Raw genomic sequence first — 57,671 nt, forward strand, 5'->3', positions numbered from 1 at the left:
TGAAGTCAGACATTTTATTCCTCTTGGCGATTTATTGTTTTGCCTGGCGGAACTCGATATCACTCAGAGAGCCTATTCAATCATTCTCTACCTCGCAATCCCGGCCCCGCACAACGCTGCCGGGCAACCGGCAATCTGGTATCGTGCAGCAGCCCTGAACCCCAGCCGGAAGCCCCATGAACCCAGACGACGACCTCCTCCCCAGCAAAGACCGCAAGTTCGTCGAGGCCCTCGGGCGCGGGCTGGAAGTGTTGCGAGCCTTCACCCATGGTTCGGTGGTGCTGGGCAACCAGGAGATCTCGCGGCTGACCGGCCTGCCCAAGGCCACCGTTTCACGCATGACCTACACCCTCACCCAGTTGGGCTACCTGGCCTACTCGCAGCAGCTGGAGAAGTACCAGCTCGACTCCGGCGTGCTGGCCCTGGGTTATGCCTACGTGTCCAACCTGCGCGTACGCCAGCTGGCCAAGCCGTACATGGAAGAATTCGCCCGGCGCACCAACACCACGGTGGGCCTGACCTGCCGTGACCGGCTGTCGATGATCTACGTCGAGAACTGCCGCCCGGCCGAGGTGGTCAGCCTGCGCATGGACGCCGGCGTGCGCCTGCCGCTGGCCACCACCGCCGCCGGGCGGGCTTACCTCGCGGCGTTGCCGGTGCCCGAACAGGCCCACCTGATGAGCGCCCTGCAGGCCAAGTACGACGAGCAATGGCCAGCACTGGAAGCCTCCCTGCAACAGTCGTTCGAGGCGTACCAACAGCAAGGTTTCTGCCTCTCCGTGGGCGACTGGGACCGCAACGTGATGGCCGCCGGGGTGCCGCTGCGCCTGGCCGACGGCACCGTCATGGCCCTGACCTGCGGCGCCCCCTCCTACCAGCTCGACGAACAGACCCTGCGCACCTCGCTGGCGCATCAGCTCGAAGCCCTGGCGCGCGACATCGAAAGCCTGGGCGTCTGAGCCTGCAAGGTCAGGCCACCTCGAGCAGTTCGCTGTACACCCTCAGGTGGTGGTCCTCATCGCCGAACTGGTGGCTGAGCATCACCAGGCGCTTGGCGTGATGGGCCAGCACGTACTCCCAGGTCATGCCGATGCCGCCGTGCAGCTGGATGGCCTGCTCGGCAATCACCCGGCCGGCCCGGGCGCAGATGTACTTGGCATTGGCCAGGCTGCGTGAGCGCTCGGGGCTGTCGGCGTCATCGGCGACGCAGGCGGCGAGCATGGCCATGGCCGTGGCCTGCTCCAGCTCGATCTGCATGTCGACCATGCAGTGCTGCAGGACCTGGAATTTGCCGATCGGCACGCCGAACTGGCGGCGCAGCTTGAGGTAGGCGAGGGTCAGCGTACAGGCCTCCTGCATGCTGCCCAAGGCTTCGCCGCACTGGGCGGCGATCGCCCGGCCCTGGTGGTAGCGCATCGCGGCCAGGGCCTCGCCAGGCACGCCCAACAGCTGCCCAGGCGGCACCAGAACCTCATCCAGCCACAGCTCGCAGGCCATCGGCCCGTCGATGCACGGATAGTCGCGCCGCTGCACACCCTGGGCCTGCGGATCGACCAGGAACAGGCTGATGCCTGCCGGGTCGCAATCCTGGCCGCTGGTGCGGGCACTGACCAGCAGCCAGTCGGCGCTGTGCCCGCCGATCACCACGGCCTTGCGGCCGCTCAGGCGGTAGCCGCCATCGGCCTCGACCGCGCGCGTCTGCACATCCTCCAGCAGGTAGTGGCTCTGCGGCTCGTCGAAGGCCACGGCCCACTGTTCATGCGCCGCCGCAAGATCGGGCAGCAGGCGGGCTTTCTGCTCGTCGGTACCGAGCTGCGCCAGCAGGCCGCCGGCATAGATCACCGAATGCAGGTACGGCTCAAGGCACAGGCCCCGGCCCAGCTCGGTCATCACTTGCAAGGTTTCGATGCCGCTTCCAGCAAAGCCGCCCAGCGTTTCGGGGAACGGCACGGCGGTAAGGCCCAACTCGCCGAGCTTGCTCCAGAACGGCCTGGAGAAGCCCGGCGGCGATTGCCGAAAGCGCTCGCGGGCCTCGAAGCTGTATTCGTCGCGGACCAGGCGCGCGGCCGTGTCACGCAGCATCTGTTGTTCTTCGGTCAGGGTGAAGTCCATGGTCCGCTCCTCAAAGCTCAAGCATCATCTTGGCGATGATGTTCTTCTGGATCTCGTTCGAGCCGCCGAAGATCGACAGCTTGCGCAGGTTGAAATACTGGCTGGCCAGCCCGGCGCTGGCCTCGCTGTGCAGCGGCTCGGCCGCAGCCAGCCCGCTCAGCTCGTCCTCCAGGAACGGCAGCGCGCAGGGGCCGATGGCCTTGCGCAGCAGCTCGCTGATGGCCTGGCGGATCTGCGTGCCGCGGATCTTCAGCATCGAGCTCTGCGCCCCCGGGATCCCGCTGTCCGCGGCCGCACAAATGCGCAGGGTGCTGATTTCCACCGCACGCAACTGCATCTCGACGCTGGCGACCTGGGCACGGAACAACGGGTCTTCGATCAGCGGTCGACCGGCGCGCCGCTCGTTCGCCGCCACCGCCTTCAGGTGCATCAACGCCGCTTTCGACGCGCCGATGCCGGCCAGGCCGGTGCGCTCATGGGTGAGCAGGTACTTGGCGCAGGTCCAGCCCTCGTTCTCGACGCCCACCAGGTTTTCGAGCGGCACCCGCACGTTATCGAAGAACACCTCGTTGACCTCGTGCTCACCGTCCAGGGTGATGATCGGCCGCAGGCTGATGCCCGGCGAGGCCATGTCGATCAGCAGGAAGCTGATGCCCCGCTGGGCCTGGGCCTCGGGGTCGGTGCGCACCAGGCAGAAGATCCAGTTGGCGTGCTGGCCGAGGGTGGTCCAGGTCTTCTGCCCGTTGACCACGTAGCAGTCGCCCTCCTTCACCGCGCGGGTCTTGAGGCCGGCAAGGTCCGAGCCTGCGCCGGGCTCGGAATAGCCCTGGCACCACCAGTCCTGGCCGGACAGGATACGCGGCAGGTAGTGGGCCTTCTGCGCCTCGGTGCCGAACTTGATGATCACCGGGGCGACCATGTTCACGCCGAACGGCACCTGACGCGGTGCGCCCGCCGCCGCGCATTCTTCGTCGAAGATGTGCTTCTCGATGGCGCCCCAACCGGTGCCGCCGAGTTCCACCGGCCAGCTTGCGGCGTACCAGCCCTTGCCCGCGAGGATGCGCTGCCACTGCTGGTGCTGGGCCTTGGACAGGCGTCTGGCCTGCTTGACCTGGGTGGCGATGTCCCGGGGCAGCTGCGCCGCCAGGAACGCCCGCACTTCGTCACGGAAAGCCAACTGCGTTGCACTGTAGTTGATGTTCATGCTGAGTCCTGTTGGCAGATCAGGCGATTTCGAACAGGCCGGCGGCACCCATGCCACCGGCGATGCACATCGTCACGACGGCGAAGCGTGCGCCACGGCGTCGGCCTTCGAGCAGGGCGTGGCCGGTCATGCGCGCCCCGGTCATGCCATAGGGGTGGCCGATGGCGATCGAGCCGCCGTTGACGTTCAGCCGCTGCGGGTCGATACCCAGCCGGTTCTGGCAATAGAGCACCTGCGAGGCAAAGGCCTCGTTGAGCTCCCACAGGTCGATGTCGGCCACCGTCAGGCCATGGCGCTTGAGCAGCTTGGGCACGGCCAGCACCGGGCCGATGCCCATTTCGTCCGGCTCGCAACCGGCAACGGCGAAGCCGCGAAACACGCCGAGCACATTCAGGTTGTTGCGCTCGGCATAACGCGCATCGGCCAGCACGCTGGCGCTGGCGCCATCGGACAGCTGGCTGGCGTTGCCGGCAGTGACCCAGTTGCCCGGTCCGCGCACCGGCTCCAGGCTGGCCAGCCCGGCCAGGGTGGTGTCGGCGCGGTTGCATTCGTCGTGGCTCAGGGTCACGACTTCCCGGGTGACCTCGTCGCTGCCCTTGTGGCGGACCAGCCGGGTCGATTGCAGTGGCACGATCTCTTCGGCAAAGCGCCCAGCCGCCTGGGCGGCAGCGGTGCGCTGCTGGCTCGACAGGGCCAGCTGGTCCTGGGCTTCCCGGCTGATGCCGTAGCGGCGGGCGACGATATCGGCGGTGTCGATCATCGGCAGCCACAGTTCGGGCCTGGCCTGGTACAGCTGTGCCTCGTGCAGGTGGCTCTGGTTCAGCAGCGGCTGCACCAGGCTGATCGATTCGACCCCGCCGGCGACCATCGCGGCGACGCCCTCGGCCTTGATCAGGTGCGCGGCCTGGGCAATCGCCTGCAGGCCCGAGCCACAGAAGCGGTTGACCGTGCTGCCGCCGACGCCCAGGGGCAGCCCGGCCGACAAAGCCGCCAGGCGCGCGACGTTCTTGCCCGTGGCGCCCTCCGGCAGGCCGCAGCCCAGCACGCAGTCCTCGATCGCCTCGGGATCGATGCCGGCGCGAGCCACCGCGTGGCGGATCGCATGGCCCGCCAGCAACACGCCATGGGTATCGTTGAAGGCGCCGCGAAAGGCTTTGCCAATCGGGGTGCGGGCAGTGGAAACAATCACGACATCGTTCATCGGGCGACCTCCCAGTCGCTGAAGGTTTTACCGCTTGCCACCAGCCGCTCCAGCAGCGGCGCCGGCGTCCACCAGGCGCCGAAGCGGGCCTGGAATGCTTGTATCCGTTCGAGCACCCGGCCCAGCCCCAGCCGCTCGGCGTAGAACATCGGCCCGCCGTGGTGCGCCGGGAAGCCGTAGCCGTGCAGGTAGATGAGGTCGATGTCGCTGGCGCGCTGGGCGATGCCCTCCTCGAGGATCTTCGCGCCCTCGTTGATCAGGGCGAGCAAGGCACGTTCGACAATGTAGTCATCGCTGAGCGCCTGGCGGGTCAGCCCCTGTTCGCGTGAGGCTTCTTCGAGCAGCGCCAGCAGCTGCGGGTTGGCTTGCGGCGTGCGTGAGCCATCCTGGTAGAGGTAGTAACCCCGGCCAGTCTTCTGCCCGAGCATGCCGGCGTCGCACAGCTTGTCGAGCACGCGGGGCATCGGGTAGCGGGCATCGAGCGCCTTGCGCTGGCGCTGGCGGATCGCCCGGCCGATGTCCAGCCCGGCAAGGTCGCGCATGGCCATGGGCCCCATCGCCATGCCGAAGCCGCGCAACGCCGCATCGACCTGTTCTGGGGTGGCGCCCTCCTCCAACAGGAACTCGGTTTCCCGGCCGTACTGGAACAGCATGCGGTTGCCGACGAAGCCGTCGCACACACCCACCACCACGCAGCTTTTGTTCAGCGTCTTGCCCAGCGCCAAAGCGCTGGCCAGCACCTCAAAGGCAGTCTGCTCGCCGCGCACCACTTCCAGCAGGCGCATGACATTGGCCGGGCTGAAGAAGTGCAGGCCGACCACGTCCTGCGGGCGCCGAGTGAAGCTGGCCAGGGTGTCGAGGTTCAGCGACGAGGTATTGGTCGCCAGGATCGCCCCGGGTTTGCACACCGCGTCCAGGCGCTCGAAGACTTGCCGCTTGACGGCCAGGTCCTCGAACACCGCCTCGATCACCAGGTCCACGTCGGCCAGGGCCTGGTAGTCGATGACGCCTTCGATCAGGCGCAGGCGCTTTTCCATCGCCTCGGCGGTCAGGCTGCCGCGCTTGACGCTGGCGCAATAGGTGTCCCGCGCCCGCTGCAACGCCCGGTCGCGAGCCGCGATGTCGACTTCCAGCAGCCTGACCGGCACCCCGGCGTTGGCGAAGCACAGGGCGATGCCGACGCCCATGGTGCCGCCGCCGATGACCGCGGCGTGGCGGACCGGCCGCGCCACGGTGTCGGCGGGCAGATCAGCCACCTTGGCCGCCTTGCGTTCGGCGAAGAAGGCATGCACCAGCGCCGCGCGCTGGGGCGATGCCAGGCATTCGCCGAACAGATCGCGCTCGCGCGCCAGCCCCTCAGACAAATCGAGGGCGACTGCCGCCTCGATCGCCGCCACGCAGCGCAGCGGTGCGAACAGTGCGGGGCTTGCCTGGCGCACCTGCACACGCTTGGCCTCGATCAGCCCGGCCGCCGCCTCAGCATCCGCCACGCGGCGTTCGCCGGTACGCCGCACACCTTTGCCCTGGGCCAGCAACTGCTCGGCGAAGGCCTGCCCGGCAGCGGCCAGGTCGCCCTCGCACAGCGCATCGACCAGGCCATGGGCCAAGGCGTCCTGGGCACTGATGGGCGCGCCGCCGACGATCATGTCCAGCGCCTTGGCGACCCCGACCAGCCGCGGCAGGCGCTGGGTGCCCCCCGCCCCCGGCAACAAGCCCAGCTTCACCTCCGGCAGCCCGACCCGGGCGTCTGCCTGCGCGATGCGGTAGTGGCACGCCATCGCGACCTCCAGCCCACCGCCCAGCGCCGTGCCCTGCAGCACCGCCACGCTGGGCTTGGCAGAGGCCTCGATGGCATTGACCACGTGCGGCAGGGCCGGTGCCTGGGCGGGCAGGCCGAACTCCTTGATATCGGCGCCGGCCATGAAGGTACGGCCTTCGCACAACAGCACCACGGCCTGCACCCGGGCATCCGCTTCGACCTGGCGGAACGCTTCGAGCAACGCGGCGCGGACGGCGTGGCTCAGTGCATTGACGGGCGGGTTGCTGACCCGGATGAAGGCCAGGTTGGCCTGGATTTCGATCTCGACTAGGGCTGACATGCAGGCTGCCTCCTTGTTGTTTTGCAAAACTATATTCCGCTCTGCGAAACAAAGGCAACATTTTACTGCCCTGGCCTGGAGTTGTTGCGAACGGCGCCAGACCGACAGCGCCTGCCCCAGCACACGCTGCCCTAGCCCTCCCAGCGCCAGGCCGGGTCGGCAAGATGCTCATGAAAGAAGTCTGACAGCGCCCTGATCTTCGCCGGGCGCGTGCGCGCCGACGGGGTCACGAAATACAAGCCGCCCCGGGTCATGCTCCATTCAGGCAGTATCCGCTCGAGGCGGCCATCAGCCAGGTACTCGCTGGCAATGAACTCTGGCAGTTCGGAGATGGCCAGGCCTTCGAGCAATACCGGCAGCATGGCGTCGGAGTTGGTGACGCGCAGCGGGCCATTCGGCACCACGTCCTCTTCCGTTCCGGCCCCATCGGTGAAGCGCCACACCTGGGTACGAGCGCGGTAGGCGTAGCTCAGGCAAGGTACGCTGGCCAAATCTCTCGGGTGTTGCGGGCGACCATGCTGTTGCAGATAAGCCGGCGACGCGACGAGGAATTGGGTGACGGCACAAAGCCGCCTGGCGACCAGGGAGGAATCGGGCAAGGCGGCAATCCGCAGCGCCGCGTCGAAACCCTCGGCGATCAGGTCCACCGAGGCATCGGACAGGTGCAGGTCGATGGACAGCTCAGGGTATTGTCGGATCAGCTTGGGCAGCAACGGCGCCACCCAGCGCAGCCCGAACGACATCGGCACCGCCAACCGCACCTGACCGCGCGGTTGCACCGACAACTCCATGGCCTCGCCTTCCACTTCCTCGGCCTGGCGATAGATCTCGCCCGCCTTGCCGGCCATGCTGTGGCCGAATTCGGTCAATGACAGCTGCCGCGAAGTGCGGTTGAACAGCCGCCCGCCCAGTCGCTCCTCCAGCCGGGCCACTGCGCGCGATACCGTCGGTACCGATACCCCCATGACCCGCGCCGCAGCGGCGAAGGACCCTTCTTCAGCGACCTTGGCGAACATGGCCAGGCCTTCGAAATCCGGTAGTTTGCTCATTTCATTTCTACAACGATAGGTTGCAAGCAATTCTATTTTGAATATCACGGTTCGTCGATAAGCTTCTCCCATCGCAGCAAAACACTCAGCAAACAACCCACTCGGAGAAGCAAAATGAACGGCAAACTTGAAGGCAAGATCGCAATCGTCACCGGCGGCACCAGCGGCATCGGCCTGGCCACCGCCAAGCTCTTCGCCAGCGAAGGCGCCACCGTCTACATCACCGGCCGCCGCCAGGCCGAACTGGAAGCCGCCGTCGCACAGATCGGCAACGCCACCGGTGTGCAGGTGGACTCCTCGAAGCTGGAACAACTGGAAGCGTTCTACCAACGGGTGAAGGCAGAACAAGGACGCATCGACGTGCTGTTCGCCAACGCCGGTGGCGGCTCGATGCTGCCCTTGGGTGAAATCACCGAGGCGCAGTACCACGACACCTTCGACCGCAACGTCAAAGGCACGCTGTTCACCGTGCAACAGGCACTGCCGCTGCTGGCCCCGCAGGCCTCGGTGATCCTGACCGGCTCTACCGCCGCCAGTTCCGGCACCGCGGCGTTCAGCGTGTACGCCGCGTCCAAGGCCGCCGTGCGAGCCTTTGCCCGCAACTGGATCCTCGACCTGAAAGACCGCAACGTGCGGGTCAACACCATCAGCCCCGGCGCCACCCGCACCCCTGGCCTGGTCGACCTCGCCGGCCCCGACGCCGCGCAACAGCAAGGTCTGCTCGACTACCTGGCCTCGCAGATTCCCCTGGGCCGCGTCGGCGAGCCTGAAGAGATCGCCAAGGCCGCGCTGTTCCTGGCCTCCAGCGATGCCAGCTTCGTCAACGGCGCCGAACTGTTCGTCGACGGCGGCCAGGCCCAGATCTGATCCGGTCTGCCAGCTAAAGCCTGCGCGCCCCTGTAGGAGCGGCCTTGTGTCGCGAAAGGGCCGCACAGCGGCCCCGGCGATCTCTGCGTGGGTGCTGAAATCCTGGGGCCGCTACGCGGCCCTTTCGCGACACAAGGCCGCTCCTGCAGGGAGCGCGCCAAAGTTTTGAGATTGGCCAAGACAGGTCGCAATCCATCGGCTTTACAGCCTACGCATCCGGTCTACATTTCCACAGCGACGGAGCCTGACGCGATCCCGCCGCCGGCACGTTCACATGGAAGGTATCAGGATGATCAGTATCAACAAGGAGGCCCGCGCGGGCCGGCTACGTCTTGCAGGCGTCATGTCAGGCGCTTTGACCCTCACTCTGCTCAGCCCACCAACGGCCTTGGCCCTTGCCCTGGATGAGGCGCGCATCCCGGAGGTCGGCAACCCTGTCGAACTCACCGGCGAACGCACCCATTACCGCGTCCAGGCAACACCGGGCCAGGCGCAGCCGGGCGTACAGCAAGCGGCCAAGACCAGCCAACCCTACGTGGATGTACTCGGCAACGAGACCGAAATCGACCTGAAACTTACCTTCTCGGACCCGGACAAGACCCTGGTGCGCAACGCGATGTCCGGCCGAATGGACCACCTGCAGGTGCGCACTTACAACGGCGAACTGCTTCCCCCCACCCTTCGCGTGCACCCCGGCGACACCGTGCGCATGAACGTCGATAACCAGCTGGTCTGCGACCAGGCCAAATTTCCGCAGCACTGCAAAGGCGACAACCCGGTGCTCGACGTCACCAACCTGCACAGCCATGGCCTCTGGGTTTCACCGGCGGGCAACAGCGACAACGTGCTGCTGAGCATCAAGCCCGGGGTCAAGTTCCAGTACGAGTACAACCTGCCCCTCGATCACCCCTCCGGCCTGTTCTGGTACCACCCGCACACCCACGGCTCTACCGCCATCCAGGTGTCCGGTGGCATGGGCGGCGCGCTGGTCATCGAAGGCAATCGCGTGCCGGCGAAGGACAAGACCGGCGATCTCGACACCATTCTCAAGACCGCAGCGGGCGAAAAGCTCCCGGAGCGGGTGGTGGTGCTGCAGCAGATCCAGTACGCCTGCCGTGACAAGGCCGGCAAGATCAAGACGGTCAGCATCGGTGAGGGCAATGACAAGCAGGTCGTCGGCTGGGCCTGCGATGAAGGCGACATCGGTGTGATCAACAACCTCGAGGACCTGTCGCCCGGCAGCTGGGACCAGTCCAATCGCTACACCACCCTCAACGGCAAGGTGCAACCGCGCTTCGACGATGCGGTGGCCGGGCAGGTAGAACGCTGGCGCGTCGTGCATGCCGGTATCCGCGATACCGTCGACCTGCAGTTCTACAAGGTCAAGGCCGACGCCGCTCCCTTCCCGGACAAACCCGGCGCCGAGTCCCTGTGGGTCCAGGAAAACTGTGAAGGGCTGGACGATCACGCCAAGGTCGAGTCCAGTGCGGCGCAGGTCCAATGGCAGTACGCCGCGGATGGCCTGACCCAGACGCACCTGACGCCGATCAGGAGCAACGTGCTGCAACCGGGCTACCGTAGCGAATTCCTCACCGTATTCCCCAGCGCCGGGCAGTACTGCGTGATCGACAAGAAAACCCTCTCGTCCGCCTCGATCAATGCCAACAAGCAGAGCCTGCAGATGCCCAGCGAGCTGCTGGGCTTTGTCGAGGTCAAGGCGGGTGCCGCCAACGCCAGCCAGGACGCCAAGGAGGTCATCCGCCAGACCCTGGTGGCCGCAGCCAAGCGCTTGCCCGAGGATATCAGCGCCGCCGTGGTCAGCGACCTGCAACAGGACAGCATTGCCTTCAGCCACTTCGTCAAGCACCAACCGGTGGCCGATGGCGAACTGCTGAAGCAGCGCCAGCACCTGGCCTTTGCCATCGGCGTCGACCCCAAGGACAAGGACAAGAGCACCTTCATGATCGACGGCAAGTCCTTTGGCGACACGGACATGCCCGCCCGCAACCTGAAGCTCGGCACGGCCGAAGAATGGGTACTGGAGGCACACAATGAGATCCCGGGTTCGAAATCCTTGATCAACCACCCGTTCCACATCCACGTGAACCCGTTCATGGTCAGCCGCATCTGCAAGAACATCAGCGACGCGGATTCCGCAGAGGACAAGGCCGAGGCGGCGAAGAACGACGGCTGCCTGGACGTGACCAACCCCAGCTACCCGCGTGAGAAACGGCTGCAATGGGAGAAAGGCGACCCGCAGTACGTCGACCTGAAAGGGGTGTGGAAAGACACGCTGTTCGTCAAGCAGGGCTACAAGGTGTACACCCGCACCCGCTACGAGCGCTACATCGGCGGGTACGTGCTGCATTGCCACATCCTCGACCACGAGGACAACGGTATGATGCAGCGGGTCAATGTCTACCTTGCCGGGGATTCCGCAGACCCGGCCGTTGCCAAGGAAGGTGGGCACCTGGGCCACTGATGGGCCGCTAGGCTGCGACAGCAAGGCACTGCGGCTCACAGACCAGTCCTTGTGGGAGCGGGTTCACCCGCGAACACCGGCGAAGCCGGTGCCATCCATCGCGGCGCCTGCTTCGCGGCGGTTCAACGCCTCGATGAACCCGCTCCCCACAGAATGTGCGTGGCGTCGCACGCCGTGCTGGCGGGGTCGCCCACAGCACGATGGCAAGCGTTCAAACCGCCTACCCTGCCACCCTGCCAAAGGCGCAATCCCTGAAAACCAACCCGCCGATCCCATGGGAGCACTGTACATGCCTATCGACTTCAGACCCGCTGAAGCCTCGGACGCGCACGATATCGCGCGCTTCTTTCAACTGACCTCGGAGGGCATGGCCGATTACATCTGGAGCAAGCTTGCCGCCCCTGGCGAAGCATTGCTGAGTGTCGGTGCCTCTCGCTATGCCAGGGAACAGGGCGACTTTTCCTACAAGAACTGCCTGATGGCCACGTTCGAAGGGCGCGTCATCGGCATGATGCATAGCTATGCCCTGCACGAGACCCCTGACCGACCTGCCGAGACAGACCCGGTCCTCGCGCCTTATGCCGACATGGAGATACCCGATACCTTGTACATCTCCAGCCTGGCCCTGGATGAGGCCTGGCGCAGCCAGGGGCTGGGCGCCCGGTTTCTGCGCCACGCCCAGCAGCGCGCGGAGGACGCTGGCCTGGATGGGCTATGCCTGATCGATTATGCAGAAAACCACGGCGCACGCCGCTTCTACGAACGTCACGGTTTCAAGATCGTCAAAACCTGCCGGATCGTTGCGCACCCGATGCTGGGCGTCACCGGTGACGCCTATTTGATGCACCGCCCGAACCACAACGTGCTCGAGAAAAAACCATGAACAAGAAACTGACCGTGTTCCGCGAACTGGATATCCAACCGGTGCGCGACCTGCCCTTTTTTGAAGAAGTCGTGGAAGGCGATCCTCATACGCTGACGTCCAAGCACTATCACGACGAACAGCAAGGTCGCATTTCCGGAGAATGGCAAGCCAGCACCGGCGCGTGGCGCATCGACTACAAGGTCTGGGAGTTCTGCCATGTCCTGAGCGGACGCTGCGTCATCGAGCTCGAGGGTTGCGCCCCCGTCACGCTCGCCGCTGGCGACACCTTCATTATCGAACCGGGTGCCAAGGGCAAATGGACCGTGCTGGAAGACATGAAAAAGAACTTCGTGATCCTCCTGCCCACGAACTAGCCATGGGTTGAGCCCAACGGCAACCCTTGTGGAAGCAACTGTCTTGCTCAATTTCTAAAAGCTGGCGCGAATCCCTGTGGGAGCGGGCTTGTCGAGGCGTCGAACCGCCGCGAACACGGGCGAAGCCCGTGCCATGCACCGTGGTGTCTTGATCGCGGGTAAACCCGCTCCCACCGTTTCAGTGCGATGTGCCATCGACACTCGCACCACCTTGGTGTCTACCCTGCACCAAAGCCTGGCAACGCGCAGCGCCCTCTTCGCCAGCCATAACGCGCCAGCCCCTTTACCACGGCCCTTTTAGAATAATCTGACCACCTGGCCATGTTTTTGCTTTGCATCTGCTCAACCTCAACACACCCGAGCAGCCCCATGTCCGAATCCCCCACGCCCCTGCGCCTGGAACTGCGCGCCATCAGCAAGCGCTACCCGGGCACGCTGGCCAACGACCGCGTCGACCTGCGCATCGCGCCCGGCGAAATCCGTGCGCTGCTTGGCGAGAACGGTGCAGGCAAGAGCACCCTGATGAAGATCATCTACGGCGTCACCGCCCCGGACAGCGGCCAACTGCTCTGGGAGGGCCAGGCGCTGCAGGTGCGCGACCCGGCCCAGGCCCGCAGGCTGGGGATCGGCATGGTGTTCCAGCACTTCTCGCTGTTCGAGACCCTCACCGTGGCGCAGAACATCGCCCTGGCCCTGGGCCGCGACGGCGGCACGCCGCAGCAGCTGGCACCGCGCATCCGCGAGGTCTCGCAGCGCTACGGCATGGGCCTGGAACCGCAGCGCCTGGTGCACAGCCTGTCGATCGGCGAGCGCCAGCGGGTGGAGATCGTCCGGTGCCTGATGCAGGACATCAAGCTGCTGATCCTCGACGAGCCGACCTCGGTGCTGACGCCGCAGGAGGTCGATGAACTGTTCGTCACCCTGCGCACCCTGGCCGCCGAGGGCTGCAGCATCCTGTTCATCAGCCACAAGCTCAACGAGGTGCGCGCCCTCTGCCACAGCGCCACGGTGCTGCGCGGCGGCCGGGTGTCCGGCGATTGCCAGCCGGCGCGCTGCAGCGACCTGGAGCTGGCGCGGCTGATGGTCGGCGATGCCGAAGGGCTGCAGGCCAGCTACCCGAAACGCCTCGGCGGCCTGCCGCGGCTGCGGGTGGACGACCTGAGCTGGCACAACCGCGAGCCGTTCGGCAGCTCGTTCGCGCACCTGCGCCTGGAGGTGCGCAGCGGCGAGATCGTCGGCATCGCCGGGGTCGCCGGCAATGGCCAGGACGAGCTGCTGGCCCTGCTCAGCGGCGAAACCCGCCTGCCCGCCAGCGAGCGTGAACGCATCACCCTCGACAACCAGCCCATCGCCCACCTCCATCCCGACGCCCGCCGTGCCCTGGGCCTGGCCTTCGTCCCGGCCGAACGCCTGGGCCACGGCGCGGTGCCGGACATGAGCCTGGCCGACAACACGCTGCTCACCGCCTTCCAGCAAGGCCTGGTCGGCCACGGCCTGATCCGCGCCGGCAAGGTCCAGGCCCTGGCCGAGCAGATCATCCAGCGCTTCGCGGTCAAGGCCCCGGACGCCCAGGCCACGGCGCGCAGCCTGTCCGGCGGCAACCTGCAGAAGTTCATCCTCGGCCGCGAGATCCTCCAGGCGCCCAGGCTGCTGGTCGCCGCCCACCCGACCTGGGGCGTGGATGTCGGCGCCGCCGCGGCGATCCACCGGGCGCTGATCGCCCTGCGCGATGCCGGCGCGGCGATCCTGGTGATTTCCGAAGACCTCGACGAGCTGTTGCAGATCAGCGACCGCATCGGCGCCCTCTGTGGCGGGCGCCTGTCGCCGCTCAAGGCCACCGCCCAGACCCTTCCCGCGGAGGTCGGCGGCTGGATGGCCGGCCAGTTCGCCTTCCCCCAAGACGCCGCCTGACGAGAGCCTGCCATGTTGCTATCGCTCGAACCCCGCCCCCATCAGTCGCGCGCCATGCGCCTGCTGTCCCCACTGCTGGCCGGCCTGCTGACCCTGCTCAGCGGCGCGGCCCTGTTCAGTGCCTTGGGGCATGACCCGCTGCTGACCTTGCACACCCTGTTGATCGAACCGGTCAGCGACCTCTACGGCCTGTCCGAACTGCTGCTCAAGGCCTTGCCGATCCTGCTCTGCGCCTTTGGCCTGGCGGTGGCTTACCAGGCACGCATCTGGAACATCGGCGCCGAGGGCCAGTTGCTGATCGGTGCCCTGGCCGGCAGCGCGATGGCGCTGCAGCTGCTCGACTGGGACAGCCGCTGGGCGCTGCTCTGGGTGCTGCTGGCCGGCACCGTTGCCGGCGCCTTGTGGGGCGCGCTGGCGGCGTGGCTGCGCACGCACTTCAACGCCAACGAAATCCTCACCACCATCATGCTCAACTACATCGCCCTGAACCTGCTGCTGTATGGCGTGCACGGCCCGCTCAAGGACCCGCAAGGCTTCAGCTTCCCGCAGTCGGCGATGTTCGGCGATGCCAGCCGCCTGCCCGCCCTGTTCGAGGACGGCCGCCTGCACATCGGCCTGTGCTTCGCGCTGCTGGCGCTGGTAACGGTGTGGGTGCTGCTGCACAAGAGCTTCCTCGGCTTTCAGGTCAAGGTGCTCGGCCTCGACTCACGCGCCGCCGGCTTCGTCGGCTTTCGCGAAAAGCGCCTGGTCTGGCTGGCGCTGCTGATCAGCGGTGGCCTGGCAGGGCTGGCCGGGGTTTGTGAAGTCAGCGGGCCGATCGGCCAACTGGTGCCACAGGTGTCCCCGGGCTATGGCTACGCGGCGATCACCGTGGCCTTTCTCGGGCGCCTCAACCCCTTCGGTATCCTCGCGGCCGGGCTGTTGATGGCGCTGCTGTACCTGGGCGGCGAGAACGCGCAGATGAGCCTCAACCTGCCGCAGTCCCTGACCGGGCTGTTCCAGGGAATGATGCTGTTCTACCTGCTGGCGTGTGACGTGCTGATCCTTTATCGGCCACGCCTGAACCTGCGTTGGCGCCGCCGCCTGCCGCTGGCCGAAACGGCCAGTGCGTGAACCTCCACGCCTCTTTCACCTTGGGACTTCGACCATGGATCTCGATCTGCTCGGCAACATCCTCTATGCCATGGTGCGCTGTGGCACCCCGCTGCTGCTGGTCGCCCTGGGCGAACTGGTGTGCGAAAAGAGTGGCGTACTCAACCTCGGCCAGGAAGGCATGATGCTGTTCGGCGCGGTGGCCGGCTTCATCGCCGCCTATGCCACCGGCAATCTGTGGCTGGGTGTGTTGCTGGCGTGCCTGGCCGGCATGCTGTTGTCGGCGCTGTTCGCCCTGCTGGCGCTGGGCTGCCAGGCCAACCAGGTGGCCAGCGGCCTGGCCCTGACCATCTTCGGCGTGGGCCTGTCCTCGTTCATCGGCACGGCCTGGGTCGGCAAGCCGCTGACCGGCTTCGAGCCGCTGGCGATCCCGCTGCTGGCCGACCTGCCGATCCTCGGCCACATGCTGTTCAACCAGGATGTGCTGGTGTACCTGTCGTTCGCCCTGTTCGGGCTGGTCGCCTGGCTGCTGCTGAAAAGCCGCGCCGGGCTGGTCCTCCAGGCCGTCGGCGAGAACCCCGACGCCGCCAGCGCCATGGGCTTGCCGGTGCTGCGCGTGCGCACCCTGGCGGTGCTGTTCGGCGGCGCCATGGCCGGCCTCGCCGGTGCCTACCTGTCGCTGGCCTACACGCCGATGTGGGCCGAGAACATGACCGCCGGGCGCGGCTGGATCGCCCTGGCCCTGGTGGTGTTCGCCAGCTGGCGGGTACGCCGCGTGCTGCTCGGCGCCTACCTGTTCGGCCTGGCCAGCATCCTGCACCTGGTGGCCCAGGGCATCGGCGTGAGCGTGCCGGCCAACCTGCTGGCGATGCTGCCCTACGTGGCGACGATCCTGGTGCTGGTGGTGCTGTCGCGCGATGCCATCAAGACCCGCTTGTACGCCCCGGTATCTCTCGGCCAGCCGTGGCGTGCCGGGCGCTGATGCCTTACCTCGATAAAAGACACAAGACCCACAGGAGTGAACCCTCGATGCAGCACAAGAAAAACCGCAACCTGCTACGTACCCTTGCCGCCGCCATCGGCCTCGGCGCCGCGCTGTCCGCCTTTGCCGCCGAGCCGTTGAAAGTCGGCTTCGTCTACATCGGCCCGGTCGGCGACCACGGCTGGACCTACCAGCACGAGCAGGGCCGCCAGGCACTGATCAAGCAGTTCGGCGACAAGGTGCAGACCAGCTTCGTCGAGAACGTGCCCGAAGGCGCCGACGCCGAGCGGGTCATCCGCAACATGGCCAAGGGCGGCTACGACCTGGTGTTCGCCACTTCCTTCGGCTACATGAACCCCACCGCCAAAGTGGCCAGGCAGTTTCCCAAGGTCACCTTCGAGCACGCCACCGGCTACAAGCAGGACAAGAATCTAGCCACCTACCTGGCGACGTCCTACGAGGGCCGCTACGTCGGTGGCTACCTCGCGGCGAAGATGACCAAGAGCAAGAAGATCGGCTACGTCGCCTCCTTCCCGATCCCGGAGGTGCTGCGCGACATCAACGCCATCCAGCTGGCGCTGGACAAGTACAACCCCGGCACCGAGATCAAGGTGGTGTGGGTCAATTCCTGGTTCGACCCGGGCAAGGAAGCCGACGCCGCCAACGCCCTGATCGACCAGGGTGTCGACGTGCTGTTCCAGCACACCGACAGCCCGGCGCCGATCCAGGCCGCCGAGCGCCGTGGCATCTATGCCGTGGGCTACGCCTCGGACATGGCTCACTTCGGGCCCAAGGCAGTGCTGACCTCGATCGTCAACAACTGGGGGCCGCACTACATCAAGAGCACCCAGGCGGTCATCGACGGCACCTGGAAGTCGCAGGAATACTGGGGCGGGCTGGCGGAGGGGACCATCGAGCTGCCGATCAGCGACCTGGTGCCGGCGGAGGTGAAAAGCGGTGCCGAGCAGATCATCGCGAGCATCAAGGACGGTTCGTTCCACCCGTTCACCGGGCCGATTCTCGACCAGGCCGGGGCCGTCAAGATCGCCGAGGGGGCCGTGGCCAGCAACGCCGAACTGGCGGGCATGAACTACTACGTCAAGGGCATCACCGCGCAACTGCCCAAATAGAGACTTCTTGATCAAGCGCCGCCCCTGTGGGAGCGGGTTAATCGAGGCGTCGAACCGCCGCGAAGCAGGCAACACCGTGGATGGCACCGGCTTCGCCGGTGTTCGCGGGTGAACCCGCTCCCACAGGGACTGCGCCAGCCTTTAGAAATTGTACCCATCCGCATTCTGGAGCCGTGATGAACACCCTGCCGATCATCGACATCGCCCCGCTGTACCAGCACGACCCTGCCGCCCGCCAGGCCGTGGCCCGGCAGATCGACGCTGCCTGCCGAGAATGGGGCTTCTACTACATCAGGAATCACCCGATCACCCCTGCACGCATCGCCCAGCTCAAGGCCGCCGCCGAGGACTTCTTCGCCCGCCCGGCCGCCGAGAAGCTGCGCATCGACATCACCCAGAGCACCCACCATCGTGGCTACGGCGCCATCGCCACCGAGCAGCTCGACCCGAGCCGCCCGAGCGATCTCAAGGAAACCTTCGACATGGGGTTGCACATGAGTGCCGAGCACCCCGAGGTGCTCGCGGGCAAACCGCTGCGCGGCCCCAACCGCCACCCTGCCATCGAGGGCTGGGAAGCGCTGCTGCAAGAGCACTATGAGGACATGCACGGGCTCTCCCTGACCCTGCTGCGGGCCATGGCCGAGGCGCTTGAAATCGAGCAGGACTTTTTCGACCAGCGCTTCACCGACCCGATCAGCGTATTGCGCATGATCCACTACCCGCCGCGCCAGGCCGCGAGCAGCACCGACCAGCAAGGCGCCGGGGCGCATACCGACTATGGCTGCATCACCCTGCTCTACCAGGACAACGCCGGTGGCCTGCAGGTGCGCAGCCGTGATGGCCAGTGGATCGACGCGCCCCCCATCGAAGGCACCTACGTGGTCAACATCGGCGACATGATGGCGCGCTGGAGCAACGACCGTTACACCTCGACGCCGCACCGGGTGATCAGCCCGCTCGGGGTGGACCGCTACTCGATGCCGTTCTTCGCCGAGCCGCACCCGGACACCGAAATCCGCTGCCTGCCCAACTGTTCCGGCCCAGGCAACCCGGCCAAGTACCCGCCGGTGTCGTGCAGCGCCTATATGCTGTCACGCTTTGCCGAAACCTATGCCTATCGCCGTGAGTCTGCCAACGGCTGATACGGAACGTCGGGAAGGCTGAAGCCGCTGGCGAAGGTCGGTGCCACGTCGAGGCGCTGACTCATCAAGCCATGGGCGTGGTAGAAATCGGCGGTGTCCTGCTGCTCGGCCACGGTCTGCGGGTCGATCACCTGCCAGCGCAGTTGCCGGCGTTCGAACTGCAGGCGGGCGGCATCCTCGGGGAAGCCGATGATCGCCGCCAGGGTTTTCGAGTAGCTGTCCAGGTGCTGGTTGGCCCACACCTGTGCCCCGGCCAGGCGGTTGAGGTAGTCCTGCAATGCCGCGCGCCGCGCGGACTCGCCCAGGGCCTTGTCGGTGGCGGCGAGGAAGCTGTTGCCGCTGGACAGACCACGGCCATTGACCAGCACCCGGCCCTGCCCGCTCAACTCGGCCAACGCGGTGTAGGGCTCCCAGGTCGACCAGGCGTCCACCGATCCGTTGGCCAGGGCGATCTTGGCGTCGACCGGCCCGAGGAAACGGAACTCCACGTCCTTCTCGCTCAAGCCGGCCTGGTCCAGCGCCTTGAGCGCCAGGTGATGGCCGATCGAACCGCGGCCGGTGGCGATGCGCTTGCCCTTCAGTTCGGCCGCGCTGTGCAGCGGCGCGTCAGGGCGCACCAGCAACGCCGTGCCATAGGGGTCGGACTTGTCCACGGCGATGGCCTTGACCGGCGCCCCGGAGGCCAGCACGAACAGCAGCGGCGCATCGCCGATGATGCCGGCATCGATCGCCCCGGCATTGAGCGCCTCGGCCAGCGGCGCAGCCGCGGGGAATTCGGCCCAGTGGATGTCGTAGGGCAGGTCGCGCAAGGCGTCGGCGGCTTCGAGCTGGGCGCGCATGTTGCCCTTCTGGTCGCCGATGCGCAGGGTCAGGCGCTCGGCGGCGCTGGCCTGGCCGGCCAACAGCAGCGCCGCGACCAGCGTCAGCAGCTTCGATCGGATGGACATGACGTTCCTCGGTGTCTGGGCGGGCAGCCTCATGCAGCCCGTGCCTGGCGCACTCTAGCGACAATTATCAAATAAATTAAATTGATTTTAGGAATAACCTAATATGCATTTTTAGTTTTATTCTCGCGACCAGATGGCATTACGCGTCAGTCGGATTATGCTAATGCCTTATTTTTTCGTCCGACCTTGTGAGCGCCGATCATGAAAATCGATGACATGGACGCCTTCGTCGCGGTCATTCGTTGCCAGTCCACCAACCTCGCCGCCGAAGCCCTGCAACTGACCCAACCGGCCATTACCCGCCGGGTGCAGAACTTCGAGGAAGCCCTCGGCGCGACGCTGCTCGACCGCAACACCAAACCGCTCAAACCCACGCCCATGGGCCTGCGGGTGTACGAGCAGTGCAAGGCGATCCTGCGCGAGATCGATTCGCTGCGCGAACTGGTGGCCAACGATGGCGCACCTTCCGGCACCCTGCGCCTGGGCGTGCCGCAGACCCTGGGCGACGTGGTGCTGCTCGATGCCCTGGCGCAGATCCGCGAAGCCTACCCGCAATTGCGCACCCAGGTCAGCAGCGGCTGGGGCAGCAGCCTGATCGCACGCATGGAGAACGGCGAGCTGGATGCCGCCGCCGCGCTGTTCCCGCCAGGCAAGATCTTCCCCGAAGGCATCGCCAGCCAGTCGATCGCGCGCATGCCACTGAAGGTGGTGGCGGCCAAAGGCAGCGCCGCCAAGCGCAGTTACAAGCTCAAGGACTGCTACCCCCGTGGCTGGGTGCTCAACCCCGACGGCTGCGGCTTCCGTGCCGGCCTGCAACGGGCGCTGAGCGAACAGGGGCTGAGCCTGTCGATCAACCTGGAGACCTTCGGCACCGAGTTGCAACTGGGGCTGGTCGCCAACGGCCAGGGCCTGGGGCTGGTGCCTGAGCCGCTGCTGCAGGCCAGCCGCCATCGCGATGCCCTGGATGTGCTCAATGTCAGCGACTTCAAGCCGCAGGTGGACTTGTGGCTGTTCCATCCGCGTTACCTGGGCAATTTGCAGGAGCCGGTGGAGCTGTTTGGGGAGGTGGCGGGGCATCGGTTGCTGGGTTGAGGTGGGTGGGGTTGAGATGGGTTGAGTTGAGTTGAGTTGAGTTGAGTTGAGTTGAGGTTGAGATGGGTTGAGGCTGCTGGGGTTTGTCGTGAGATGTTTGGCGCCTGTGAGATCGAGCGCCGCCCGCGCGGCGCTTCGCGGGTAAACCCGCTCCCACATTTGTTGCAACGTGCCGAACCTGTCAGGCCATGGTCGCCTGCCTTGGCGCAAGTCTTGAGGCATGTGGGGCGGCATCAATGCCCACCGCAATATCCAGTCATGCCAACAAGGCTGACAACCATGGCCTCACAGACATGGCCACGTTGCAACAAATGTGGGAGCGGGTTTACCCGCGAAGCGCCGCGCGGGCGGCGCTCGATCTCCCAGGCGCCAAAAACACCAAGACGTACACCCGCGCCCCACCACCACTCAACCACTAAATGCAATTTACGCATAACACCTAAAACACTAAATTCTTAAAACAAATAATTAGCATAGAACCAAAAAGACTTTTACAGCCTTCATCCATACGAATACGGTCTTAGGCAACTCACCGTCATTCAGGGATGAAACCCCATGAGTCACCCCTCCGACAGCGCCCTCGCCGAGCTGACCCAGGCCCTCGCGGCCAATGCCGAACGCTATGACCGCAGCGCCCAGTTCCCCCAGGACAACTTCGACCTGCTGCAACGCCACGGCCTGCTCGCCTTCACCGTCCCCCGCACGCTCGGTGGCGGCGGCGCCAACCTCGCCGACGCCCGCCGGGTAATTGCCGCGGTCGGCAAGGGCGACCCAGCCACCGCGCTGATCCTGGTGATGCAATACCTGCAGCATTTCCGCCTGCAGGACGAGGCGCGCTGGCCTGAGCACCTGCGCCAGCGCGTGGCCCGCGATGCCGTGCAGCACGGTGCGCTGATCAACGCCTTGCGCGTCGAACCCGAACTCGGCACCCCGGCCCGCGGCGGCCTGCCCGCCACCGTGGCCCGGCGCACGGCCGAGGGCTGGCGCCTGAGCGGGCGCAAGATCTACTCCACCGGCAGCCACGGCCTGAGCTGGTACCTGGTGTGGGGCCGCAGCGACGACGCCGACCCGCTGGTCGGCGGTTTCCTGGTGCACCGCGACACGCCAGGCATCACCATCGTCGACGACTGGGACCACCTGGGCATGCGCGCCACCTGCAGCCACGAAGTGCGCTTCGATGACGTGCTCATCCCCCTCGACCATGCCGTCAGCGTCAGCCCCGCCAGCGCGCCCAAGGCCGAACTCGATGGCGAGAGCCTGCTGTGGATGGCCGTGTTGCTGCCAGCGGTGTACGACGGCGTGGCCCGTGCCGCCCGCGACTGGCTGGTGGGCTTCCTGCAACAGCGCACGCCCTCCAACCTGGGCGCGCCGCTGGCCAGCCTGGCGCGCTTCCAGGACGTGCTGGGCCGCATCGATACCCTGCTGTTCGCCAACCAGAGCCTGCTCGACGCCGCCGCCACCGGGCAGGTAGCCGCGCAGCATGCCGGGCAGCTCAAGCACCTGGTCAGCGCCAATGCCATCCAGGCTGTCGAGCTGGCCATCGAGGCCGCCGGCAATCCTGGGCTGTCCCGGCGCAACCCGCTGGAGCGGCACTACCGCGACGTGCTCTGCAGCCGCATCCACACCCCGCAGGACGACGTGGTGTTCGGCCAGGTTGGCCGTGCTGCGCTGGTGGAGGTGCGGGCATGAGCCACTCGATCATCGCCAGCCAGCTCGATGCCCAGGCCAATCAGCACCTGCGCGAACACCTGCCAGACCATGAGGTCATCGACATCGCACCCGGCCAGTTGGCCCTCAGCGCCCCCGCCGATGTGTTCATCCTGCGCCCGATCAACGTGCGCGGGCAGCGCGTCGACACCCCGCCACCGGGCTGGCCCTGGGGCCTGAAGTGGGTGCAGTTGGTGTCTTCGGGCATCGACTTCTACCCCGACTGGGTGTTCCACGGCGCACCGGTTACCAGCGGCAAGGGCGCCAATGCCGAGCAAGTGGCCGAATTCGCCCTGGCCCTGGTGTTCGCCGCCGCCAAGCAGCTGCCAGGGCTGTGGGTCAAGGATGCCGAGTGGCGCCTGACCCCGCTGGCACCGCTGCGTGGCCGCACCCTGGGCATCCTCGGTTTCGGCAGCATTGGCCAGAACCTGGCGCGCAAGGCCGTGGCCCTGGGCATGCGCGTGCTGGCCCTGAGCCGCCCGGGCCAGGCCATCGCCGAGGTGCCGGGGGTAGAGCGCGCCGAGGACCTGCAACAGCTGTTCGCCGGCAGCGATCACCTGGTCCTGGCCGCACCGCTCACCGCCGCCACCCGTGGCCTGGTCGATCGCCAGGTGCTGGCCCATGCCCGCCCCGGCCTGCACCTGATCAACATCGCCCGCGGTGGCCTGCTCGACCAGAACGCCCTGCTGGAGGCCCTGGACAGCGGCCTGATCGGCCGCGCCAGCCTGGATGTCACCGACCCCGAACCACTGCCCGCCGGCCACCCGCTGTATCACCACCCGCGGGTGTTCCTGTCACCGCACACCTCGGCCATTTCCGAGGACGGCTACCCGGCCTTCCTCGAAGCCTTCATCGCCAACTTCCACCGCTACCGCGAGCAGGCGCCCCTGGCCAACCTGGTCGACACCGCGCGCGGCTACTGATTACCGGAGAGCACACCATGAGTTCACTGCCTGCCGTCACCACCCAGCCCCACAATGTACGCGACCGGGTCAGCGCCGAAGAGTGGGAGGTGCGGGTCAAGCTGGCCGCCGCCTACCGCCTGGCCGCCCTGTTCCGCTGGACCGACCACATCTACACGCACTTCTCGGCCCGCGTGCCGGGTCCGGACGAGCATTTCCTGATCAACGCCTTCGGCCTGCTGTTCGATGAAATCACAGCGTCCAACCTGGTCAAGGTCGATGTCGACGGCACGATCATCGACGACCCGCTGGGGCTCGGCATCAACCAGGCCGGCTATGTGATCCACAGCGCCATCCACCGCGCCAGGCATGACCTCAAGGCGGTGCTGCACACCCACACCCGCGACGGCGCGGCGGTGTCGGCCCAGCGCGACGGGCTGCTGCCGATCTCCCAGCATGCCCTGGCCTACTACAGCCGGGTGGTCTACCACGACTACGAAGGTGTGGCCCTGGACCTGGACGAACAACAGCGGCTGGTGGCCAACCTGGGCGACAGCAACATCCTCATCCTGCGCAACCATGGCCTGCTCACCGGTGGGGTCAGTGTCGAGCACGCGTTCCGCGAACTGCATGGCCTGGAGCGTGCCTGCAACATCCAGGTGGCCGCCCAGGCCGGGGGCAATGACCAGCTGCTGCAGGCATCGCCGGCGGCGATTGCCAAGGTGCATGAGCAGTCCAAGCGCTTTTCCGATGGCAAGGGGGAAGGCATCCAGCGGCATTGGGATGCGTTGATCCGGCAACTGGATCGCGAGGGGCGTGATTACCAGGACTGAGCGGCAAGCAACTGTCGTCAGTACCGGCCTCTTCACGGGTAAACCCGCTCCCACAGGTATGGCGTCGGCCCTGAGGGTTGCGAAATCCCTGTGGGAGCGGGTTTACCCGCGAAGAGGCCGGTACAGGTAACTCCATTTCATTGAAGGACCCTCCCCATGCCCCCACTGCACCGCCTGTTCGCCATCGGCTCCCTGGCCCTGGCCCTCACCGCCTGCTCACCGGCCGACAACACCTCGGCCAGCAAGACCCTGAACATCGCCTTCTGGGGCGACAACACCACCCTGGTCAGCGTCGACCCCTTCCAGGTCTACTGGCTGGAGCACCGCGTGCTGCTGCGCAATGTCGCCGAATCGTTGACCGACCAGGACCCGGACAGCGGCCGCATCATCCCCTGGCTGGCGAAAAGCTGGGAGGTCAGCGCCGATGCCCTGACCTACACCTTCCACCTGCGCCAGGACGTCACCTTCAGCAACGGCGAGCGCTTCGACGCCCACGCCGTGAAAACCGCGTTCGACAGCAACAAGGCCTTCGCCACGCAGCTGCCGGCCACCTTCGGCGCCACCTACCTCGCCGGCTACGACCACGCCGAGGTACTCGACGACTTCACCGTGCGCCTGGTCCTGGCCAAACCCAATGCCGGCTTCCTCCAGGCCACATCGACCACCAACCTGGCCATCCTGGCACCGGCCAGCTACCGATTGAGCGCCCAGGAGCGTTCGCTGGGCAAGATCATCGGCACCGGCCCGTTCATCCTCGAACACTACACCCCCGAAGTCGGCGCCCGCCTGGTCAAGCGTGCCGACTACGCCTGGCCGTCGGCCAACGTGCGCAACCAGGGCCCGGCGCACCTGGATGCCGTGGACATCAGCTACATCCCCGAGGAAAGCGTGCGCAACGGCCTGTTCCTGCAAGGCAAGGCCGACATCCTGTGGCCGCGCAACCCGTTCTCGGAAGTCGACCTCAAGCTGTTCCAGTCCAAGGGTGCGACCCTGCAGAGCCGCTCGCTGCCGGGCCCGGCGCTGAACCTCTACCCCAACACCCGCAACGACCGCCTGCTGGCTGACCGCCAGGTGCGCCTGGCACTGCAGAAGGCCATCGACCGCAGCAGCTACGCGCATACCGTGTACAACGCCGAGTTCCCGGTGGTGAGCGGCGTGTACGACGTCACCACGCCGTTCTTCAAGCCCCAGGCCGGCAAGCTCGCCTACGACCCCAAGGGTGCCGAGCAACTGCTCGACGCCGCCGGCTGGCACAAGGGCGAGGACGGCTACCGGCACAAGAACGGCCAGCGCCTGACCCTGCGCTACAACCTCACCCCGGCCGAAAGCGCCGGTGACGTGCTGGTGCAGGACCAACTGCGCAAGGTCGGCATCGACCTCAAGCTCAACGTGCTGACCCGCGCCGAATGGGTGGCCGGCAACGCGTCAGGCAACTACGACCTGACCTCCACCTACATGACCCGCGCCGACCCGATCATCCTGCAGACCATCCTCGACCCGCGCGCGGCCAACAGCGCGACAGTGGCCACCAACACCTACGAGCCACAGACCCTGGCCAAGGCCCAGGCGCTGTTCGACAGCGGCATCACCGCCACTGCCGACCCGCAGCGGGCCCAGGCTTACGGCCAGCTGCAGGACCTGCTGGTCGACGAAGCCTCGGCATTCCCGCTGTACGAGCGCGTCTGGCAGGCTGCCACCGCCGCGCGGGTCAAGGACTTCCGCTGGACCGCCGAAGGCTTCGCCCTGCTCAGCGACATCCAGGTCGAACAGCCATGAAGCGCTACCTCATCGGCCGTCTTGGCCAGGCACTGCTGGTGCTGTGGGGTGCCTACACCATCACCTACTTCATCCTCTACCTGCTGCCCGGCGACACCCTGGCGATCATGCTCAGCGCCTCGGGCATGGAAGCCGACGGCCTGTCGCCCGAGGACCTGGCCAAGGCCCGCGCCTATTACGGGCTGGACAAGGGCCTGTTGGAACAGTATTTCGACTTGCTCTGGCGCGCCCTGCACGGCGACTTCGGGCAGTCGCTGTCGCTGGGCCGGCCGGTCGCCGCGCTGCTGGCCGAACGCCTGCCACAGACGCTGGCCCTGGCCGGCGCCGCCATCGGCCTGTCGCTGCTGGCCGGTGTCGGCCTGGCGTACCTGAGCGCCTACCTGCAATGGCGACCTCTGAAAACGGCCTTGGCGCGCCTGCCGTCGCTGGGCTTCTCGGTGCCGGTGTTCTGGATGGGCCTGTTGCTGATCCAGGTGTTCGCCTTCGCCCTCGGCTGGTTCCCGGCCACCGGCAGCCAGGGCCTGGCCAGCCTGGTGCTGCCGGCGATCACCCTGGCGATCCCCAGCGCCGCAGTTTACGCACAGGTGCTGCAACGCGGCTTCCAGGGCGTGTGGCAGGAACCCTACATCACCACCGCCCTCGCCAAAGGCCTGAGCCGGGCCCAGGTGCAGGCGCGCCACGGCTTGCGTAACGCAGCCCTGCCGCTGCTGACCCTGGTCGGCCTGCAGGTCGGCAACACGGTGTCCGGCGCGGTACTGGTGGAAACCATCTTCTCGCGCAACGGCGTCGGCCGCCTGGCCCAGGAGGCCGTGCTGCGCCAGGACATCCCGGTGGTGCTGGCGGTCGTCGCGGTATCGGCCGCCGCCTTCGTGGTGGTGAACCTGATCGTCGACCTGCTCTACCCCTACCTCGACCCCCGCATCACCCACACGGCCAAGGTGAGCTGAAATGACCATCGACATCCCCCTGCCCCGGATCGACAGCACCCCCGCCACCACCTGGCAGCGGCGCACGCGCCTGCAGCGCACGCATCAGGCCTTGGCCCCGCTGCTGCGCCGCCCGGGCTTCAGCCTGGCGCTGTTGATCGTGCTGTTCGCCCTGTTCGCGGCATTGGCCCCACAGCTGCTGACCAGCTTCGACCCCTATGCCACCTCGCCCGCCGCCAAGCTCAGCGCCCCTGGCCTGGAGCACTGGTTCGGCACCGACGAGCTGGGCCGCGACCTGTATACCCGGGTGGTCTACGGCGCGCGCCTGTCGGTGCTGGCCGCCCTGCTGGCAGTGGCCATCGCCCTGCTCGGTGGCCTCGGCCTGGGCGTACTCGCCGGTTTTGCCGGCGGGCGCGTGGACGCGGCGCTGATGCGCCTGATCGATGTGCTGCTGGCCCTGCCCGGCCTGCTGCTGGCCCTGGCCATCGTCACCGCGATCGGCTTCGGCACGGTGCCTGTAGCGGTTGCCGTGGGCATCGGCATCATCCCCGGTTTTGCCCGCACCACCCGTGCCGAAGTGTTACGCATCAAGACCCTGCCCTATGTCGAGGCCGCCCGCCTGGGTGGCGCCAGTTGGGCGCGCACGCTGCTGCGCCATGTGCTGCCAAACGCCTGGGGCCCGGTGGCAGTGCTCGCCACCCTGGACTTCGGCGCGGCCATCCTGGCCACCGCCGGGCTGAGCTTCCTTGGCTTCGGCGCGGCGCCACCGGCGGCGGAATGGGGCACGTTGATCGCCAACGGCCGCCACTTCCTGATCACCGCACCCTGGGTCTCGCTGCTGCCGGGGCTGTTCGTGGTGGCCGTGGTGTTCAGCCTCAACCACCTGGCGCGCAGCGTCGAGGAGCACGCCCGATGAGCCAGCCTGCATTGATAGAAGTTCGCGACCTGAGCGTCAGCTACGCCTTTAGCGGGCAACACACCCAGGCCGTGCGCCGGTTGTCGTTCAGCCTGGCCCAGGGCGAAACCCTGGCCATCGTCGGTGAATCCGGCTCGGGCAAGTCGACCCTGGCCAACGCCCTGCTGGGCCTGCTGCCGGGCAACGCACGGATCGACCAGGGCCAGCTGTGGGTCGACGGCGTCGATGTGGCCCAGGCCAGCGAGCGCGTCCGTCGCCGGTTGCGCGGGCGCACCATCGGCCTGGTGCCGCAGGACCCGATGGTCAGCCTCAACCCGACGCTGCGGATCGGCAAGCAGATCGCCGAGGCCCTGTTGCTGGCCCGCGGCCGGCGTTACCCGGGGCTCGATGCCGACGTGCTGGACCTGCTGGCCCAGGTCGGCCTCGACGACCCCGCGCTGCGCGCCCGCCAGTACCCCCATGAACTCTCCGGCGGCATGCGCCAGCGGGTGCTGATCGCCATTGCCCTGGCCGGCGAGCCGCGGCTGATCATCGCCGACGAGCCCACCAGCGCATTGGACGTGACGGTGCAGCGGCGCATCCTCGACCACCTGCAACGGCTGGTGGCCGAACGCGGCATCTCGCTGCTGATCATTACCCATGACCTGGGCATGGCCTGCGACCGCGCCGACCGCCTGCTGGTGATGAAACAGGGCGAGCTCGTCGAACAGGCCTCGCCCAGGCAGATCCTCTGGGGCGCACAGCAGCCCTACACCCGTGCCCTGCTCAACGCCGCACCGGCGTTCGTGCCGCGCCAGCGACCGCGCCCGGTCACGGCCGGCACGCCACTGTTGCGTCTGCACCAGGTCGGCAAACGCTTCGCGCTGCCCGGCCAGGGCACGCACTTCACCGCGCTCCAGGACCTGAGCCTGGAGCTGCACGCCGGGCAGACCCTGGCCATCGTCGGCGAGTCGGGCTCGGGCAAAAGTACCGCGCTGCGCATTGCACTGGGGCTGGAGCAGCCGAGCCAGGGGCACGTCGAGATCGCCGGCGAGGATGTCAGCGCCTACAACTGGCGCCAGTTCCGCCCGCTGCGCCGGCGCATCCAGCTGGTGCAGCAGAACCCGTTCGCCGCGCTCGACCCGCGCTTCAGCGTGTTCGACAGCATCGTCGAGCCGCTGGTGTCGTTCGGCCTGCTCAAGGGCGAGGCACTGGAACGCAAGGCTCGCGAACTGATCACCCGGGTGCACCTGCCGCTGCATTTTCTCGACCGCCTGCCCCGGGAGCTGTCGGGCGGCCAGCGCCAGCGCGTAGCGATCGCCCGGGCGCTGGCGCTGGAACCCGAAGTGCTGCTGCTCGACGAGCCGGTGAGTGCCCTGGACGTGTCGGTGCAGGCGCAGATCCTTGCCCTGCTCGATGAGCTGCAGCGCGAGCTGGGCATGGCCTACGTGCTGGTCTCCCACGACCTGGCCGTGGTGGCGAGCATGGCCGACCAGGTGCTGGTGCTGCGGCGCGGGCAAGTGGTCGAGCACGGGCCGGCCGTGCAGGTGTTCGGCCAGCCGGCCAGCGCCTACACCCGGGCACTGATCGAGGCGATACCCGGGCATTCGCGCAGCGTGCTGCCCGTGGCGGTTTGACCGTTGTGCCGCGCGCCACGGTCGTGCCGCGCGGATCACCCATCGAGGCCCATCTGGCCAGAGGTATTGAACATGAGCAAACGACAGATCCATCTTGGTGCCATGATCCACGGTGTCGGCCACGGCTGGGGCGAATGGCGCCACCCCGAGGCGCTGGCCGATGCCAGTGTCAATTTCGGTTTCTACAAGCAGCAGGCGCAATTGGCCGAGGCGGCCAAGTTCGACTTCGCCTTCATCGCCGACAGCCTGCACATCCACGCCCGTTCCAGCCCGCATTACCTCAACCGCTTCGAACCGCTGACCATTCTCTCGGCGCTGGCGGCAGTGACCAGCCATATCGGCCTGGTGGCCACGGTCACGGTCAGCTACACCGAGCCGTTCCAGGTCGCGCGCCAGTTCGCCTCGCTGGACCTGATCAGCGGCGGCCGCGCCGGTTGGAACGTGGTCACTTCGTGGCTGTCGGGCACCGCCGACAACTTCGGCAAGGCCGAGCACCCGCCCCACGCCGTGCGCTACCGCATCGCCCGTGAGCATGTCGAGGTGGTCCAGGGCCTGTGGGACTCGTGGGAAGACGACGCTTTCACCCGCGACAAGCACACCGGCGAATTCTTCGCCCCGGACAAGCTGCATACCCTTGGCCACCAGGGCGAGTTCTTCAAGGTCAAGGGCCCGTTGAACATCCAGCGCTCACCCCAGGGCCAGCCGCTGATCTTCCAGGCCGGCGTGTCGGAGGACGGGCGCAATTTCGCCGCGCAGAATGCCGACGCGATCTTCGTCAACCCCGAGTCGTTCAGCGATGCCCGTGCCTATTACCAGGACCTCAAACAGCGCGCCGCGCAGCATGGCCGCGACCCGGACCAGCTGTTCATCCTGCCCGGTATCCGCCCCATCGTCGGCCGCGACGAAGCGGAGGTGGAGCACCGCTACCAGCAGGCCGTCGACCTGGTGAGCATCGAGGATGCCCTGGTCGCCCTGGGCAGGCCGTTCAACGACTACGACTTCAGCCAGCACGACCTGGATGCCCCCTTCCCCGACCTTGGCACCCTCGGCGACAACAGCCACAAGGGCACCGCCGACCAGCTCAAGCAACTGGCCCGCGACGAGGGCCTGAGCCTGCGCCAGCTGGCGCTGCGCTTCTCGCGGCCACGCCGGGACTTCACCGGCACCCCCGAGCAGGTCGCCAATGCCTTGCAGGACTGGTTCGAGGACCGCGCCGCCGACGGTTTCATCATCAACTCGCTGCTGCCCGATGGCCTGCAGTACTTCACCGAGCTGGTGGTGCCTCTGCTGCAGGCACGCGGGCTGGTGCGCAGCGAGTACCCCGGCAGCACCCTGCGCGACAGCTTTGGCCTGAACGTCCCGACCAACCGCAACACCCTGCGCCGCGCCCAGACCGAGGTCGCCTGACGCCCATCCTCACTCGAAAAGGAGTTCCACTGCATGAGCCTCGAATTCATCGGCCTCATCGGCCCCCAGGAAAGCAGCGAATCCCAGGCCCCGCGCGGCCCGCTGGTGGATCTTGCATTCATCAAGGCGTTCGCCCAGGCCCAGGAGTACGCCGGCTTCGACAAGGCCCTGCTGGCGGTCAACACCAGCGCGCCGGACTCGATGATCCTGGCCAGCTACGTGGCCGCGCTGACCGAACGCATCGGCCTGCTGGTGGCGCACCGCCCCGGTTTCCAGGCCCCGACCTTCGCCGCCCGCCAGTTCGCTACCCTCGACCAGCTCAGCCACGGCCGCGCCTCGATCAACGTGATCACCGGCGGCGACAGCGGTGACCTGCAACGCGACGGCGACTTCCTCGACAAGGACGCGCGCTACGCCCGCACCGACGAATACCTGGAAGTGCTGCGCAACACCTGGACGCAGACCACACCGTTCGACCACCACGGCGCGCATTACCGGGTAGAGGACAACCTGACCCTGGTGAAACCGGTGAACACCTTGCCGGTGTACTTCTCCGGTGCCTCGGACGCGGCGGTGGAAGTCGCGGCCAAGCACGCCGATGTGTACATGATGTGGGGCGAGCCCCTGGAGCAGGTGCGTGAACGCATCGCCCAGGTGCGCAAGGCCGCCGCCCGTTACGGGCGGGAAAAGCACATCCGCTTCAGCCTGTCGCTGCGGCCGATTCTCGGCGCCACCGAGGAAGAGGCATGGGCACGGGCCGAGCGGATCCTGGCCGACGCCCAGCAGCGCATCGGCATCCGCCAGGGCAACCGCCGCGAGAAGAATTTCGGCAAGAGCAACGCCGGCTCCGAGCGCCTGGTGCAACTGGCCAGCCAACGCAAGGTGCATGACACCCGGCTGTGGACCGAGATTGCGGCCCTGGGCGGTGGCGCCGGCAACTCCACCTCGCTGGTGGGCACGCCCGAACAGGTGGCCGAGGCGGCGCTGGCTTACTACGAGCTGGGGGTGAGTACCTTCCTGTTCCGCGGCTTCGAGCAGTTGCGCGATGCCGTGGAGTACGGGCAGGAGCTGATTCCGCGGATTCGCGCCTTGGTCGCGCAGCAAGAAACGGGGCGCAGTACCCGCAGCGCCTGACCTGCACCGCCCTCTTCGCGGCTAAAGCCGCTCCCACAGCCCTCGGGCCTGTTGCAATCTCTGTGGGAGCGGCTTTAGCCGCGAAAGGGCCGGCACAGGCAACCCCCATCCATAACCCCAACCACCAGCCCACCCCGGGCCTGGTGCCTGTACGCGTGCGTGCTTTTCGAGGACATGATGTCTAGATCCCCCTTCATCGCCCTGCCCCTGGCCTGCCTGCTCACCCCCCTGGCCAGCGCCGAACCCACCACTGAAGACCCACGCCTGGACACCGTCACGGTGATCTCCACCGGCGTGCGCGGCAACCAGCGCACAGTGGCCGACAGCCCCGCGCCGATCGATGTGATCAGCAGCGAGCAACTGCTGCGCACCGGCCGCGCCGAGCTGTCGGAGGCCATCGCCAAGCTGCTGCCCTCCTTCAACTTCGGCACCAACATCGCCGGCTTCCAGTCCGGCGTGCGCCCCTTGAGCAACCGCAGCCTGGGCCCGGCCTACACCCTGGTGCTGGTCAACGGCAAGCGCCGCCACAACAGCGCCGTGCCGGCCAGCGGCTCCACCGACAACAGCGGAGCCAACGCTGTCGACATCGACATGATCCCGGTCAGCGCGGTGTCGCACATCGAAGTGCTCAAGGACAGCGCCGCCGCCCAGTACGGCTCCGATGCCGTGGCCGGGGTGATCAACATCATCCTCAAGAATGCCAGCAGCGGCGGCCATTACGAAAGCAGCTACGGCCAGCTGTACAGCGGCCAGGGCGAGACCCTCAAGATGGCTGGCGACCAAGGCTTCAGCCTCGGTGACGGCGGTTTCCTGCACCTCTCCGGCGAGGCGCGCAAGCGCGGCGCAGCCAACTGGATCGACAAGGCCGACCCCAGCTACCGCGCCTACTTCGAAGACGACCGCCAGGCCGCCTGGGACCACCGTGCGGTGAAGAACGGCGACCCTGACCTGCGCGCCTTCAACCTTGGCTACAACGCCGAGCTGCCGCTCAATGACGACCTCAAGCTGTACTCGTTTGCCACCTACGCCGAACGCAAGCTCGAGGCCTACAACAACTACCGCCTGCCCAACAGCAATGCCTCGATCCCGGAACTGTTCCCCGACGGCTACTTCCCGCTCAACAACATCAAGGACACCGACTACCAGTGGCTGCTCGGCGCCAAGGGCGCAGCGGGCAACTGGGACTGGGACCTGTCCACCAGCTATGGGCGCAACAAGAACCAGCAGTCCAGCGACCTGACCATCAACCCGACCTATGGCCCCGACTCACCCACCTCGTTCGACGACCTGGCGACCTTGCAGTTCGACCAGTGGGTGAACAACCTGGACATCAGCCGCGCCTTCGACGGGGTCTTCGGCCTGGCGCTGCCGACCCGTGTCTCGGCGGGCCTGGAGCACCGTTGGGAACGCTTCCGGACCTTTGCCGGCGACCCGGTCGCCTACAGCGTCGGACCCTACAGCTACCCGGCGACCCTGGACGACGGCAGCCCCAACCCGCTGTACGCCCTGGCCAACGGCCAGACCGCTGTCGGCGCCCAGGCCGCACTGACCATTCGCCCCGAAGACGAAGCCGACGTGAAGCGCAACAACTACGCCGCCTATGTCGACCTGGGCTTCGACCTGACGCCAAGCTGGTACCTGGGCGCTGCCGCACGCCTGGAGCACTACGATGACGCCTCCGGCAACACCGCCAGCTTCAAGCTCAACTCGCGCTATGAGCTGACCGACAGCGTCGCCGTGCGCGGCACGCTGGGCAGCGGCTTTCGTGCGCCGTCGCTGACCCAGACCGGCTACACCGTCAGCGACAACCGCACCGCGCTGGACGCCAATGGCAACGTGGTGCCGGCCCTGCGCCGCACCGTCGCCCCCGGCAGTGCCGCCGCCCAGGCATTTGGCGGTGGCACCCTGGACCCGGAAAAGTCGCGCAATGCCGGGCTCGGCATCACCTGGCAGCCGGCACGCCGCACCAGCGTGACCCTGGATGCCTACCTGATCGACATCGACGACCGCATCCTGCTCACCGAGAACCTCTACGACCGCAACGGCGGGGCCGGCGCGGTGGGCGATATCCTCGAATCCCTGGGCCTGGCCCGTACCACCTGGATCAACTACTACACCAACGCCTTCGACACCCGCACCCGCGGGCTCGACCTGGTGGCCGACCACACCAGCGAGTTCGGTGCCTTCGGCGATGTGCGCTGGACCCTGGGCTTCAACTGGAACAAGACCACCGTGCGCGGCACCCGCAGTACCCCGCAGGCGCTGGCCGATGCCGGTATCCAGGTGGTGGGCCACGGGCGCGAAGGCGACCTGGTGGCGGCCTCGCCGAAGACCAAGTGGGTACTGGGCGGGCAATGGCTGCTCGGCAACTTCACCAGCACCTTGCAGGCCACCCGCTATGGCAAGGTCGAGACCTGGCAGCAGAACCCTGCGCAGGACCGCAGCTTCGGTGCCAAGTGGATCACCGACCTGGACCTGTCCTACCTGCTGTTCGACAGCCTGACGGTGAGCCTGGGCGGTACCAATATCTTCAATGTGCGCCCGGACAAGAACGGTATCTACAACGCCAACGGCAACCAGGCCGGCTATGGCAACCCACCGTTCCACCCAGGTGGCGGGTACTGGTACACGAAGCTGGCCTACGATTTCTAAAAATCAGTATTACGCATTTAATTTTATTCTGATTATCAGAAATAAACATACTTAACATAGAACCAAAAAGCCTTTCACAGCGTGGTGAAAGTCCATTAAGTTCTGTAAACCGACCCCGACATGGCGGAGGCAAATGGATTTGTGCCAGCCGCCGTCGGGTCCTCCCCTCGATCCGCCTGCCCGTTGCGCACGTCCGAACCCAACCTTTTCGGAGCACGCGACATGGGTTTGTCCCGTAGAGACCTGATCACCCGCCTCGCCGCCATCGGCGGCTATTCGGCGGCCCTCGGCGCGCTGGGGCAGAACGCCCTGGCCGCCACCTTCGAACCCCTGCAACTGGCCGCAAACGGCGGCAACGGCAAGCGCGTGGTGATTGTCGGCGCCGGTATCTCCGGCCTGGTATCGGCCTACGAGCTGCGCAAGGCCGGTTTCTCGGTCACCGTGCTGGAGGCCCGCGAGCGGGTCGGCGGCCGGGTCTGGACCTTGCGTCAGGGCGACCGCATCGAACACAACGACGGCAGTTCGCAAACCGTCGAATTCGACCAGGGCCATTTCTTCAACGCCGGCGCCGCACGCCTGCCCAGCCATCACCTGACCATCCTCGGCTACTGCCGCGAACTCGGTGTGGAGCTGCAGGTGCTGGTCAACAGCAGCCGCAACGCCCTGGCCCAGCCAGACCTGGCACGCCCACCGCTGCTGCTGCGCCAGGCGGTCAACGACACCCGTGGGCACTTCAGCGAACTGCTGGCGCGCAGCGTCAGCCGCAACAGCCTGGATGCCGAACTCAGCAGCAGCCAGCGCAAGGCCTTGCTCGAGTTCCTCAAGGTCTACGGCGACCTCGACAGCCAGCAGCAATACCGCGGTTCGGTGCGCGCCGGCTACACCCGTTTTGCCGGGGCCGGCGACCAGACCCCGGTGCAGCGCCAGCCGCTGCCCCTGGACCAGTTGCTCGACAGCAACCTGCTGCTGCCGCTGGTGTTCGACGAGATCCCCGAGTTTTCCTCGACCATGTTCCAGCCGGTAGGCGGCATGGACCAGATCCCCAAGGCGTTCTACCGCCAGGTCAAGGACAGCGTGCGCCTGGGCGCTGAAGTGCTGGCGGTGCAGACCGGTGAGGCTGGCGCCCAGGTGAAGTGGCGCGACCGCAAGACCGGCCAGCAGCATGTCGAACACGCCGACTACGCCATCGTCACCCTGCCCCTGCCGCTGCTGGCCAAACTGCCGAACAACTTCGATGCCCCCTTCCAGCAGGCCATCGCCAGCGCCGAAGGCGACAAGGCCAACAAGGTCGCCTGGCAGTCACCGCGCTTCTGGGAAACCGACTTCCAGATCTACGGCGGGCTCAGCTACATCAACCACGAAGCCCGCACCCTGTGGTACCCCAGCGACCGCCTCAACAGTGCCCAGGGCGTGCTGGTCGCCACCTACAACACCGGTGCGGTGGCCCAGCAGTTCGCCGGCAAGTCGCTGCAGGCGCAGATCGCCTCCTCGCGCCAGGCGGTGGAATCGCTGCACCCCGGCCACAGCGCCAAGCTGGGCCGGCCGGTGGTGGTGAACTGGTCGAAGATCCCCTTCAGCGAAGCGCCGTGGATCGTCCACGACGAAGTTGCCCAACCCGGCTACGACCTGCTCAACCAGCCCCAGGGCCGCACCTGGCTGGCCAGCGACGCCCTGGCCCACGGCGGCGTCGGCATCTGGCAGAACAGCGCCGCCGAATCCGCGCGCCGGGTGGTCGGCCTGATCGCCCGCCATGCCAGCCAGGCCACCCGCGGCGCCGCCGCCTGACCCACAAGGAACCTTCATCATGCCTCGCCTTCTCCTGCTTGCCGGAGCCCTCATGTCGCTGACCCTCAACGCCCACGCCGATGGCATCAAGCGCGTCGCCCCACCCGGCTCCAACTTCCCCATCTCGCAACTGGTCACGGTGCCGGCCGGCAGCCAGCTGACCTTCGTCAGCGGCACCCTGCCGGACGTGGCCGACCCCACGGCGGCCAAGGGCAGCATCGCCGCGCTGGGCAACACCGAAACCCAGGCCCGCTCGGTGCTGAACAAACTGCGCACGGCGCTGCGCAGCCAGGGCCTGGACCTGGGCGACATCGTCCAGTTGCGGGTGTTCCTGGTGGGCGACCCGGCCAACGGCGGCGCCCTCGACTTCGCCGGGCTGCAAGCGGCCTACACCGAGTTCTTCGCCACCGCCGAGCAACCCCGCACCCCGACCCGCACGGCCATCCAGGTGGTGGCCCTGCCGCTGCCGGGCGCGCTGGTGGAAATCGACGCGATCGCAGCCAAGGCGCCGTAAGCGCGCACCGCCAATGCCAGACAAGGAACTGCGTGCATGAAGCAAGCTTTCAAGACTGCCCCCTTTTTCAGCGTGGCCCTGGCCGCCGGGCTGCATACCGCCCCAGCCCCGGCCGAGGAACCCGCCGCCCAGGCCTTGGGCACGGTCATCGTCACCGGCAACCGCGGCAGCGAGAAACGCACCGTTACCAGCAGCCCGGTGCCCATCGACGTGATCAGTGCCAAGCAACTGCAGGAAACCGGCAAGCCCGGCCTGATGGAGGCCCTCAGTGCCAGCGTGCCCTCGCTGACCCTGCCGGAAAAGACCGGCTGGGACGCCAGCGGCATGGCCCGCGCACCGAGCCTGCGCGGCCTCAATGCCGCCCAGGTGCTGGTGCTGGTCAACGGCAAGCGCCGCCACACCAGCGCCACCCTGAACATCAGCGGGATCAACGCCGGTGCCGCGCCCAGCGACCTCGACCTGATCCCCATCAGTGCCATCGACCACGTCGAGGTGCTGCGTGACGGCGCCGCAGCCCAATATGGCTCCGACGCCATCGCCGGGGTGATCAACGTGATCCTCAAGGCCGATACCAGCGGCACCGCCGTGAGCACCGCGGGCCAGGGCTACGATGGCAAGAAGCAGACCGTGCAGCAAAGCCTGAACAAAGGTTTCGAGCTCGGCCACGATGGCATTCTCCAGCTGGCACTCGACGCCCGCAGCCAGAACGACGACAACAAGGCCAGCGCCAATGGCTACAGCCAGGCCGAAGCCCTCGACCGCGCCGGCAAGGTCACCTATGGCGGCTACGGCACGCCGAAGATCAACCTGCTGACCCTGGGCTACAACGCCGAGCTGCCGCTGCAGGACGACCTGACCCTGTACTCGTTCAGCACCTGGTCGTACCGCAAGGCCGAACAGGGCCAGAACTTCCGCCTGCCGACCATCGTCAACACCATCACCACCGGGCCGAACGGGCGCCCGTCCGGCTACACACCCACCTGGTACATCGAGGAGTACGACTACCAGGCGGCCTTCGGCGCCAGGGGGCTGGTCGGCGACTGGGACTGGGACCTGTCCAGCACCTACGGGCGCAACCAGGCCGAACAGGGCACCTGGAACAACCAGAACCCCTCGCTGGGCGAAGCCACGCCCGACCATTTCGAGTCCGGCACCTGGGTCAGCTCGCAACTGACCAGCAACCTCGACCTGCGCCGCAGCTTCGACGTGGGCCTGGCCAAGCCGCTGGACTTCTCCTGGGGCCTGGAGCAGCGCCGCGACAGCTACCAGGTGCAAGCCGGCGACTGGGCCAGCTGGGCCGACGGCGGCTACTGCGCAGCCCCCGGCAACTGCGCCGCCTCCGGCGCCCAGGTCACCAACGGCATCTCCCCGGCCGAAGCCAGCAGCGCCAGCCGCAACAGCTACGCCGGCTACCTGGACGTGGGCTTCAACCCACTGCCGCAGTGGTACTGGGGCGCAGCCCTGCGCTACGAGCACTACGACCGCGGCATCGGCGCCACCCGCAGCGGCAAGCTGACCACCCGCTACGAGCTGACACCGGAACTGGCCGTGCGGGCCACGGTGAGCAACGGCTTCCGTGCCCCGTCGCTGGCCAACAGCCTGTTCAGCGCCCGCTCCACCACCTACGGCGTGGTCGACGGCGTGTACCAGTCGATCAACTACGGTGTGCTGCCGGTGGACTCGGCCGCCGCCAAGGCCCTGGGCGCCGAAGCGCTGAAGCCGGAAAAGTCCGCCAACTACAGCCTCGGGCTGGCCTGGCAGCCCAGCGAGCGCCTGGCCTTCACCGCCGACGCCTACCTGATCAACGTGCGCGACCGCATCACCCTGACCGGCACCCTGCTCGGCTCGGAGGTGACCCAGACCCTGCTGGCCAACGGCATCGACTCGACCTCGGGCGGGCAGTACTTCACCAACGGCGCCGACACCCGCACCAAGGGCCTGGACCTGGTGGGCAGCTACGACCAGGACCTGGGCGGCGCCGGCAGCGTGAAGTGGACGGCGGCGTTCAACTGGAACGACACCGAGATCCTCGACTATAAGCAAAGCGTGAACATCCTCGGCACATCCTATGAGTTGATGAACCGCCAGGCGCGCAACTTCCTCACCGACGTGCAGCCGCACACCAAGCTGATTCTCGGTGGCAACTGGCGCCTGGACCGCTACCGGGTCAACCTGGGGCTGACCCGCTACGGTTCATGGCGCGAGGTGAACGCGGCCAATGACCGCTCGCTGGACCGCGAGTACAAGGCGCGCTGGATCACCGACCTGGACGTGGGCTACCAGCTGACCAAGGACCTGGAGCTGGCGATCGGGGCACGCAACCTGTTCGACGTGTACCCCGAACGCCAGGCGCCGAGCAGCAAGACCATGGTCAAGGGGTACGGGGTGTATTCGCCGTATGGGTTCACCGGGGGGTATTACTTTGGGCGGGTGACTTACAACTTCTGAGAATGTCGGGGCCGCAGAGCGGCCCCGACGATCTAGCGACTGAAACGCGGAATCGGCAACCCCAGGCTCTCGCGCAAGGTGCTGCCCTCATAGGCCGTGCGGTACACCCCCCGTTCCTGCAGCAACGGCACCACCTCTTCGGTAAACCGGCGGAACTGTCCGGGGTGGCCGATGTAGATATTGAACCCGTCCAGCGCCCGCGCCTCGAACCACTCGGCCATCTTCGCCGCCACGGTCTGCGCCGAGCCAACGAAGGCCCCCGGCCGCAACTGGCGGCCGAACTCGACCGCCTGGCGCAGGCTGAAGCCCTTGTCCCGGGCCTGGTCGGCGATGCGCTTGGCGTTGGTGAAGAAACTGCTGCGGGCGAACTCCAGGCTCTGCTGGGGGAACGGCGCATCCAGGTCGTACTGGCTGAAATCATGCCAGCCGAAATTGCGCCCGAACTCCTTCAGCGCCAGTTCGAAGCTGTGGTCGGCCTGGTGGTAATGGCGTTCGATCTCGCGGGCATGCTCGTCGCTGTCGCCCACGTAGATCTCCGCCCCCGGCAGCACCAACAACTGCTCCGGGTCACGCCCCAGGCGCGCGGCCCGGGCCTTGATGTCGCGATAGAACGCCTGGCCCTGCTCGATGCTGGCGGCATGGGTGAACACCACGTCGGCGGTGGCGGCCCCCAGGTCGCGGCCCTGTTCGGAATCGCCCGCCTGGAAGATCACCGGCTGGCCCTGGAGTGAGCGCTGGATGTTCAGCGGCCCGACCACCGAGAAGTGCTCACCCTTGTGCTCCAGTGCGTGCAGCTTGGCCGGGTCGAGGAAGCGGCCACTGGCGCGGTCGCGCGGGAAGGCATCGTCCTCATAGGAATTCCACAGGCCCTGCACCACCTGCACATGCTCCTGGGCTCGGGCATAGCGGGTGTCGTAGTCGTAGTGTTCGTCCAGCCCGTAGTTGCCGGCGGTGCCGGCATCGCCGCTGGTGACCACGTTCCAGCCTGCACGGCCTTTGCTGATCAGGTCCAGCGAAGCCAGGCGGCGGGCGACGTTGAACGGTGCGTTGTAGGAGGTGGTCAAGGTGCCGACCAGGCCGAGATGACGGGTGCTCACCGCCAGCGCCGAAAGCAGGGTCAGCGGCTCCAGGCGGTTGAGGTAGTGCGAGGGCGAGCCGGGGGTGATGAACTGGCTGTCGACGATGAACATCAGGTCGAACAGCGCCGCCTCGGCCTGACGGGCGATGTCGATGTACCAATCGATGTTGACGCTGGCGTCGGCCGGCAGCTCGGGGTCCAGCCACAGGTTGTGCCGGCCGGGGCCGCCGCAGCCCATGGTCAGGGCGCCGAGTTTGATCTGTCGTTTGCTCATGGGAAATCCTTTGGAATCGGTGTAGGCCTTTTCGCGGGTAAACCCGCTCCCACAGGGATCACACAGCTCTCAAAGCTTGTGCAATACCTGTGGGAGCGGGCTTGCCCGCGAAGAGGCCAGCGAGGGTTGGCTCAGTTGCTGCTGACCGCCGACTGCTGGAAGGCTGCGCCGAACGAGGTATCGAACAGGTCTGCCGCCGGGTAGGCCTTGATCAGCCCAAGCCCGGCGAAGAAGTCCACGGTCTTCTGCGCATCGACGATCACCTGCGGGTTCAGCGGCGCCAGGTCGGTGCGTGCGCGGGCGAACCAGGCGCGGGCGATGTCGCGGTCGGCACGGGTGCGCTGGGCCCAGGCATCGGCGTAGGCCTCGGTGTTGGCCGCATCGTTCAGGGTCCAGTCACGGGCCTTTTTCAGGCGCTGCAGGAAATCGGCGATCTGCGCGCGCTTCTGCTCCACGGCCTTGCTGTTGGCCACCACGAAGCTCTGTGCCGGGATCACCCCTTCAGCGGTGGCCAGCACACGGGCGCCCTGGCGTTCCTGTTGGGTGACGTAAGGCTCCCAGGTGGCGATCACGTCCACCGAGCCGCCATCCAGGGCGTGGGAGGCATCCAGGGCGCTGAGGTAGCGCAGCTCCAGTGCATCGCGGGGCACGCCGGCCTTGTCCAGGGCGCTGAACAGCAGCTGCTGGCTCCACGAGCCCTTCCAGATCGCCGCACGCTTGCCACGCAGGTCCTGCAGGCTATGGATCGACGAATCCTTGCGCGCCAGGATGGCCACGCCCTCGAGGTTCTGCCGGCTGACCGCGATCACCTTGATCGGGGCGCCCAGCGCGCCGAGAAACAACGGTGGCGCGTCGCCGAGCAGGCCGATGTCGAGGCTGCCGACGTTGAGCGCCTCGGCCACGGGTGAGCCAGCGGTGAACTGCTTCCATTCCAGGGTGTAGGGCAGGTCGTCGAGCACGCCGGCCGCTTCCATCACCGCACGGGCGTTGTAGCTCTGGTCACCGACCACCAGGGTCTGGGCGGCAGCGGCAAGGCTGAAGGTGGTGGCCAGCAGCGTGGCGGCCAGGTGTTTGATGTAGCGCACGTTCGTCTCCGGATACCCGCCTGGGGTAGGTGAGGCGATCCGCGCGTGCGGTCTCGTCCAAGGTTTGGTTATAGCCCTAAGGCATTAATTTTCTATTTCTTAGAATTTAAAAGTTATTCGTCGGACTGTGAAATGCGCATTAGGCATAACCTCATGCCTTTGGCTGGCGCCATTTCAAAACAGAACGCCTCGCATGTAAATGCATTATTTGCATATTAGCTTATGAATATTTTGCATTTTGAGAATAGAAAAGGGATTTGCTAGGGTTTACTCAAACCCGAAAGCCGAGCCTGATCCATGACCCAGAACCTGCGCCCGGAGCGCTTGCGCCATTTCATCGACCGCCTCGCCGCACTGCTCGACCAGCAGCCCGACGAAGCGGCCCTGCTCGACCGCGGCCAGCTTCTGCTGGCCGAGCTGGTCGCCCACGACGACTGGCTGCCGCACGACCTCGCCCAGCCCGACCCGCAGCGCTACCAGCAGTACCTGTTGCATTGCGACTCGCGCCAGCGCTTTTCGGTGGTGAGCTTCGTCTGGGGGCCGGGGCAGCAGACGCCGGTGCATGACCACCGGGTCTGGGGCCTGATCGGCATGCTGCGCGGCGCCGAGGTGGCGCAGGGTTTCGTACGCGATGCCCAGGGTGCGCTGTTGCCTCAGGGCCCGGCGGTGCGCCTGGTGCCGGGCCAGGTGGAAGCGGTGTCACCGCGCATCGGCGACATCCATCAGGTCAGCAATGCCTTCGCCGACCAGGTGTCGATCAGCATTCACGTCTACGGCGGCAACATCGGCGCGGTCAAGCGCGCGGTGTACGCCGTGGACGGCAGCGAAAAGCCATTCATCTCCGGCTACTCCAATACCCGCCTGCCCAACATCTGGGACCTGTCCAAAGAGAACCCTGCCCCATGAGCTCCGTCACCACTCGCCATTACCAAGACATCCGCCGCGCCCTGCTGGCCCGGGAGGAACTGGCCCTGATCGACGTGCGCGAAGAAGACCCTTTCGCCCAGGACCACCCCTTGTTCGCCGCCAACATCCCGCTGTCGAAACTAGAGCTGGAAGTGTTCGCCCGGGTGCCCCGGCGTGACACCGCCGTCACCGTCTACGACGACGGCGAGGGGCTGGCCGCCGTGGCCGCGCAGCGCCTGCTGGCGCTGGGCTACAGCGATGTCGCCGTGCTCGATGGCGGGCTCGCCGGCTGGCGCGCCGCCGGTGGCGAGCTGTTCCGCGACGTCAACGTGCCAAGCAAGGCCTTCGGCGAACTGGTGGAAAGCGTGCGTCACACGCCGTCGCTGGCCGCCGAACAGGTGCAGGCGCTGCTGGATGACCACGCCAACGTGGTGGTGCTCGATGCCCGCCGCTTCGACGAGTACCAGACCATGAGCATCCCCGGCGGCATCAGCGTGCCGGGCGCCGAACTGGTGCTGCGCGTGGCCGAACTGGCGCCGGACCCTGCCACCCGGGTGATCGTCAACTGCGCCGGGCGCACCCGCAGCATCATCGGCACCCAGTCGCTGGTCAACGCGGGCATCCCCAACCCGGTGGCGGCGCTGCGCAACGGCACCATCGGCTGGACCCTGGCCGGCCAGCAACTGGCCCACGGCCAGGCGCGGCGCTTCGCCGAGGTCGGCGCCGGTACCCGGGCCAATGCCGCACGCCAGGCCCTTGCCGTGGCCGAGCGCGCCGGGGTGCTGCGCCTGGACCGTGACGGGCTGGCGCAATGGCAGGCAGATGAATCGCGTACCACCTACCTGTTCGATGTGCGCACGCCAGAGGAATACAGCGCCGCGCACCTGCCAGGCAGTCGCTCGGTACCCGGCGGGCAACTGGTACAGGAAACCGACCATGTCGCCAGCGTGCGCGGTGCGCGCATCGTGCTGGTGGACGACGATGGCGTACGCGCCAACATGAGTGCCTCGTGGCTGGCGCAGATGGGCTGGCAGGTAGCGGTGCTCGACGGCGTGGCGCCGGCAGACCTCAGCGCCACCGGCGAATGGCAGGCGCCGCTGCCGGCCTTGCCTGCCGCCAGCGAGATCAGCGTCGAGCAATTGGCCACATGGCTGGATGAAGACGGCACCGTGCTGCTCGATTTCACCACCAGCGCCAACTACGTCAAGCGCCACATCCCCGGTGCCCACTGGGCCATCCGTGCCCAGCTGGCCGAAGCCCTGGAGCACCTGCCCGAGGCCCGACGCTACGTGCTGACCTGCGGCAGCAGCCTGCTGGCGCGTTTCGCCGCCCGCGACCTGCAGGCCCTGACCCGCACCCCGGTGTACCTGCTCGAGGGTGGTACCGCTGGCTGGATCGCCGCCGGGCAACCGCTGCAAAGCGGTGAAACGCACTTGGCCGTGCCGCGCAGCGATCGCTACCGACGCCCCTACGAGGGCACGGACAACCCGCGTGAGGCGATGCAGGGCTACCTGGACTGGGAATTCGGCCTGATCGCGCAACTCGAACGCGACGGCACCCATGGCTTCAGGGTGATCTGAAAACGCGCGCCCCGGCGCTTCACATCTCGACCTGGGTGCCCAGTTCGATGACCCGGTTCAACGGCAGCTTGAAGTACTTCAGGTTGCTGTTGGCATTCTTCAAAAGGAATGCGAACAGGTGCTCGCGCCAGCGCGCCATGCCCTTCTGCTTGCCGGCAATGACCGTTTCGCGGCTGAGGAAGTAGGTGGTACGCATCGCGCCGAACTCGAGGTCGGCATGCGGACAACGGCTCAGTGCCAGCGGCACGTCCGGTTCTTCCATGAAGCCGAAGTGCAGGCTCACCCGGAAGAACCCGTCGCCAAAGCTCTCCACCTCGAAGCGCCTGCCGGCACTGACCCGCGGCTCATCCTCGAACACCACCGTCAGCAGCACCACCTGCTCGTGCAGCACCTGGTTGTGCAAGAGGTTGTGCAGCAGCGCATGGGGTACCGCCTCGGGCCGCGCCGAAAGGAACACTGCCGTGCCGTTGACCCGGTGCGGCGGCTGCGCCTGCAGGCTTGCAATGAACAGCTCCAGCGGCAGCGCACTCTCGTCCAGCCGCTCGACGATGATCTTGCGCCCGCGCTTCCAGGTGGTCATCAGCACGAACAGCGCCACCGCGGCAATCACCGGGAAGGCACCGCCCTGGAAGATTTTCGGCGCGTTGGCGGCGAAGTACAGGCTGTCCACCAGCAGCAACGCCAGCAGTATCGGCACCGCCAGCCAGCGTGGCGACTTCCACAGCAGCAGCACCACCGCCGAGGCCAGCAGCGTGGTGATCAGCATGGTGCCGGTCACGGCCACGCCGTAGGCCGCCGCCAGCGCGCCGGACGATTCGAAGCCGATCACCAGCAGCAGCACGCCGACCATCAGCGCCCAGTTGACCATGCCGACATAGATCTGCCCCTGCTCCTCGCTGGAGGTGTGCTGGATGAACATGCGTGGCACGTAGCCGAGCTGGATGGCCTGGCGGGTCATGGAGAACGCCCCGGAGATCACTGCCTGGGAGGCGATGATGGTGGCCAGCGTGGCCAACCCGATCATCGGCAGCAAGGCCCACTCGGGCGCCAGCAGGTAGAACGGGTTGCGCACCGCCTCCGGGTTGCCGAGGATCAGCGCGCCCTGGCCGAAGTAGTTCAGCACCAGGCCCGGCAGCACCAGCAGAAACCACGCCCGGGCAATGGGTTTGCGGCCGAAGTGCCCCATGTCGGCATACAGCGCCTCGGCGCCGGTCAGCGCCAGCACCACGGCGCCGAGGATGGCCACGCCCATGCCCGGGTGCAGTACGAAGAACTTCACCGCCCAGGCCGGGCTGAGCGCCTGCAGTACCTCGGGATGCTGGGCGATGCCATGGATGCCCAAGGCACCGAGCACCACGAACCACAGCACCATGATCGGCCCGAAGAGAATGCCGATGCGCGCTGTACCGTGCCTCTGGATCAGGAACAGCGCCACCAGCAACACCACCGCCAGCGGCACGACCCAATGGTCTATACCGTCGAAGGCCAGTTGCAGCCCTTCGACCGCCGACAGCACCGAGACTGCCGGGGTGATCATGCTGTCGCCATAGAACAGCGCAGCGCCGAACAGGCCCAGCAGCACAAGCCCCCTGCTCAGGCGTTTGTAGGGCGCCGCAGCCCGGTGCGCCAGTGCGGTCAAGGCCATGATCCCGCCCTCGCCCTGGTTGTCGGCGCGCAGGATGAACAGCACGTACTTGAGCGATACCACCCACAGCAGCGACCACAGCACCAGCGACAGCACGCCCAGCACGCCGGCGCTGTTGGCCTGCACGCCGTAATGCCCGGCGAACACTTCCTTGAGGGTGTACAACGGGCTGGTGCCGATGTCGCCGTAGACGACGCCGACGGCCGCGACCAGCAGGCCGACCGCGGAGGATTTACTGGATTGGGGTGGATGTGTGGCGACGGCGGACTGGCTCACGAAATGGCTTCTCTGGACTGACAGGTGGATACGCATGCCATCCCTGAGCATCGCGCGGTCATTATCCGGTCAGAGCACCAGCGCCGCCGTAAAGAGTCCGTAAAAAGATCTGCCCCCCCCCCCGTAGGAGCGAGCCTTGCTCGCGATGCGCCGCGCGAGCGGCGCCCGGTTTCCAAGCCCAGATCAAAGACTCATGACCATCTCATGCCAAGCCATCCCACCATGCTCCGAAGGCGATGGCCGCACATACTGATACCCCATCCTGCGGTACAGCTCGACATGCTGCTCCTTGCACATCAGGTGAATGCTCTGCTTGCCCTGCCCCTTCATGCGTGCGATGAACTCGTTCATCAGCCGCTTGGCATAGCCCATGCCCTGGTGGGCGGTGTCCACCACCACCGACATGATCACCACGTTGGGCGCCGCCGGGTCATGGCCGACCAATTCCTTGAAGGCTTCATCGGACATCACCACCTCGTGGGCGCAGCCACTGTTGATGAACCCGACGATGCCTTCCGGCCCTTCGAGCAGCAGGAAACCTTGCGGGTACTGGGCGATGCGGGTGCGGATCTTTTCCAGCGTGGCGGCTTCGTCGCCCTCGTAGGCGCCGATTTCGATGGCATAGCAACGCTCAGCGTCTTGGACCCGAGGCTGGCGGAAATGGGTACGGCTCATGGGCAAGCTCCAGGAAAGGAAAATCCGCCCCATGGTAAATGACCACGACATCAGCGTCTGCAACCGCAACGCCATCGGCACCTCCAAGGCAAGCGACGGTCACAACGTCATGCCCCCGCAGTCGCCCAACGATGGCAGAATCGCTGTCACTGCCTTTTTCGGAGAACTCCATGTTCCGTGCCTTTGAACGCTGGCTCGACCCCTTCCCGCCCGACGAGGCACCGCCACCGCCCATGGGCCTGCTGCGCTTCCTGTGGGCCTGCACCCGCGGCGCACGTGGCTATATCCTGGCGCTGGCGCTGTTCAGCGCAGGCGTGTCGATCTACGAGGCCTGGCTGTTTTCGTTCCTCGGCCAGGTGGTCGACCTGCTCGCCGGCTGGCAAGCCGGCGGCGTGGTCGGAGACGAGGAGCGCCGCGTGCTGTGGAGCATCGGCCTGGTGCTGGTGGCCAGCGTGGTGCTGGTGGCGTTGCGCACCCTGATGCAGCACCAGGTGCTGGCGATCAACCTGCCACTGCGCCTGCGCTGGGACTTCCACCGGCTGATGCTGCGCCAGAGCCTGTCGTTCTTTTCCGACGAATTCTCCGGCCGGGTCACCACCAAGGTGATGCAGACGGCACTGGCCGTGCGCGACGTGCTGTTCACCCTGATCGAAATCGCTCCCGGGATCGGCGTGTACTTCGTCGCGATCATCGCCCTGGCCGGCGGCTTCGCGTCGAAACTGATGCTGCCGTTCCTTGCCTGGATCGTGCTGTTCGGGCTGACCATGCTGTACTTCGTACCGCGCCTGGGCAAGGTCGGCCAGGAGCAGGCCCATGCACGCTCGTCGATGACCGGGCGGGTGTCGGACGCCTACACCAACATCACCACGGTCAAGCTGTTCTCTCATTCCAGGCGCGAAGCCCAGTTCGCCCGCGCGGCGATGGAAGACTTCAAGCAGACCGGTTTGCGCCAGATGCGCCTGGTGAGCCAGTTCGAGATCGTCAACCAGGCACTGGTCGCGGCCCTGATCATGGGCGCCGGCGGCTACGCGCTGTGGCTCTGGCACCAGGGTGACATCGGCACCGGGGCGGTGGCAGCGATCACCGCCATGGCCCTGCGCATCAATGGCATGTCGCACTGGATCATGTGGCAGATGACCTCGCTGTTCGAGAACATCGGCACCGTGCAGGACGGCATGGCCACCCTGACCCAGGGCCCCAAGGTACAGGACGCACCAGGTGCCGGCGTGCTCGAGACCCGCGGCGGCGCGGTGACCTTCGACAACGTCAGCTTCAACTACAACGGCGAGCGCCAGGTGCTCGACGGCCTGAACCTGAGCATCCGCCCCGGCGAGAAGGTCGGGCTGGTGGGCCGCTCGGGCGCAGGCAAGTCGACGCTGATCAACCTGCTGCTGCGCTTCTACGACGTCGACAGCGGCGCCATCCGCATCGACGGGCAGAATGTCGCCAAGGTGACCCAGGACAGCCTGCGCAGCGCCATCGGCATGGTCACCCAGGACACCTCGCTGCTGCACCGCTCGATCCGCGACAACATCGCCTACGGCCGCCCCGACGCGACCGATGCGCAGATCCGCCGCGCGGCGGTCAACGCGCAGGCCGATGGTTTCATCCAGCAACTGAGCGACCGCCAGGGCCACAGCGGTTACGACACCCTGGTCGGCGAGCGCGGCATCAAGCTCTCCGGCGGCCAGCGCCAGCGCATCGCCATTGCCCGGGTGATGCTCAAGAACGCGCCGATCCTGCTGCTCGACGAAGCCACCAGCGCACTCGACTCGGAGGTCGAAATCGCCATTCAGGAAAGCCTCGACGAGATGATGCAGGGCAAGACCGTGATCGCCATCGCCCACCGCCTGTCGACCATCGCGGCGATGGACCGGCTGATCGTCATGGACGAGGGCCGCATCATCGAGCAAGGCACCCACAGCGAGTTGCTGGAAAAGAACGGTACCTATGCGCGGCTGTGGCAGCACCAGAGCGGTGGTTTCCTGGGCGAAGACCAGGGCGTGGCCGAGGCAGCGGAGTAGCACTACACCAAGCACCTGGATGCGCGCCTGTGGGAGCAACTGTCTTGCTCAATTTCTGAAAGCTGGCGCGAATCCCTGTGGGAGCGGGCTTGTCGAGGCGTCGAACCGCCGCGAATACGGGCGAAGCCCGTGCCATACACCGCGGTGTCTTCTTCGCGGGTGAACCCGCTCCCACAAGGAGCCATGCCATCTTTCAGCATTGTGCAAGGCAGGAGGGCCGTCTACTTCGGTCAGATGCTGCGGGTGATCCCGCCATCGACCTTGATGTTCTGCCCGGTGATGTACGCCGCGCCGTCACTGGCGAGGAAGGCGATGGTCGCGGCGATCTCCTCGCTGGTGCCGTAGCGCTTGAGCGGCACGCTGTCGCGGCGTTGCTCGGTGGCGGGCAGGCTGTCGATCCAGCCGGGCAGCACATTGTTGATGCGCACGTTGTCGGCCGCATAGGTGTCGGCGTAGATCTTGCTGAACGCCGCCAGGCCCGCGCGGAACACCGCCGAAGTCGGGAACATGTCGCTCGGTTCAAAGGCCCAGGCCGTGGAAATATTGATCACAACCCCGCCCTTCTGCCGCTGCATGTAGGGCGTGACCAGGCGGGTCGGGCGGATGACGTTGAGCAGGTAGGTGTCCATGCCCTTGTGCCAGTCCTCGTCGCTGATCTCCAGAATCGGTGCGCGCGGGCCATGGCCGGCGCTGTTGACCAGCACGTCGATGCGCCCCCATTTCTCGATGACCGCGTCCACCAGCCGTTGCAGGTCGGCGACCGACTGGTTGCTGCCGGTCACGCCGATGCCGCCGAGCTCCACCGCCAGCGCCTCGCCTTTGCCCGAGGACGACAGGATGCCGACCTTGAAGCCGTCCGCGGCCAGACGCCGTGCCGCTGCCGCGCCCATGCCGCTGCCACCGGCGGTGATGATCGCCACTTTTTCTACAGACATGTTGCCTCCTTCGATGATCGCTACACACGTGTGCAAGTGAGATCACACTAGCAGTCGACTGGCCGTCGAGGGAGGTAGCCAGGCTTTGCCTAGCCAGTAGATAAACTTTCGCCTGCCTGGGCCTTGAGCCAGTCGATCACCTGCTGCAAAGCGGCCGACTGCTGCGCCTTGCGCGGCCAGACCAGGTAGAACGCCTTGTCCAGCTGCAGGTGCCGGGCGAACACCTGCACCAACCGGCCGGCGGCGATATCGTCCTTGACGAAGGCATGGCTGGCCAGGGTGATGCCCTGCCCGCCCACGGCGGCCTCGATGGCCAGCGACGTCTGGTTGAAGCGCAGGTTGCGCGACGTCGCCAGGGGGTGCCCGGGGAATACGGCGGCAGTGAACTGGGGCCAGAAGTTGTGCGCATCGTGCAGCGCGACAAATCCCTGCAAGTCGGCAAAACCCAGGGGCGTGCCCTGCGCTGCCAACAATGTCGGGCTCGCTACCGCAACGATGCGTTGTTCCATCAGCAGTTCGGCATTCAGGCCCGCGCCGAAGGGCGGGTGGCCATGGCGTACGGCGAGGTCGACGCCGTCGGTGTGGAAGTGCGACAGCCGGTCGGTGGCCAGTACCTGCAGGTCGATGTCCGGGTGCTGGTCGGCAAAGTGGCCAAGCTTGGGAATCAGCCACTTCGAGGCCAGGGTCGGGGTCACGCTGACCGTCAGGTGCGACGGTTCCGGGCGCAGCAGGCGGGTGGCCTCGTCGATCATCATCAAGGCGCTGCGCACGCTGGTGCTGTAGGCGCGCCCGGCATCGGTCAGGCCCAGGCCACGGGCCAGGCGCTCGAACAGGCGAATCCCCAGGCTGGCTTCCAGCCCGCGGATCTGCTGGGCAACGGCCGCCTGGGTGACGCCAAGCTCTTCGGCGGCCAGGCGGAAGTTCAGGTGCCGCGCCACCACCTCGAACACGCGCAGCGCGTTGAGCGAGGGCAGGCCAGGAAAGCCTGGGGCACTCATGGCGGGGCCCTCAGCCTTCCTTGCCGAGCATGTAACGGTCGAAGTGCTCGATGTGCTCGTCGAGGTTGTCTTCCAGCATCATCCGGTACTGCTCGCAGAAGTACTTGACGAGCTCGTCCCGCGCCGCGGCCATTTCCGGCCCGGACTTGAACGTGCGGGCACTCATCCAGGCATTGAAACGGCTGGCGGCGAAGGTCATCGAGGCGCTGACCTTGCCCAGGTCTTCACGTTGTTCGATCTGCTGGTTGGCCAGGTCGATATGCGCGTCGGCGCGGTCGTAGAAGGCCTGGTCGGTGGCTTGGGTCATGACGGGGTTACCTTTGGCAAACGTTGCTGATACTCGCAACGGCGAGCAGCATGCCACACATTGTGCCGGAGCCGGGTAGCAAGCTCGCCGAAGTGTGTCAGCGATCAGCGGCCGCCCGCTGCTCCAGGAAGTCCACCGCCAGGCCCGACATCGCTCGCGCCCCGACAACCAGCGCACTTTCGTCGACGAAGAACCCGGGGTTGTGGTTCGGCGCCGCCTTGGCCGGGTCTTGCCCCGCTGGCGTGACGCCGAGATAGAAGAACAGCCCCGGCACCTTGCCAGCGTAGAACGAAAAGTCCTCCGAGGCGCCAATCAGCGGCGAGGTCGCCACCTTGCCCTGGGCGGCGCGCTCCAGCGTCGGCGTCATCCGCCTGATCAGTTCGGCATCGTTGAGCGTCACGTCGTACCCCGGAACGATCGACACCTTGGCCGTGGCCCCGGCGCTTTCGGCGATCTTCTCCGAGGTCAGCTTCACGTCCTCGGCCACCTGCGCGCGCACGCCCGGGTCATAGGTGCGGATGGTGCCCTGCATGTCGACGCTCTGCGGGACGATGTTCGGTGCACTGCCGCCGTGCACCATGCCCACGGTGACCACCGCCGGCGACTGGGTGAGGTTGGCGCGGCGACTGACCACCGTCTGCAGGCCGGTGATCACCTGGGCCGAGGTGACGATCGGGTCGACGGTGTTCCAGGGCATGCCGCCATGGCCCTGCCTGCCGGTGACCGTGATGCTCAGGTCGTCGCTGCTGGCGGTGGTCGCGCCCGGGCGCCAGCTCAGTTGACCCGACGGCCCAGGCATCACGTGCACGGCGAACACCGCGTCGGGCTTGAGGGTGTCGAACAGGCCTTCCTGCAGCATCAACTGCGCCCCCCAGCGGCGCCCTTCGCCACCCTTGACCAGGCTCGAACCCTCTTCGGCCGGCTGGAAGATGAACATGACCTTGCCCGGCAACTGCTCGCGCATGCCCGCCAGGATCTGCGCCGTGGCCATCAGCATGGCCGTGTGGGTGTCATGGCCGCAGGCATGCATCACGTCGACCTCGTCGCCGTGGTACATACCACGCGCCGTCGAGGCGAACGGCAGCCCGGCCGGCTCCTTGACCGGCAAGGCGTCCATGTCGGCGCGCAGGGCCACGGTGGCGCCAGGCTTGCCGCCGTCGAGGATGCCGACCACGCCGGTGCGGCCGACACCGGTATGTACTTCCAGGCCGAGCTTGCGCAGGTGATCGGCAACCAGCTTGGCGGTACGGGTTTCCTGCTCGCCGAGTTCCGGATGCTGATGGATGTCGCGGCGCCAGGCGATCATCTGTCGTTCGACCTGGGCGGCGCCGGCAAATGCCTGCGCCTCCAGCGGGCTGGCCTGGCCGTGGGCATTGCCGGCAAATGCCAGCATGGCCAGGCACAGGGTGGAAAGCGACACAGGGGGCAGCAGGAACTTGCAAGCAGGCATATCGGAGCATCCAGGCATGAATTGTTATTGGTTTGGCACGCAAGCGTGCACCATAACAACTGCTTAGCATGCTATCAATGCATCGCTCAGCCTGCCCCTCCGTAGGAGCGAGCCTTGCTCGCGATGGGGCGCGCAGCGGCCCCAGGTTCTCAGCTTCGCAGCCAGTAACGCCGGGGCTGCGTGGCAGCCCATCGCGAGCAACGCTCGCTCCTACGCAGACCGTGCAAGACCCGCGAACACCGGCACGGGTGGGGCGAGCCGTGCAAGCCGGTGCCATCCGCTACAAAGCCATCACCCCGGTCGGCTCTCGCTGCTGAACGCATCCACCGCCTTGAGCAACCCCTGCGCCGCCATCATCACCAACTGCCGCCCCTTCTCCGGCGAAGCCTGGGCCGGGTCCGAGCCCATCCGTCCATCCGGGTGCCGTGCACGAAAATCCTGCGCCTCGCGAATCGGCCCCCAGTTGGCGACCTGCGGCGAATACTCCGCGGTCTTGATGCTCTCCGGGTACGCCCACTGGGTCACGGCAATCTCCGACGGTGTGGCATGGATGCCGTGCCCCGTGGGGAACTGCTCCTTGGCCAGCGCCTCCACCCCGTCCAGGTCCCACCAGTTGCACAGCTTCAGCGCGAACCCCGCCGGGCGCCGGGCGAAACTGGCCTCGGCATAGATCTCCGAGAACGCCGCCTCGATCGAGGCGACGTTGCCGCCATGGCCATTGAGAAAGAGGATCTTCTCGAAACCATGGGCCGCCAGCGAGCGGATCCAGTCGGTGATCGCGGCAATGAAGGTCGAGGGCCTGAGCGTGATGGTGCCGGGGAAGCCCAGGTGGTGCTGGGCCATGCCGATGTTGAAGGTCGGCGCGACAAGGATGTCGGCGTTGTTCTGCGCCTCGACCGCGATGATCTCCGGGCACATCCAGTCGGTGCCCAGCAGCCCGGTCGGGCCGTGCTGCTCGTTGGAGCCGATGGGGATGACGATGGTGCGGCTGCGTTGCAGGAAGCGTTCGGTTTCAACCCAGGTCGATCGGTGCAGGAGCATGTCGGTTCTCTCTCTGAATAAGGTGGCTAACCCGTGATACCCCTCCAGTGATAGCACTCGCCAAACCAGTCCAACAGCATACCTAGGTATCGATAGCGACCCCTGGCCAGTCGAGCCCTGGTAACTTTTCCTACGCATCGTGTCGCCTTGCGTCCTACATACCTTGATGAATTCCGCTCGTATCTTCACGGCCATCTGCTAGCAGCCATTTCCGCCTTTTCGTGCTTGCTGGAAATCGCCTGCAGCGCAGTCACGGCTGCTTTCTCCCGCACTGCGGAAGCAGCGATTCGTCAGATGCAGCGACTGAGAGGTCTCATGGCCCTTTTGGATACTTCAGCAAACACAAGCATTCATCCCCCTCGACTTGCAGTAACCCCACTGGCAGAAATCCAGCCCAAAGACGCCGGCCGCGGCGCCGCCCTGTTCGATGCCTGGCTGCGCGAAACCAGTGCCGGCTTTGTCACCCTCGAACGCCTCAAGGGCGTTGCCGGCAACCTACCCGTGGCGGGCAACATCATCGCCCTGGTCGATGCCTTGGGCGATATCGTGCAACTGGCACGTAATCCGAGCCCGGCGGCCTGCGCCGACTACGCCATCAACCTGATCGGCCTGATCACTGCACCCGCCGACGAAGCCGCCGCGCGCATGGCCCTGCGGCCAATGCTGTTCATCGTGCGCCAGGAACGCAAACAGCTGCTCGACGACGCGCTGGTCGAACTGATAGCGGCGCACCTCAATACCGACATCGCCGGCAGCATCGACAACTTCGTCAGCCAGTCGGCGGGCAAGCTCAACGCTGCGCTGAACGACGCGGCCATTCTTGGCGAACAGCTGATCCTCGACCTTGCCAGCGGCATGGAGGCGCTGGCTTCCGGTGTGCGTGCCAAGTCTGGCGGCGCAAGCGGCCACCTGCTGATCCACGATCCGCTGACGACGATTGGCAACTACTTGAACGCGGCCTTCAGCGCTTCCAAGGGTCTGACCCGAGCTGACGTCAGCCCGTTACTCAGTGACGCAGCCAAGGCCGAAATCACCGCCCAGGTGGCCCAGCTGCGCCTGCTGGCGCCGCAGGTCGGTGCCGCGATTCTCAAGCTCGGCGATGCCCGCAGCCCGAGTTCGATCGAAGCCCTGCGCCAGACCCTCGCCAGCAGCGTCGAGCAATGGCGGGTACGCAACCCGCAGGTGGTCACGTTCAACGTCAAGGTCGGCACCACGACCCGCGTCCGCCACCAGCTTGCGCAGGGCAAGCTGGAAACCCAGAAGGAACAGGCGCCCGTCACCCAGGCCGCCAACCCGTGCAAGAACGGCGCACCGACCGGCACCTGCAACAGCATCGACTTCGCCCTTGGCAGCGAGACCCTGCAGCACACCGATTTCAGCCTCCCCGGTCCCTTCCCCGTGCAATGGTCACGGGTCTACAACTCACGCCTGGCCGCACTGGACAGCAGCAGCCTCGGCGCACGCTGGCTCACCGAGTTCACCACCTGCATCGATGTGCTCGGCAAGGGCCTGGTGCTGCACGACATGGACGGCCGCAGCCACGATTTCCCGCTGCCGAAAACGGGCAAGCCGCACCACGACGCCATCGAGGACCTCACCCTGGTCCGTACCGGCGAGCAACAACTGGTGCTGCTGCGCGGCCTCGACCGCCAGGAAACCTACGCCCGCCATCGCGAGCGCTTCTACCTGACCCACATCAAGCTGCGCAGCGGCGCCGGCGCAATGCTGCTTTACGAGCACCGCCACCACGACCAGCCGGTGCTGTCGGACATCAACACCTACTTCGACGACGACCCGAACAAGGTCCACCTGCAACTGGGCACCCTGCTCGACGACCATGGCCACATTCAGGGCCTGTGGCAGGTGGTCGACGGCAAACCGCTGCGCCAGCTGTGCGGGTATCACTACGATGACCAGGGCGACCTGATCGCCGCCCAGGACGAGAACGGCGCCGCCTAGCGCTACCAGTACCAGCGCCACCTGATCACTCGCTACACCGACCGCACCGAGCGCGGCTTCAACCTCGAATGGGACGGCAGCGGCCCACAGGCCAGAGCCATCCGCGAATGGGCCGACGACGGCAGCTTCGAAACCCGGCTCAAGTGGGACAGGCACATCCGCCTGACCACCGTGACCGACGCCTACGGCGCCCAGACCCACCATTACTACGACGCCGAGGGCTACACCTACCGCATCCACCACGCCGACGACCGCTCCGAATGGCTGTTCCGCGACAACCGCAAGAACGTCATCCGCCACCTGCACGCCGACGGCAGCCAGGACCGCTACACCTACGACGCGCGCAGCAACCGCCTGCAACATATTCGCCCCGACCACAGCGTGGTGCACTACGCCTATGACGACAAAGACCAGCTGATCAAGGTGCTCGATGCCGAAGGCGGCCTGTGGCGGCGCGACTACGATGACGTCGGCAACCTGGTGGAAACGCTCGACCCGCTGGGCAACAAGACCGAGTTCGCCTATACCTCCACCGGCCTGTTGAAGGCGATCAAGGACGCCAACGGCAACGAGAAAAAGCTGGCCTACAACGCAGCCGGGCAGTTGCTCGAATACACCGACTGTTCCGGCAAGACCAGCCAGTGGGCCTATGACGAGCTGGGTCGCCTGGTCCAGGCTACCAATGCCCTGGGCGAGCAGATCCAGTACGCCTACAAGGCCGGCCAACTGGCCAAGGTCACCCACCCCGACCAGACCGAAGAGCGCTTCGAGCGCGATGCCGAAGGCCGGTTGCTGGCCCATGTCGATGGGCTGGATCGGCGTACAACCTGGAGTTACACCGCGGCCGGGCTATTGGCCGAACGGATCGACGCGCTCGAGCACTCGGTCAGCTATCACTGGGACCGGCGCGGCCGCCTGGTCGGCATGACCAACCAGAACGGCAGCCGCGCCCGCTTCGTGTACGACGCGGTGGGCCGTCGGCTGGAAGAAACCGGCTTCGATGGCCTGAGCACGACCTACCATTACGACCCGCACAAAGGTCGCCTGGCCAGTACCCAGGTCGGCCAGCGCCGCATCGACCTGCGTTTCGACGCCATGGGGCGATTGGTCGAGCGCACCGCCAGCCAGGGAGATCAGCGGCAGATCGAACGTTTTGCCTACGACGGCAACGGCCAGCTGATCCAGGCGCTCAATGCGGCGAGCAAGGTGCAATGGTTCTACGATGAAGCCGGCAACCTGACCCGCGAGCACCAGCATTACCTGCTCACCACTAACCCGTTGGTTGCGATCTGGCAGCACGAATACGACGCCCTGAACCAGCGCATTGCCACCGTCCGCCCGGACGGCCACCGCGTCAGCTGGCTGACCTACGGCAGCGGCCACCTGCTGGGCATGATGCTCGACCAGCACGAAATGCTGGCCTACGAGCGTGACGACCTGCATCGCGAGGTGGTGCGCCATCAGGGTAACCACCTCATGCACACACAGCGCTGGACCTCCACGGGGCGACCCGAAGCGCAATGGCTCGCCAGCTACGACGGCAAGTCGACCCTGCTGAAACGCGATTACGGCTACGACACCGTCGGACAACTGACGGATATCAAGGACACCCGCCGAGGCAATCTGCACTATCGCTATGACCCACTCGGTCGCCTGCTGCAGGCCAACAGCCGCCTGGGCGAAGAAGTCTTCGCCTTCGACCCGGCCGGCAACCTGCTGGACGAAACCCGGCAACTCAACCGCCCACTGGAGCAGGATGCTCGGCATCAAAAGATCATGGACAACCGGCTGCGCGAATACGCCGGCAGTCACTATCAGTACGATGAACGCGGCAACCTTGTGCGTCGCTTGAGGGATGGCGTGCAGGCCCATTTCACCTGGGATCTGTACAACCGCCTGGTGAGTTACACCGATGACAAGCTTACGGTCGATTTCAGTTACGACGCCCTCGGGCGACGGCTGCACAAAAACTCGGTCGCCCACTACTGGAACAAGCCCGAAGCAGGGACCGGCTGGAACGAGATGCAACGGGCCAAGCGACAGCGTAAGTTGCATTGCGGCCTGACGTTGTTCGGCTGGGATGGCGAAACACTCGCCTGGGAAAGTTCGCCTGCGCGGGATGAGGGCGACACGGGGCGAACCGTGCACTACTTTTACGAGCCTGGCAGTTTCGTGCCCGTGGCGCAGGCGATGTATCAGCGACCGGTGCGGTTGCAGAAGCAGCCTGACTGGACCGGGCGCGATTATGACTTTGACAGTGATCCGCTTTGGCA

General features: G+C 66.4%; 43 protein-coding genes and 1 pseudogene (2 of these 44 only partly in view). 28 read left to right on the top strand and 16 right to left on the bottom strand.

The window, feature by feature from the left end:
- Positions 1–13, bottom strand: partial view of an AMP-binding protein gene (locus tag ACIP21_RS08740; protein WP_400686455.1) — the 5' end (the start) only. It extends 1,619 nt beyond the left edge of the window; 13 of the gene's 1,632 nt are visible here — the first part of the coding sequence; its start codon is at positions 11–13; the stop codon falls past the left edge of the window.
- Positions 14–176: 163 nt separating this feature from the next.
- Between ACIP21_RS08740 and ACIP21_RS08745 the strand changes: the two genes are divergently transcribed.
- On the top strand, positions 177–959 hold the full coding sequence (locus ACIP21_RS08745) for an IclR family transcriptional regulator (RefSeq protein ID WP_400686457.1): 783 nt from the start codon (positions 177–179) through the stop codon (positions 957–959).
- A 10-nt stretch (positions 960–969) separates the two neighbouring features.
- Here the strand turns inward: ACIP21_RS08745 and ACIP21_RS08750 are convergent, their stop codons facing one another.
- From ACIP21_RS08750 to ACIP21_RS08770, 5 genes are all read right to left on the bottom strand, one after another.
- Positions 970–2,112, bottom strand: coding sequence for an acyl-CoA dehydrogenase family protein (locus ACIP21_RS08750; protein WP_400686459.1), 1,143 nt, complete (start codon positions 2,110–2,112; stop codon positions 970–972).
- A 10-nt stretch (positions 2,113–2,122) separates the two neighbouring features.
- Entirely contained in the window at positions 2,123–3,316 is a 1,194-nt protein-coding gene (locus tag ACIP21_RS08755; protein ID WP_400686461.1) for an acyl-CoA dehydrogenase family protein, read from the bottom strand.
- 19 nt (positions 3,317–3,335) lie between these two features.
- Positions 3,336–4,517 (bottom strand): acetyl-CoA C-acyltransferase, encoded by a 1,182-nt coding sequence (locus ACIP21_RS08760; RefSeq protein WP_400686463.1) that lies wholly within the window; start codon positions 4,515–4,517, stop codon positions 3,336–3,338.
- Positions 4,514–6,616 (bottom strand): 3-hydroxyacyl-CoA dehydrogenase NAD-binding domain-containing protein, encoded by a 2,103-nt coding sequence (locus ACIP21_RS08765; RefSeq protein ID WP_400686464.1) that lies wholly within the window; start codon positions 6,614–6,616, stop codon positions 4,514–4,516. The genes ACIP21_RS08760 and ACIP21_RS08765 overlap by 4 nt, the downstream gene beginning before the upstream one ends.
- A gap of 131 nt (positions 6,617–6,747) precedes the next feature.
- Positions 6,748–7,665, bottom strand: a complete 918-nt coding sequence (locus ACIP21_RS08770; RefSeq protein ID WP_400686466.1) for a LysR family transcriptional regulator — start codon at positions 7,663–7,665, stop codon at positions 6,748–6,750.
- A gap of 114 nt (positions 7,666–7,779) precedes the next feature.
- Here ACIP21_RS08770 and ACIP21_RS08775 point away from each other — a divergent pair, with 114 nt between their 5' ends.
- The 9 genes from ACIP21_RS08775 to ACIP21_RS08815 all read left to right on the top strand — a co-directional run bounded on the left by ACIP21_RS08775 (position 7,780) and on the right by ACIP21_RS08815 (position 18,510).
- Positions 7,780–8,532, top strand: a complete 753-nt coding sequence (locus tag ACIP21_RS08775) for an SDR family NAD(P)-dependent oxidoreductase (RefSeq protein WP_400686468.1) — start codon at positions 7,780–7,782, stop codon at positions 8,530–8,532.
- 355 nt (positions 8,533–8,887) lie between these two features.
- Entirely contained in the window at positions 8,888–11,014 is a 2,127-nt protein-coding gene (locus ACIP21_RS08780; protein WP_400686469.1) for a multicopper oxidase family protein, read from the top strand.
- Between the two features lie 289 nt (positions 11,015–11,303).
- Positions 11,304–11,897: a GNAT family N-acetyltransferase gene (locus tag ACIP21_RS08785; RefSeq protein WP_400686471.1), complete on the top strand. Its 594-nt coding sequence runs from the start codon at positions 11,304–11,306 to the stop codon at positions 11,895–11,897.
- The gene (locus tag ACIP21_RS08790; protein ID WP_400686473.1) at positions 11,894–12,253 is read left to right on the top strand and encodes a cupin domain-containing protein; all 360 of its coding nucleotides are present in this window, start codon (positions 11,894–11,896) and stop codon (positions 12,251–12,253) included. Before ACIP21_RS08785 ends, ACIP21_RS08790 begins: the two co-directional genes overlap by 4 nt.
- Positions 12,254–12,622: 369 nt before the next feature.
- Positions 12,623–14,164 (top strand): ABC transporter ATP-binding protein, encoded by a 1,542-nt coding sequence (locus ACIP21_RS08795; protein ID WP_400686475.1) that lies wholly within the window; start codon positions 12,623–12,625, stop codon positions 14,162–14,164.
- Positions 14,165–14,176: 12 nt separating this feature from the next.
- Entirely contained in the window at positions 14,177–15,277 is a 1,101-nt protein-coding gene (locus ACIP21_RS08800) for an ABC transporter permease (RefSeq protein WP_400686476.1), read from the top strand.
- A 34-nt stretch (positions 15,278–15,311) separates the two neighbouring features.
- Positions 15,312–16,238, top strand: coding sequence for an ABC transporter permease (locus ACIP21_RS08805; RefSeq protein ID WP_400686478.1), 927 nt, complete (start codon positions 15,312–15,314; stop codon positions 16,236–16,238).
- Between the two features lie 47 nt (positions 16,239–16,285).
- Positions 16,286–17,368, top strand: coding sequence for a BMP family ABC transporter substrate-binding protein (locus tag ACIP21_RS08810; protein WP_400686479.1), 1,083 nt, complete (start codon positions 16,286–16,288; stop codon positions 17,366–17,368).
- Positions 17,369–17,544: 176 nt separating this feature from the next.
- Complete coding sequence (locus ACIP21_RS08815) at positions 17,545–18,510, top strand: isopenicillin N synthase family dioxygenase (protein WP_400686481.1); 966 nt, start codon at positions 17,545–17,547, stop codon at positions 18,508–18,510.
- Here ACIP21_RS08815 and ACIP21_RS08820 read toward each other — a convergent pair.
- Positions 18,483–19,457, bottom strand: a complete 975-nt coding sequence (locus ACIP21_RS08820; RefSeq protein WP_400686482.1) for an ABC transporter substrate-binding protein — start codon at positions 19,455–19,457, stop codon at positions 18,483–18,485. The two genes, ACIP21_RS08815 and ACIP21_RS08820, sit on opposite strands and share 28 nt — an antisense overlap.
- A gap of 201 nt (positions 19,458–19,658) precedes the next feature.
- Between ACIP21_RS08820 and ACIP21_RS08825 the strand changes: the two genes are divergently transcribed.
- The 14 genes from ACIP21_RS08825 to ACIP21_RS08890 all read left to right on the top strand — a co-directional run bounded on the left by ACIP21_RS08825 (position 19,659) and on the right by ACIP21_RS08890 (position 39,165).
- Positions 19,659–20,549 (top strand): LysR family transcriptional regulator, encoded by an 891-nt coding sequence (locus ACIP21_RS08825; RefSeq protein ID WP_400686484.1) that lies wholly within the window; start codon positions 19,659–19,661, stop codon positions 20,547–20,549.
- A gap of 555 nt (positions 20,550–21,104) precedes the next feature.
- Positions 21,105–22,238, top strand: a complete 1,134-nt coding sequence (locus ACIP21_RS08830) for an acyl-CoA dehydrogenase family protein (protein WP_400686486.1) — start codon at positions 21,105–21,107, stop codon at positions 22,236–22,238.
- On the top strand, positions 22,235–23,179 hold the full coding sequence (locus ACIP21_RS08835) for a D-isomer specific 2-hydroxyacid dehydrogenase family protein (protein ID WP_400686488.1): 945 nt from the start codon (positions 22,235–22,237) through the stop codon (positions 23,177–23,179). Before ACIP21_RS08830 ends, ACIP21_RS08835 begins: the two co-directional genes overlap by 4 nt.
- Before the next feature lie 17 nt (positions 23,180–23,196).
- Positions 23,197–23,991 carry a class II aldolase/adducin family protein gene (locus tag ACIP21_RS08840; RefSeq protein WP_400686490.1) on the top strand — a complete coding sequence of 265 codons (795 nt, stop codon included), beginning with the start codon at positions 23,197–23,199 and terminating at the stop codon, positions 23,989–23,991.
- A gap of 156 nt (positions 23,992–24,147) precedes the next feature.
- Positions 24,148–25,767, top strand: coding sequence for an ABC transporter substrate-binding protein (locus ACIP21_RS08845; RefSeq protein ID WP_400686492.1), 1,620 nt, complete (start codon positions 24,148–24,150; stop codon positions 25,765–25,767).
- Positions 25,764–26,714 (top strand): ABC transporter permease, encoded by a 951-nt coding sequence (locus ACIP21_RS08850; protein WP_400686494.1) that lies wholly within the window; start codon positions 25,764–25,766, stop codon positions 26,712–26,714. Before ACIP21_RS08845 ends, ACIP21_RS08850 begins: the two co-directional genes overlap by 4 nt.
- A 1-nt stretch (position 26,715) precedes the next feature.
- Positions 26,716–27,609, top strand: coding sequence for an ABC transporter permease (locus ACIP21_RS08855; protein ID WP_400686496.1), 894 nt, complete (start codon positions 26,716–26,718; stop codon positions 27,607–27,609).
- Complete coding sequence (locus tag ACIP21_RS08860; RefSeq protein ID WP_400686497.1) at positions 27,606–29,225, top strand: dipeptide ABC transporter ATP-binding protein; 1,620 nt, start codon at positions 27,606–27,608, stop codon at positions 29,223–29,225. Before ACIP21_RS08855 ends, ACIP21_RS08860 begins: the two co-directional genes overlap by 4 nt.
- A 72-nt stretch (positions 29,226–29,297) precedes the next feature.
- A complete protein-coding gene (locus tag ACIP21_RS08865; RefSeq protein WP_400686499.1) occupies positions 29,298–30,632 on the top strand; it encodes an LLM class flavin-dependent oxidoreductase in 1,335 nt (444 codons plus the stop codon).
- A gap of 33 nt (positions 30,633–30,665) precedes the next feature.
- Positions 30,666–31,766: an LLM class flavin-dependent oxidoreductase gene (locus tag ACIP21_RS08870; protein WP_400686501.1), complete on the top strand. Its 1,101-nt coding sequence runs from the start codon at positions 30,666–30,668 to the stop codon at positions 31,764–31,766.
- 177 nt (positions 31,767–31,943) lie between these two features.
- The gene (locus tag ACIP21_RS08875; RefSeq protein WP_400686503.1) at positions 31,944–34,418 is read left to right on the top strand and encodes a TonB-dependent receptor plug domain-containing protein; all 2,475 of its coding nucleotides are present in this window, start codon (positions 31,944–31,946) and stop codon (positions 34,416–34,418) included.
- A 222-nt stretch (positions 34,419–34,640) separates the two neighbouring features.
- On the top strand, positions 34,641–36,203 hold the full coding sequence (locus ACIP21_RS08880) for a flavin monoamine oxidase family protein (protein ID WP_400686505.1): 1,563 nt from the start codon (positions 34,641–34,643) through the stop codon (positions 36,201–36,203).
- Positions 36,204–36,222: 19 nt separating this feature from the next.
- Entirely contained in the window at positions 36,223–36,717 is a 495-nt protein-coding gene (locus ACIP21_RS08885) for a RidA family protein (protein WP_400686507.1), read from the top strand.
- Positions 36,718–36,753: 36 nt separating this feature from the next.
- Positions 36,754–39,165, top strand: a complete 2,412-nt coding sequence (locus tag ACIP21_RS08890; RefSeq protein WP_400686509.1) for a TonB-dependent receptor plug domain-containing protein — start codon at positions 36,754–36,756, stop codon at positions 39,163–39,165.
- Positions 39,166–39,197: 32 nt separating this feature from the next.
- On the opposite strand, the gene ACIP21_RS08895 is transcribed toward ACIP21_RS08890, so the two are convergent.
- Together ACIP21_RS08895 and ACIP21_RS08900 are read right to left on the bottom strand one after the other, a co-directional pair.
- On the bottom strand, positions 39,198–40,517 hold the full coding sequence (locus ACIP21_RS08895; protein ID WP_400686510.1) for an LLM class flavin-dependent oxidoreductase: 1,320 nt from the start codon (positions 40,515–40,517) through the stop codon (positions 39,198–39,200).
- Positions 40,518–40,648: 131 nt separating this feature from the next.
- Entirely contained in the window at positions 40,649–41,602 is a 954-nt protein-coding gene (locus ACIP21_RS08900; RefSeq protein ID WP_400686512.1) for an ABC transporter substrate-binding protein, read from the bottom strand.
- Between the two features lie 297 nt (positions 41,603–41,899).
- On the opposite strand from ACIP21_RS08900, the gene ACIP21_RS08905 reads away from it, so the two are divergent.
- Together ACIP21_RS08905 and ACIP21_RS08910 are read left to right on the top strand one after the other, a co-directional pair.
- Positions 41,900–42,508 (top strand): cysteine dioxygenase, encoded by a 609-nt coding sequence (locus ACIP21_RS08905; RefSeq protein WP_400686514.1) that lies wholly within the window; start codon positions 41,900–41,902, stop codon positions 42,506–42,508.
- Positions 42,505–44,088, top strand: coding sequence for a rhodanese-related sulfurtransferase (locus tag ACIP21_RS08910; protein WP_400686515.1), 1,584 nt, complete (start codon positions 42,505–42,507; stop codon positions 44,086–44,088). Before ACIP21_RS08905 ends, ACIP21_RS08910 begins: the two co-directional genes overlap by 4 nt.
- 19 nt (positions 44,089–44,107) lie before the next feature.
- On the opposite strand, the gene ACIP21_RS08915 is transcribed toward ACIP21_RS08910, so the two are convergent.
- Together ACIP21_RS08915 and ACIP21_RS08920 are read right to left on the bottom strand one after the other, a co-directional pair.
- Positions 44,108–46,045, bottom strand: a complete 1,938-nt coding sequence (locus ACIP21_RS08915) for a potassium transporter Kup (RefSeq protein WP_400686517.1) — start codon at positions 46,043–46,045, stop codon at positions 44,108–44,110.
- A 147-nt stretch (positions 46,046–46,192) separates the two neighbouring features.
- Positions 46,193–46,684, bottom strand: a complete 492-nt coding sequence (locus ACIP21_RS08920; protein WP_400686519.1) for a GNAT family N-acetyltransferase — start codon at positions 46,682–46,684, stop codon at positions 46,193–46,195.
- Between the two features lie 170 nt (positions 46,685–46,854).
- Here ACIP21_RS08920 and ACIP21_RS08925 point away from each other — a divergent pair, with 170 nt between their 5' ends.
- Complete coding sequence (locus ACIP21_RS08925) at positions 46,855–48,708, top strand: ABC transporter ATP-binding protein (protein WP_400686521.1); 1,854 nt, start codon at positions 46,855–46,857, stop codon at positions 48,706–48,708.
- Between the two features lie 230 nt (positions 48,709–48,938).
- Here ACIP21_RS08925 and ACIP21_RS08930 read toward each other — a convergent pair whose 3' ends face one another.
- From ACIP21_RS08930 to ACIP21_RS08950, 5 genes are all read right to left on the bottom strand, one after another.
- Positions 48,939–49,643, bottom strand: coding sequence for an SDR family oxidoreductase (locus ACIP21_RS08930; RefSeq protein ID WP_400686523.1), 705 nt, complete (start codon positions 49,641–49,643; stop codon positions 48,939–48,941).
- Positions 49,644–49,732: 89 nt separating this feature from the next.
- Positions 49,733–50,641 carry a LysR substrate-binding domain-containing protein gene (locus ACIP21_RS08935; protein WP_400686525.1) on the bottom strand — a complete coding sequence of 303 codons (909 nt, stop codon included), beginning with the start codon at positions 50,639–50,641 and terminating at the stop codon, positions 49,733–49,735.
- Positions 50,642–50,651: 10 nt separating this feature from the next.
- Complete coding sequence (locus ACIP21_RS08940; protein WP_400686527.1) at positions 50,652–50,948, bottom strand: DUF3144 domain-containing protein; 297 nt, start codon at positions 50,946–50,948, stop codon at positions 50,652–50,654.
- Between the two features lie 97 nt (positions 50,949–51,045).
- Positions 51,046–52,398 carry an amidohydrolase gene (locus tag ACIP21_RS08945; protein ID WP_400686529.1) on the bottom strand — a complete coding sequence of 451 codons (1,353 nt, stop codon included), beginning with the start codon at positions 52,396–52,398 and terminating at the stop codon, positions 51,046–51,048.
- Positions 52,399–52,689: 291 nt separating this feature from the next.
- Positions 52,690–53,439 carry a creatininase family protein gene (locus ACIP21_RS08950; RefSeq protein ID WP_400686530.1) on the bottom strand — a complete coding sequence of 250 codons (750 nt, stop codon included), beginning with the start codon at positions 53,437–53,439 and terminating at the stop codon, positions 52,690–52,692.
- A gap of 315 nt (positions 53,440–53,754) precedes the next feature.
- On the opposite strand from ACIP21_RS08950, the pseudogene ACIP21_RS08955 reads away from it, so the two are divergent.
- Positions 53,755–57,671 (top strand): annotated as a pseudogene (locus ACIP21_RS08955) (RHS repeat-associated core domain-containing protein) (its annotated part continues 361 nt past the right edge of the window); the annotation flags it as partial.

Origin of the sequence: Pseudomonas sp. NPDC089401 (genome assembly GCF_044749485.1) — a bacterium.
In the GTDB taxonomy this organism is placed as follows: Bacteria; Pseudomonadota; Gammaproteobacteria; order Pseudomonadales; family Pseudomonadaceae; genus Aquipseudomonas.

What these genes read in the sequence shown, in the direction of transcription:
- ACIP21_RS08910 (WP_400686515.1), top strand. Translation starts at nt 42,505, where the DNA reads ATGAGCTCCGTCACCACTCGCCATTACCAAGACATCCGCCGCGCCCTG.
- ACIP21_RS08920 (WP_400686519.1), bottom strand. Translation starts at nt 46,684, where the DNA reads ATGAGCCGTACCCATTTCCGCCAGCCTCGGGTCCAAGACGCTGAGCGT.
- ACIP21_RS08940 (WP_400686527.1), bottom strand. Translation starts at nt 50,948, where the DNA reads ATGACCCAAGCCACCGACCAGGCCTTCTACGACCGCGCCGACGCGCAT.
- ACIP21_RS08765 (WP_400686464.1), bottom strand. Translation starts at nt 6,616, where the DNA reads ATGTCAGCCCTAGTCGAGATCGAAATCCAGGCCAACCTGGCCTTCATC.
- ACIP21_RS08945 (WP_400686529.1), bottom strand. Translation starts at nt 52,398, where the DNA reads ATGCCTGCTTGCAAGTTCCTGCTGCCCCCTGTGTCGCTTTCCACCCTG.
- ACIP21_RS08815 (WP_400686481.1), top strand. Translation starts at nt 17,545, where the DNA reads ATGAACACCCTGCCGATCATCGACATCGCCCCGCTGTACCAGCACGAC.
- ACIP21_RS08775 (WP_400686468.1), top strand. Translation starts at nt 7,780, where the DNA reads ATGAACGGCAAACTTGAAGGCAAGATCGCAATCGTCACCGGCGGCACC.
- ACIP21_RS08845 (WP_400686492.1), top strand. Translation starts at nt 24,148, where the DNA reads ATGCCCCCACTGCACCGCCTGTTCGCCATCGGCTCCCTGGCCCTGGCC.
- ACIP21_RS08800 (WP_400686476.1), top strand. Translation starts at nt 14,177, where the DNA reads ATGTTGCTATCGCTCGAACCCCGCCCCCATCAGTCGCGCGCCATGCGC.
- ACIP21_RS08890 (WP_400686509.1), top strand. Translation starts at nt 36,754, where the DNA reads ATGAAGCAAGCTTTCAAGACTGCCCCCTTTTTCAGCGTGGCCCTGGCC.
- ACIP21_RS08850 (WP_400686494.1), top strand. Translation starts at nt 25,764, where the DNA reads ATGAAGCGCTACCTCATCGGCCGTCTTGGCCAGGCACTGCTGGTGCTG.
- ACIP21_RS08870 (WP_400686501.1), top strand. Translation starts at nt 30,666, where the DNA reads ATGAGCCTCGAATTCATCGGCCTCATCGGCCCCCAGGAAAGCAGCGAA.
- ACIP21_RS08805 (WP_400686478.1), top strand. Translation starts at nt 15,312, where the DNA reads ATGGATCTCGATCTGCTCGGCAACATCCTCTATGCCATGGTGCGCTGT.
- ACIP21_RS08950 (WP_400686530.1), bottom strand. Translation starts at nt 53,439, where the DNA reads ATGCTCCTGCACCGATCGACCTGGGTTGAAACCGAACGCTTCCTGCAA.
- ACIP21_RS08865 (WP_400686499.1), top strand. Translation starts at nt 29,298, where the DNA reads ATGAGCAAACGACAGATCCATCTTGGTGCCATGATCCACGGTGTCGGC.
- ACIP21_RS08790 (WP_400686473.1), top strand. Translation starts at nt 11,894, where the DNA reads ATGAACAAGAAACTGACCGTGTTCCGCGAACTGGATATCCAACCGGTG.
- ACIP21_RS08875 (WP_400686503.1), top strand. Translation starts at nt 31,944, where the DNA reads ATGTCTAGATCCCCCTTCATCGCCCTGCCCCTGGCCTGCCTGCTCACC.
- ACIP21_RS08745 (WP_400686457.1), top strand. Translation starts at nt 177, where the DNA reads ATGAACCCAGACGACGACCTCCTCCCCAGCAAAGACCGCAAGTTCGTC.
- ACIP21_RS08770 (WP_400686466.1), bottom strand. Translation starts at nt 7,665, where the DNA reads ATGAGCAAACTACCGGATTTCGAAGGCCTGGCCATGTTCGCCAAGGTC.
- ACIP21_RS08810 (WP_400686479.1), top strand. Translation starts at nt 16,286, where the DNA reads ATGCAGCACAAGAAAAACCGCAACCTGCTACGTACCCTTGCCGCCGCC.
- ACIP21_RS08880 (WP_400686505.1), top strand. Translation starts at nt 34,641, where the DNA reads ATGGGTTTGTCCCGTAGAGACCTGATCACCCGCCTCGCCGCCATCGGC.
- ACIP21_RS08830 (WP_400686486.1), top strand. Translation starts at nt 21,105, where the DNA reads ATGAGTCACCCCTCCGACAGCGCCCTCGCCGAGCTGACCCAGGCCCTC.
- ACIP21_RS08825 (WP_400686484.1), top strand. Translation starts at nt 19,659, where the DNA reads ATGAAAATCGATGACATGGACGCCTTCGTCGCGGTCATTCGTTGCCAG.
- ACIP21_RS08905 (WP_400686514.1), top strand. Translation starts at nt 41,900, where the DNA reads ATGACCCAGAACCTGCGCCCGGAGCGCTTGCGCCATTTCATCGACCGC.
- ACIP21_RS08860 (WP_400686497.1), top strand. Translation starts at nt 27,606, where the DNA reads ATGAGCCAGCCTGCATTGATAGAAGTTCGCGACCTGAGCGTCAGCTAC.
- ACIP21_RS08750 (WP_400686459.1), bottom strand. Translation starts at nt 2,112, where the DNA reads ATGGACTTCACCCTGACCGAAGAACAACAGATGCTGCGTGACACGGCC.
- ACIP21_RS08930 (WP_400686523.1), bottom strand. Translation starts at nt 49,643, where the DNA reads ATGTCTGTAGAAAAAGTGGCGATCATCACCGCCGGTGGCAGCGGCATG.
- ACIP21_RS08855 (WP_400686496.1), top strand. Translation starts at nt 26,716, where the DNA reads ATGACCATCGACATCCCCCTGCCCCGGATCGACAGCACCCCCGCCACC.
- ACIP21_RS08925 (WP_400686521.1), top strand. Translation starts at nt 46,855, where the DNA reads ATGTTCCGTGCCTTTGAACGCTGGCTCGACCCCTTCCCGCCCGACGAG.
- ACIP21_RS08785 (WP_400686471.1), top strand. Translation starts at nt 11,304, where the DNA reads ATGCCTATCGACTTCAGACCCGCTGAAGCCTCGGACGCGCACGATATC.
- ACIP21_RS08835 (WP_400686488.1), top strand. Translation starts at nt 22,235, where the DNA reads ATGAGCCACTCGATCATCGCCAGCCAGCTCGATGCCCAGGCCAATCAG.
- ACIP21_RS08915 (WP_400686517.1), bottom strand. Translation starts at nt 46,045, where the DNA reads ATGCGTATCCACCTGTCAGTCCAGAGAAGCCATTTCGTGAGCCAGTCC.
- ACIP21_RS08820 (WP_400686482.1), bottom strand. Translation starts at nt 19,457, where the DNA reads ATGTCCATCCGATCGAAGCTGCTGACGCTGGTCGCGGCGCTGCTGTTG.
- ACIP21_RS08755 (WP_400686461.1), bottom strand. Translation starts at nt 3,316, where the DNA reads ATGAACATCAACTACAGTGCAACGCAGTTGGCTTTCCGTGACGAAGTG.
- ACIP21_RS08885 (WP_400686507.1), top strand. Translation starts at nt 36,223, where the DNA reads ATGCCTCGCCTTCTCCTGCTTGCCGGAGCCCTCATGTCGCTGACCCTC.
- ACIP21_RS08935 (WP_400686525.1), bottom strand. Translation starts at nt 50,641, where the DNA reads ATGAGTGCCCCAGGCTTTCCTGGCCTGCCCTCGCTCAACGCGCTGCGC.
- ACIP21_RS08760 (WP_400686463.1), bottom strand. Translation starts at nt 4,517, where the DNA reads ATGAACGATGTCGTGATTGTTTCCACTGCCCGCACCCCGATTGGCAAA.
- ACIP21_RS08840 (WP_400686490.1), top strand. Translation starts at nt 23,197, where the DNA reads ATGAGTTCACTGCCTGCCGTCACCACCCAGCCCCACAATGTACGCGAC.
- ACIP21_RS08795 (WP_400686475.1), top strand. Translation starts at nt 12,623, where the DNA reads ATGTCCGAATCCCCCACGCCCCTGCGCCTGGAACTGCGCGCCATCAGC.
- ACIP21_RS08895 (WP_400686510.1), bottom strand. Translation starts at nt 40,517, where the DNA reads ATGAGCAAACGACAGATCAAACTCGGCGCCCTGACCATGGGCTGCGGC.